This is a genomic window from Erwinia wuhanensis (assembly GCF_030484085.1).
GTDB lineage: Bacteria > Pseudomonadota > Gammaproteobacteria > Enterobacterales > Enterobacteriaceae > Erwinia > Erwinia aeris.
The window spans coordinates 286,334-344,004 of sequence record NZ_JAUJUH010000005.1; the positions used below are offsets into that span (position 1 = coordinate 286,334).

A 57,671-nucleotide genomic window follows, 5' to 3' on the forward strand; every position below is an offset into this window, starting at 1 on the left:
GCTTCACGATCGATGCCCATAATATCCAGCAGGTTGTCGACGGCGGAAGCGTAGCGCACGGTGGCGTCCCAGCCGTCGTAAAGCGCGGTCAGACGGCTGCTGTCAGCCTGAAAGACATCCTGCTCAACGCTCAGTAAATCGTTGAGGCTGCGCTTATTTAATTTGTATTCGTCGGCGTAAACCGAGCGGGTGTGAGCGGCGCTGCTCAGCTGCTGCTCGCCTGCCGTCTGGCGCTGCTGCGCGCCAATCATGTCGGCATAGGCGGTGGAGGCGCTCTGATTGATATCCAACTTGGACTGTTCGACGGCGGCCTGGGCCGCTTCGCGGTCGCCTTCCGCCGCGCGGGTTCTGGCGTTGACCAGACCGCCCTGATAAAGCGGCGCTTCTACCTGAAGCTGTAGCTCGTCGTCCCAATAGGATCGGGTGGCGTTTTCATAACGCGTGCGGCCCGCCTGCACTTTGATGGTCGGCCAGTGGTTAGAGGACGCCTGGCGAACGCGTTCGATCGCCGCTTCCTGTTTGGCCTGCGCGCTGCGCACCGCCGCGCTTTTTTCGTAGGCGATCCTGTCCAGCGTGATCTGCTGATTCAACAGCGACTGCGGCAGCTCCGGCAGCGCGCTGGGCACCACGCCGGTCAGCACCGTCAGCTGCGCCAGCGCAGAGCGTTCTGAAGCGCGGTACTGCTCCATCGTCGCGTGCATCCCGGCGATGCGGGTTTCCGCCTGTAGCACGTCCGACTGCGAGCTTAACCCCGCGTCGGCGCGCATATGGGCGATGTCCTTGACATGTTCCAGCGAGGCGACGTTGTTTTTGGCCGCCTCCACCAGTGCCCGGTAGCGTTTGACCTGCAAATAGGCCTGTAGCGTATCCTGCGCCACCGTGGTCATGGTGTCGTAAAGGGCGAAGCGATAGGCTTCAGAGAGGTGATGCTGTTCGTCAATAGCGCCGCCGGTGCGGCCAAAGTCATACAGCAGCTGGCTGAGGGTAATGCCGCCAGAGCCGTTGTTGTTGAGGCTGCCGGAGGAGTCGGTGGTGTGCGATCGTCCACCGGTCGCCGCCAGGGAAATTTGCGGATACCAGGCGCTTTCGGCGGCATCCAGATCGGCCTCGCCCACGCGGATTTGCGCGGCGGCCTCGGAGATTTTTGGGTTGCGGGCAAAGGCCCGGAGGATAGCTTCACGTAGCGTCAGCGTTGAGATTTGCTCCTCGGTGGGAGCGGCACGCCAGTTAAATTCCACTTTCTGCTGCTTTGCTGCCAGCGCATTCTGTCCCACGGTGCCGCACAGCGCGGCCAGGCACAAAGATACCCACACTTTCTTCATCCTGGTCCTCTCTTCCTTCTTCCTTTTTGGTGAAAAAACGGCCGGTGCGGCAACCCCGCGCCGGCCTGTTACGTCAGGCAGTCTGTACCTGTAGATTATGTTGAATTAAGACATCCGCCAGCGTGCCTTCATGGCTTGCGGAGGAATTGTGATAGAGATCAAACTGCTGACCGGCGATCGTCTGCATACCGGCCTCGTTCCAGACGCCGCCTTCGGCGGTGCTCAGCGTCACCGCGCTGCCGTCCGCGCCTTTGATGGTCAGCGCCTCGCTGGCGTTGTCGGTCAGCGCCAGCAGATCCTGTTGCCCCAGCGTAAGGCTGTTGCTGCCGGAGGTGCCGAGGTCGATCGTTTCAACGCTGCCAATCTTCAGGCCCAGCGAGGCGAAATCCAGCGCTTCGTGCGCGCCGTTCAGCACCAGCGTGTCGTGACCGGCGCCGCCGTTCAGATTGCTGAGCAGATTCAACGTGGAGAGCGTAAAGGTGTCATTGCCCTCGGTGCCAGCGGTGGGAGCAACGCTTTCGACGTGGCTGGCTACGGCCGGTTCGCCGCCGGTAGCGCCGCTTTCCGTTACGGCTGCCGCGCTGCTCTCGTGCGCATCCGTGGCGCTGGCGTGACTAACGTCATCCAGGGGATTAGCCTCCGCAAGCAGGCTAAACGTACTTTGATCGGCCGTTTCTACTGTGGCTGGCGCATCCGGCAGAGTGACGCTATCCCGCGTCTCATACCAATGGCCCGCCGCGTCCTGATAGGAGACGTAGAAGCCAGGCGTAGAAGAAATGGAGGTATATTCGCTTACCGGCACCTCGGAGGTGAAAGTGCCGTCCGCCGCCACGTTGATATCATAGTAATTAAGCAGCTCGCCGCCATAAAACGACAGCTTGTCTACGGGGAGCGGTTCGGTCACCGTACCGCTGATAAGGTAGTAAGCATTATCGTCGTGATAAACAACATCTTCTGGCGTCAGCGCGTTAAACGTCAGCACGGGATCGCTACTGTGAAAATGCGACAGCAGCAGGACGTCGCGGCTGGCGCTGGCATTGCCGCCCGCGCTTTCAACGCTGACCTTAAGGTTATAGTAGCCGTCCGCCGTCGCCTCTATATCCGCTGAAGGGATCGTGGCCATCCAGTGATTGGCGTAGACATAGCCAGTATAGGTTTTGTCGGCCAGGGTAATGGTAACTTCGGTGTCCGTATGCAGACCCCAGCTGTCGCCGTGCAGCTGGACATCATTCTGATAGTTGGCGTAATCAACGATATCGTTGATTTCCACCGTATCCATGGTCAGCGTTGGCTGCACGTCCGCCGCATAAAGCTCCACGCTTAGCGACGCGCTGTGTTCATGCCCGGCCGAATCCTGCACGCTGGCGAGTATCGTGGTATTACCGGCGGTCAGCTGCTTAGCGTCGTTCTCGTACAGCCAGGTTGTCCATTCGCCGTTCTGCCCTACGATAACCGAGCCGAGTGCAAGCGAGCCGATGGACACGGTAACCCTGGCCCCCACCTCGCCGGTTCCCCTGATGGCGTAATCATCGGTAAGGATGTTGAGATTGACGCGGTTGTCGTCGGAGAGGCTGTTAATGGTGACGGTCGGCGACGTGCTGCCGCTGTAAAAGTCCAGCGCCAGCGAACTGGAGCCAACGTTTTTCGCCATGTCCGAAATCGTGGCCTGTAGCGTGTAGTCGCCCGCGGTCAGCTGCTGCGCCTGCTGCGGCGTCAGCGCCGCCTGCCAGGTTCCGTCAAAGCCGACCGTGGTGTGCCAGGTCAGCGCGCCCAGCGTCAGGGTCAGCGCATCGCCCGCATCGCCCGTGCCGGTAAAGAGATAATTTTCGGCGATCTGGTTGAGATTGATGTGCGTCCCGTCAGCAGGGGTGTCGATAGCCGTTTGCGGCGTGCTGACGTCGGTAAAGAAGTAAGCCTGGGTGCTACCCGTTTCGCCTTCCGCGTTGCTGGCGGTCACGGTGATCCAGCGCTTGCCGGTATTAAATTCGCTGTGCAGCAGCGTTTCGGTATTCAGATCCAGACGCCAGTTCCCATCGTTGGTCACCGCGGCCTGGTAGTCCACGCCGTTGATATTCACCGTAACCGTCTGGCCGCTGCCGATCGCGCCGGTCGTGCCGACCAGGGCCTGACCGTCAAGCTTTTCACTGCGATTCAGCCAGCCATCGCCAAAAGGCGTATTGATAGTGGGATGCGGCACGGCGGTGGCGGCCAGCAGCACGCCGCTACTGTCTGCTTCAGGCTGGGCAGCTTGGATCGCCTGCCCGGCGGTCGCGGCTGCGGCTGCGGCTGCGGCGGCATCGTCGGCGGAAACACTGTCAACAGCCGCAGCGGGCGTCACCGCGCCGTTGTAAAACGTAATATCCTGCGTCTCCGTGCCAACGTTTTTCGCCGGATCGGTCACGCTGGCTTTCAGCGTATAGTTGCCCAATTGCAGCTGCTGCGCCTGCTGCGGCGTGATGTCTACCCGCCAGGTGCCGTCGAAGCCGACCAGCGTCTGCCAGGTCTGGGTGCCCAGCGTCAGCGTCAGTCCGTCGCCCGCATCGCCCGTGCCGGTAAAGGCCAGGCCGTTTTGCCGGGCGCTATTCAGGTTGATATCCGTGTTCGACAGCGTATCGACGCTGACATGCGGCGTACTGATATCGGTAAAGAAGTAGGCGCCGGTCTTCCCGCTTTCGCCTTCGGCATTAGTGGCGTAGACGTTAATCCAGTGCTTGCCGGTAGAGAAATCAGTGCCCATCAGCTGGGCGGAGGTCAGCGCCAGGCTCCATTTACCGTCGTCCGCCACCGTCGCCTGATAGCGGCTGCCGCTGATATTGATCGCTACCTGTTGACCGCTGCCCGTCACGCCCGTGGTGCCGCTCAGCGTTTCGCTATGGGTTTTCTCATCGTGATTCAGCCAGCCGTCGCCGAAAGGTACGGCAATAGTTGGCTTCGGCGTAGCGGTCGCGCCGCCGCCCGTTTCCGGCGGCGTGGTGCCTGGGTTATCCGGCGGCGTACCGTCCGTTGGGTTCTCTACCGGCGGAACAGGAACCGGCACTTCCGCGCCACCGCCGCCCGTGCCGACCGGCGTCTCCAAATCGGTGGTAACATAAATCTGCTGCTCGAACCAGTTGCCCGCGCCGTCCTGCACGCCCAGCACCAGCGCATTTTGCCCATGCTGGGTATGGATATCCTGGGAAGTGAGCTGCACGCTCCAGCTGCCGTCCGCATTCAGCGTGCCGGTACGGTAGCTTTCGATCTCGCCCTTAACGGCAAACATGGTCAGCGGAAAAGGCGTTTGCATCGTGCCGGTCACGGTGTAGATCGGCTCGCCGTTTTGATAAGTCACGTCGGCCAGCGTCAGCTCATCGGTGGTGACCAGCGGGATGCTGCTGTTGTAGTGGCTGATAAGCAGCAGATCGCGCGTGGCGCTGACGCTGTTGCCGCTGGCGTCGGTGGCGCTGACGGAAAAGGTGTAGCTGCCGTCTTTGATCGCCGCCAGATCGCTGTCACCAACCTGCACCGACCAGACGTTGTTATTGACGTAGCCGGACCAGGTTTTACCATCCAGCGTCAGCTCTACCCGCGTGCCGGAGGCCAGCTGCGTGCTGGTGCCGGTAATTTCGACGCCGTAAACGCCCTCTTTATAGTTAACCGCGTCATCGCCAGAAACCGGATTGATGGTCAGCGTCGGCAGTGTGGTCGAGGCTTCTGCGGTAACAGCGCCGGTGCCAGGCGTTGGCGTTGGCGTTGGCGTTGTGGGAGTGGTGGTGACGGCCGCTGCTACGCTATCAACAGGCACGGCCATATTGTTAACAATCAGCGTGGAATCCACTGTTTCGACGGCTGCCGGCACCGCAGCCAGCGTCGGCGTCAGTGTGACGGTTGTTTCAGCCTCATCTGCTTCGTTTGCGAACAGCGCCTGCTGCTGCGTAGCGCCATCCTGAAAAATCAGCTGGCTTTGCGATTGTGGATCGGTACTAAAAAACTGCTGAAAACGCGAGACGCCGCCATCCTGATGCAGGATCAAATCGCTGCCCTGCCTCTGCCAGGCAGAAACCTGAGAAGGCGCGCCCTGTAAGGTGACGATACTGGGTTCGCTGAGGGTGTAAGCCTGTGAATCGTTTTCGACGAGCAGTGTTTCACCGCTTGCCAGCGACACGATATTGACGCGGCCTGAGCCTGAATACGCCATAAAAATCCCCTTGTGCACCAGTTAAATGAGTAAAGTGACGCCGCGTAAAAGTAAAGATTTACTTTACTTAAAGCGGACATGCAGCGGCCAGCGCCTCAAAAAAGGTGCCAGGCCAGACCCGGTGCTTTCTGGATTTACAAAATAATCCACAACAAGGCTAATGGTAAAAAAAATTTCCAAAAAAAATGCTAACGACAAGGCGAGGATTTTATTTCGCCGGCAAAAAAAAACAGTACCACTCTTTGCCATAACCGAGATTCGGCCCGACTTACCACTTTTTACCTCAATAACTTATCGTCAAAAAAAGGCGAGCAGTCGACGCTGGATAGTGGATAACCTAGTCCGCTAATACACACTTTACTACTGGCGTAAATCTGGAAAGTGGTTCCAAACGGCAATTTTTTCTTATTAATGTCTTTAACGTCACTTTACGCAAAAATGACAAAACCTCGCCATTCTTTATTTTCGTTTATGCTTTTTTTGTTGTTACAAATGATAAACCCTCCTTAACGTTAACCTCCCTGCGCGAGCCATACCGCCCTCGCGCAGGGAAGGTCTTGTTATACCAGATGAACCTGAAGATTATGCTGGATCAGCACATCGCCCAGGGTGTTTGCCGCATCCAGCGCCGAGTTGTGGTAAACGTCGAATACCTGCCCGTCTACCGTACGCTGCGCAGTGGCAGCCCAGGTGCCGCCGTCGCCGTTGGCCAGCGTAACCTGATCGCCGGTTACCCCCTTGATCATCAGATCGTCGGTCTGTTTATCGGTAATATTCAGCGCCTCGTTGAGATCCAGCTTGACGCTGTTGGTGCCGCTTTGCCCTAAGTTGATGATTTCGATATGCTCCACCTTCAGCCCGAGCGTGGTGAGATCCAGCGTCATATGCTCGCCGTTGAGCACCAGCGTATCGGTACCCGCACCGCCATCAATATGCGTAAAGTTCAGCGTATTAAGCGTTACGGTATCTTCGCCGCTGCTGCCCGCGACCGACGCACCCTCTACCGTCTGACCATCCGCCAGCGCCGCGATTAACCCACCGATGCTGTAGCTGCCGTCATCGGCTACGGCGGTCGTAGCGGATGCATCCGCTGTAGCCGTAGTCTCTGTCGTGGTGGTCGCCGCCGCCGTGGTGGTGGCATCTGTCGTGGTGGTGGCATCCGCCGTACTGCTGGCCGTCGCGCTGTCTGACTCGCTGTGTGCCGCGTTCGCCGTCGCCACCTGTGCGGAAGCCGTAGCCACAGAGGCGTTGCCGGCGTCGCTGGTATCCGCAGAGGCGATAGCCGTGGCATCATCCGCCGCCATTGCCAACAGCGCCGTTGCCGCCGCCGCAGAAGAGGTGCCCGCAGCCGGCAACAGCGATCCCAGCAGCAGGGTATTGCTGGTGGTGGCGCGGTTGCCTGCCACATCTGCTGCGGTTACGGTAACGATAGAGTTCAGGCTTATAGAGGTTAACAGGCCGCCGGTGAACTTCACGCTATAGCGGCCAAGCGCATCCGTGGTGGTGGTCTGCGTTGAACCGTTCAGCGTGACGCTCAGCGTAGTGCCCTGCGGCAGGTTCAGCGTGCCGCCGGTCACGGTCAGCCCTGTTACCAGCACGCTGACCAGGCTCAGCACCGGATCGACGCCAATAGCCGGCAGGTTATGGGTAATGGCCGTAAAGGTATTACTGCCTGTGGCGGTGTTGCCTACCACATCGGACACGGTAGCCGTGACGGTATAGCTGCCGTCGGCGATGCCTTTCAGCGTGGCGGAAGGCACCGTGACGCTCCATGCGCCTGTAGAACCCACGGTTGTGGTGTAAAGGTTGCCCGCAATATTAACCGTCACCGTACTGCCGACCGCATTAACCGAGCTGCCGCTGATGGTGGCCGGCGTGTTGGCCTCGCTCAGATTGAGGTAGTGGTCGCCGCCAAACATGGTGCTGTTATTAATAGTCACGCTTGGCAGCGTATGGGTTTTCACCACCGCCGTATCAGTACCGGAACCGGTATTCCCTACCGCATTGATCACGCTGGCGGTGACCGTCGCGTTGCCGTCCGGCAGCGCGGCCAGCGTCGCGGCCGGTACCAGCACGCTCCAGGTGCCGTTCGCGCCGATGGTGGTGGTCAACGTCGAGGTGCCTACGCGCACGTTCAGGATCGAGCCTTCGGCATTAGTAGACGAACCGGTAATCGTCTGGGCGGTTTGCGCATCGACCGCGCTGAGCAGGCCATCGCCAAAGATGCTGGAGATGGTGACCGACGGCGGCGTCTGCGCAATCACAACCAGCTGTCCGGTATTGGTCGCCACGTTGCCGTAGCTGTCCGTTACCGAGGCGTTGACCGTCAGTACGCCGTTCGCCAGCGCACTGAGATCGGCTTTCGGCACATTCAGCGTCCAGCCGCCGCTGCTGTTAACCGGCGCCGTGTAGGTTTTACCGTTCAGCGTAACGGTCACAATGGAGCCGGCCGTAACGTTACGGGCTATACCGCTGATAGTCTGGACGGTGTTGATATCGTTGGCGCTGAGCACGCTGTCCCCAAATACCGTATTGACCGTCAGGGTTGGCGTAGTCTGGATGCCAACCCGCACGCCCGTGCTGGCGCTGGCGGTGTTGCCTACCGCATCGGTAACGGCGACGCCCACGGTAAGATTACCGTCCAGCAACGTGCTGAGCAGAGCAGGCGACACCTGGGCGCTATAGGCGCCGTTCGCACCGACCGTGGTGGTAACAATGGTGTTGCCGAGGTTGATGGTAACGGTCGATCCCGGCGCTACATTGCTGGCCGTCCCGCTGATGGTCTGCGTGACCAGCGATTCCACCAGGTTCAGCACGCCATCGCCGCCAAAGACCGGGTTTAGCGTCACGGTTGGCAGCGTATTGACGCCGACCGTCGCGCCGGCGTTAGCGGTAGTAGTGTTGCCTGCGCTGTCCGTTACGCTGACGCCCACGGTCAGGTTGCCGTCCAGCAGCCCTTTCAATAACGTCGGCGTTAGCGCCACGTTAAAGGTGCCGTCCGCTGCCGTGGCGGTCACAAATTGCGTCCCGGCTACGTTAACCACCACCCGCGATCCCGGCTCGGCATTGGTAATGGTACCGCCGATGGTCTGGCCCAGCGCCGCATCCGCCGCGTTAAGCAGGCCGTCGCCAAACAGCTGCGCGATATTGACTACCGGCGCGGTCAGCTTGGCCACCAGGTTGCCGGTGGTGGTGGCGATGTTGCCTGCCGCATCGGTCACGCTGGCGCCCACCGCCAGGGTGCCGCTGGTCAGCGTACCGAGAATGTCCGGCGTGACCGTGGCGGTAAAGGCGCCGTTCGGCCCTACCGCCGCCTGCACTGTAGAATTGCCCAGCGTCAGGTTAATGGTCGAACCGGCCGCTACGTTATTGACCGTGCCGCTGATGGTCTGGTTAACCAGCGCATCGGCGATATTCAGAATGCCGTCGCCAAAGATTGGGTTAAGCGTAATGGATGGCTGGGCGGTAAAGATGCCGATAGTGGCCGACGTTGACGAGGTGTTGCCCGCCGGATCGGTCACCGAGACACCCAGCGTCTGGTTGCCGGTGGTCAGCGCCGCCAGATCCAGCGGCGGAATAGTCACGTTCCATGCGCCGCCCGCCTGAAGCGTGGTCTGGTAGGTTTTGCTGCCCAGCGTCACGGTCACCGTGGAGCCGACCGCGCCGTCAATGGTGCCGCCAACCGTCTGCGCCAGCGCCGCTTCGGCGATGTTCAGCAGGTTGTCGCCGCCAAACAGGCCGGTGATGGCACTGATGGTCGGCGCTTCCAGAATGGCGGTGACGGTTTCACCCACGGTGCGGGTGTTGCCTGCGCCATCGGTCAGCACAATGTTCAGCGCGGTGTCGCCATCGCTTAACAAACCAAGCAGGCTTGGCGGTACGACCAACGCGAAGCGTCCATCCTGACCGACATCCGCCGTCAGCGTGGTGCCGCCCAGCGTCAGCGATACGGTCGCGCCAATCCCGGCGGAGCTGGCCAGACCGGTAATGGTTTGCGCTACCGTGGTGTCGACCGCGTTCAGGAAGCCGTCGCCGAAGACGGAATCCACCACCAGATTCAGCGCCGCGTTGACCACTTTATTTACCGTCAGCGTGGCGTCGGTGGCGTTGCCCGCGGCGTCGTTAACCCGCAGGCCGAACACCAGCGTGCCGTCGGTGAGGCTGCCCAACACCTCCGGCGTCAGATCAAGGCTGAAGGTGCCGTCGGCATTGACCAGCGCCGTGGCGATCGGCGCGCCGTCACCCAGATAGAGGCCGATAGTCTGGCCTTCGGCACCGCTAGCTGTTCCCGTCACTACCTGAGTGGTCAGGATATCCGCAGCGTTCAATACGTTATCGCCCACCAGCGCGTCCACCGCAATCAGCGGTGCGCCGGTGTCTACGGTAAAGTCGCGCGTAATGGTGCCGGTGTTGCCCGCCGCATCGGTCAGCGTGGCGGTCAGAGTTTGGCCCGCCTGGCCCAGCGCCTGCAAATCACCTGACGGCAGCGTGGCAGACCAGCTGCCGTCCGCCTGAACGATGGCCGTATAGGTCTTGTCATTCAGCGTGAGGGTTACCGCTCTGCCCGCCTCACTGGCGGACGCCGTCCCGCTAATTATCTGGGTAACCGCCGCTTCCGCGCCGTTCAGCACGTCGTCGCCGGCAAAGGCGTTGATGGTGACGACAGGCACGGAGCGATCCACCAGCACCTGGCTGCTTGCCTCCAGCGTAGTGTTCTGATCGGTGGTCAGCGTCGCGGTTACGGTGGCGATGCCGTCGGCGATATTCGCCGCCGTGTTCGGCACGGTGAGCGTCCAGGTACCGTCGACGCTATTGACCACGGCCGTTCCGGCCTGCGCCACGCCGTTGATGCTGACCGCTACGGTTCCCGTCACCGCGCCGCCGCCGTCGACAGGCAGATTAGCGAATGTTCCGCTCAGCGTCAGCGTCGCGCCGTCCGTGCTGTTGATGATGTTGTCGTCGGAAACCGGCGCCAGCGTCAGCAGCGGCGTTGGAGGCGGCGTCAGGTCGACCGTGACCGCAGCGGTCGCGGTGCCCGTATTGCCTGCGACATCCACGACCGAAGCGTTGATGGTGCCGGTATCGCCTGTCGTGCCCAGCTGCGCCAGCGCTTCCGGCGTCAGGTTAACCGACCAGCTACCGTCTGCGGCTACCACGCCGCTCACGGTCGCCGTGCCGATGGTGACCGTCACCACCTGGCCTTCGCCCGCGCCGGTCGTGGTGCCGCTCAGCGTCTGGGTGGTCAGGCTTTCCAGATAGTCCAGCGCCCCATCGCCGGTGAATGGCGTGATGGCGATGGTTGGCACGGACGTGTCGACGGTAAAGCTGCCCGTCGCCGTCGCCGTGTTACCACCGATATCTGCCGCCACCACGGTATAGTTTTGCAGCCCCTGATCCAGCGCGCCCAGCTGCGCCGTGGAGAGCGGCAGCGTCCAGTTGCCGTCTGCATCTACCGTCGCGTCGTAGTTAACGCCGCCCAGCGTGACCGTAACGGCCTGGCCCGCGCCTGCCAGCCCGGTAGTGCCGGTAAGCGCCACGCCCGCAGCCACGTCGGCCGCGTTAAGCCAGGTATCATCAAAAGGCACATCCAGCGTCGGCGTTGGTGCGGTCAGCGCGGCGGTGAAGCCGAGCGAACTGGTATTGATATTGCCCGCCGCGTCAATCACGGTAACATCTACGGTGTGCGCGCCGTCAGCCAACGCGCTCAGCGCCCCGGCTGGTAGCGCCACCGCCCAGTTGCCGTTGGCGTCCACGCTGCCGGTATAAGTAATACCAGCTACATCGATTTGCAGCTGCACGCCCTGATTCGCTCCGGTGACGCCCGTGGTGCCCGCCAGAGTGATAGCCGTTCCCGCCTCGGCAATATTCAGGATATCGTCGGTAAACAGCGGTGAACCGATGGTCGGCTGCGGCAGCGCCAGCAGCGCGTCAAAATCAAGCGTGGCCGTGCTGGCATTGCCTGCGGTATCGGTCGCGGTGACCGCAAAAGTATGGGTGCCGCTGCCCAGCGCGGTCAGCTGTGCCGAAGTCAGATCGAGCGTCCAGTTGCCGTTGGCGTTGACCGTCGCCGTCAGCGGCGCACCGTCGTCGATAGCAACAGTGACCGTCTGCCCCGCCGCGACCAGCCCGGTGTTACCGCTCAGCGTCTGCGTGGTGGCAGCTTCAGCCACGTTGAGCAGGCCATCGGTAAATGGCAGATCGATGGTGACCGCCGGCAGCGCGTTAACGGCGACCAGTGCCGAATCGCCGGCCGTCCCGACGTTGCCCACGGCATCCGTGACCGTCACCGTAATCGGCAGCGTGCCGTCCGGCAGCGCAGAGAGCACGCCAGCCTCCAGAGGCAGCGTCCAGTCACCCGTAGCCGGATCGACGTTCGCCTGGTAAGCGGTGCCGTTGATATCCACGCTAACGGTTTGCGCACCGGTAATGCCGGTGGTGCCCGCCAGCGTCTGGCCCGCTGCCGCCTCAGCGGCGTTTAATATGCCATCGACGAAAGGCTGGGTCAGCGTCGGCGCCGGCAGTCCGGTAACGATAGCGGTATAGGCCAGCGAATCGGTGCTGCTGTTGCCCGCCACATCGGCAACCGTCACGTTAATGGTGTGCTCGCCGTTGCCCAGCGTGGCCGCCAGCGCAGGCGTCAGCGTGGCCGTCCAGTTGCCGTTGTCGTCGACCGTAGTGGCAATGGCGTTGCCGTCGATATTCAGCGTAACCGTCTGGCCTGCGCCGGTAATGCCGGTGGTGCCGTTAATTACCTGATCGACGCCCGCTTCGCCAGCGTTCAGCAGGCCGTCAATAAACGGCGTATTGATCGCGGCCGTCGGCAGCGTCGTGACCAGCACCTCTATGCTGGCTTCGGCCGTCGCCGGGTTGCCCGCTGCATCCGCGCTGGCGACCGTCAGCTGATAGAGCCCGTCGGTCAGGGCGGCAAGCGTGCCTGCCGGCACGGCGGCGCTCCATGTGCCGTCCGCATTGACCGCGCCGGTAAAGGTTTGATCGCCAAGCGTAACCGTTACCGCCGTGCCGACGGCAAGGTTGGTCGCCATGCCGGTCAGCGTCTGTTCTGCCGCCGCTTCGGTCGCGTTGACCAGACCATCGACGAACGGCGTATTCAGCGTCAGCGCCGGCAGCGCATTGACCGCCACGGTCAGGTTGGTGACGCTGGTAGCGACGTTGCCGCTGGCGTCGGTTACCGCCACGCTGAGCGGAGTGGTGCCGTCGCCCAGCGCCGTCAGATCGCCACTGGCGATAGTCAGGCTCCAGTTGCCGTCCGCATCTGCCGTGGTTGCGTACACCTTGTCGTTAAGGGTGACGCTCACCGGCAGGCCCGCATCGGTGGTGCCGCTGACGACCAGACCGGCCGCCGCTTCCGCCGCGTTCAGCACGTTATCCACGCCCGCACTTAACGCCACGTTCAGCACCGGCGCGGTGGTATCAACGGTAAAGTTATCCGCTGTCGTCGCCACGTTGCCCGCCACGTCGCTGCCGCTGGCGGTCAGCGTATTGGCGCCCGGCGTCAGCGCCTGTACCGCAGCAGCCGGCACAGTAGCGCTCCAGTTGCCGTCGGCGTCAACGGTGCCGGTATAGGTCGCGCCGTTCAGCGTTACCGTCACGGTGCCGCCTTCCGGGATGCGCTGGCTGGAGCCGGTGATCAGCACATCGCTCTGCGCTTCCTGATTATTGACCACATCGTCGCTGGTGACCGGATCGATTGAGATAGTCGGCAGGCTGGCGGCCTGGGCGACCACGGTAAACTCCGCGAAATTGCTGCCCGTGTTGCCCGCCACGTCGGCGACCGTGGCGGTCAGCGTTTGCGCGCCGTCGGTCAGCGCGGCAAGATCCGCCGCCGGAACCGTCGCGGACCAGCTGCCGTCCGCCTGCACCAGCGCCGTATAGGCGACGCCGTTAAGCGTGACGGTCACGGTCTGCCCTGCCGTCACGTTGGTGGTGGTGCCGGTAACGGCCAGATCCGCGCCCGCTTCGCTCTGATTAAGGTAGTTATCGCCGCTGATGGCATCCAGCGCCACGGTCGGCTGGCTTGCCAGGCTGGCATCGACCACGACCGTCAGCGCCTGAGTAGACACGTTGCCCGCCGCATCGGTCAGGCTGACGCTCACTGGATAAGTCCCGTCCGCAATGCCCTGAGTGACGCTGGCGGGCAGATTGACCGTCCAGTTGCCGTCGTCCTGCACCGACTGTTGATAGTCGACGCCGTTAAAGGTGACGGTCACCAGCTGGCCCGCTTCGCTGGCTGAAGCAGTGCCCGTAATGGTTACCGGCCCTACGCTTTCCGCCGCGTTGATAATGTTATCGCCCGCGACCGGATTGACCGTCAGCGTTGGCGCAGTCAGATCAACGCTAACAGAAGTCGTCGCGGTGCCCGTATTGCCGATGGCATCTGTGGCGGTCACGGTGATGCCCTGAACGCCTTCGCCCAGCGCCTGTAGCGTGGCGGCGCTGACCGGCAGCGTCCAGTTGCCGGCGTTATCCACCGTGGCGGTGTAGTCCGTTCCGGCAATATTGACCGTTACGGTCTGGCCTGCGCCGGTCGCGCCGGTCGTGCCGCTCAGCGTCTGATCGCTCTGCGACTCGGTAACGTTGATGTAGCTGTCGATAAATGGCGTATCCAGCGTTGGCTGTAGCGCCACGGTCGACAGCGTGATATCGGCAGCGGTTGAAGCCGTGTTGCCCGCCGCGTCGCTAAGGGAAACGGTAACAGGATAAGTGCCGTTCGGCGACGCCTGAAGCAGACCGGCCGGCAGCGCAAGGCTCCAGCTGCCGTCCGCCGCGATGGCGGTGGTGTAAGTCTGGCCGTTCAGCGAAACCGTGACCAGCTGACCTTCTTCCGCGCCGGTGCTGCCGCCGCTGACGGTGATATCCGCCGCTGCTTCGCTACCGTTGACCACGCCGTCGCCCGCCACCGGATTAAGCGTCAGGGTCGGCGCGACGGTATCCACGGTGACCGGCACCGCCACCGTGCTGGCGTTGCCGGCCGCATCGGCTACGGTAACCTGTAGCGCGTTTGCGCCCTGCGGCAACGCCTGAAGTTCAGCGGTCGGGATAGTGACGCTCCAGTTGCCGTTCGCGTCTACAGTGCCGGTATAGGTGGTATCGCCCACCGCCACGGCAACGGTTTGCCCGTCGCCCGTTACGCCAGTAGAACCGGTCAGCGTCTGATCCGTCGCCGCCTGTGCGCCGTTCAGCACGCCGCCGTTAAATGGCGTATCCGCCGCGACCGCAGGCAAATCGTTGACCTGCACGTTCAGCGTAGCGGTGCCGGTTGCCGTAGCACCGCTGGCATCGGTCGCGGTGACGGTCAGCGTGTTAGCACCGTCCGCCAGGCCAGCCAGCGAGGCGGCCGGGATCACGGCGTTCCAGGTGCCGCCGGTGCCGACCACGCCGGTAAAAGTTTGTCCGTTAAAGGTGACGGTCACCGGCGCGCCCTGCGCCAGGCCGGTGGTAGTGCCGGTAACAATCAGCGCATCCTGGGCTTCCGCAGCGTTCAGGTAGCCGTCGGTGCTGAGTGGATCGAGGCTGATGCCCGCCGCCGTGCTGTCCACGGTTACATCATGACTGACGGTGATCGGATTGCCCGCCGCGTCGCTGACCGCCACGCTGAAGGTCGCCGTGCCGTCAGCCAGCGTCGCCAGCGCGGAAGAAGGGATCGCCACGCGCCATGCACCGCTGGCCAGCACGCGCGTGGTGTAAGCCACGCCGTTAAGCGTGGCGGTCAGCTGCTGCCCAGCCTCGACGTTAGTGGTCGTACCGCTGAGATATTGCGTAGTCTGCTGTTCGGCGCCGTTAAGCGTATCGTTGCCGGTGAAAGGATCGACAGAAAGGGTTGGCAGCGCGGCCGCGCTGGCTTTAACCGTCAGCGGGCTGTCGGCGGTTGCGCTGTTGCCTGCCGGATCGGTCACGGTAGTGGTGATCACATAGCTGCCGTCCGCCAGCGCGGCCAGATCGGCTGCCGGCACCGTTACCGTCCACTGGCCATCCGTGCCCACCGTAGTGGTGTAGTCGATGCCGTTCAGCGTCACCACGATAGCGGCATTAGCTTCACCTGTGCCGCTAACAGGCAGATCGCTGCCCTGTTCCGCCGCGTTAAGAATGTTGTCGCCAGCGATAGCGTTAACCGCAACCGCAGGCGGCAGCGTGTCCACGCTCAAGGTCAGCGGAGCAGTCGTCGAGTTGCCCGCCGCATCGCTGACGGCAACGGTCGCCAGGGTATCGCCCTGCGGCAGCGCCTGTAGCACTTCCGGCGACAGAACGATGCGCCAGTTGCCGTCGCCGTCAACGGTGCCAGCATAGGTGCTGCCGTTAATAGCGATGCTGACGTTCTGACCGTCGCCCGTGAGGCCGGTCGTACCGGTCAGCGTTTGCGCCGTTCCCGCCTCGCCTGCATTCAGCGCGCCGTCAGTAAACGGCGTCTCGATAGCCAGCGTCGGCAGCGTGGTCGCTACGTTCAGCGTCGCCTCGTTGGTCACGGCGTTGCCGTCCACGTCAGGCACGCTGGCGCTGACGGTCACCGGGCCTTCAGCCAGCGCCGCCAGATCCGCCGCCGGTACCGTCAGGCTCCACGTACCGCCCGTCGTTACCGTAGTGGTGTAGTCAATGCCGTTCAGGGTTACCGTCACGGTATTGCCTTCCGGCACGTTAGAAACCGCACCGCTCACGGTCAGATCGCCCTGCGCCTCCGTGGCGTTCAGGTAGCCGTCATCGCTAAGCGGGTTAATGGCTACCGAGCTGATATCAGTATTAACATCGAAGCTGCCGCCTGCCGTAACCCCATTGCCCGCCGCATCGCCCACGGAAACGCTATAGGTCTGCGTGCCCGCTGGCAGCGCTGCCAGTACCGCAGCAGGAATAGTGACGCTCCACGCGCCGCTGTCCTGCACCAGACCGCTGTAAACCGAGCCGTTCAGCGTCACCGTCACCACCTGGCCCGCCTGGACGTTAGTGGTGGTGCCGCTGATTGTCTGGCTGACCTGCTGCTCTGCGCCGTCCAGAATGTTGTTGCCCGCAAAATTGTCCAGCGTCAGCGTTGGCAGCGTAGCGGCATCGGCCACTACCGTCAGCGTGCTCTCCTGAGTCGTCACGTTGCCTGCCGCGTCGGCGGTCGCTACGGTCAGGGTGTAGTCGCCGTTGGCCAGCCCGGCCAGATCCGCAGCCGGAATAGCCAGCGACCACTGGCCGTTAGCGCCTGCCGTGGCGGTGTAGTCCGTGCCCTCCAGCGTGACGGTAACGGTTGAACCGTTCTCTGCCGTGCCGCTAACGGTCAGCGGCTGCGCCTGCTCTTCGGCGTTCAGGATACCGTCGCCGCTCAGCGGATTAACCGTCAGCACAGGCGTGCTGACATCCACAACCAGCGCGCTGGTTTGCGTGACGGCGTTGCCCGCCGGATCCGTCGCGGTGACGGTGACCGGATAGCTGCCGCCGGTTAAAGCAATAGTCGCCGTCGCGGGAACCGTAACCGTCCAGTTGCCGTCGCCGTCTACGGTGGCGGTATAGACGCTGCCGTTCAGTGCCACGCGCACGCTGTCGCCCGCTTCGCCGGTGCCGGTAATAGCCAGCGGCTGACCCTGTTCGGCGGCGTTCAGGAAGTTGTCTTCAGCGATAGCCGCGACGGTCAGAACTGGCGCAGCGGTATCTATGGTAATGGCGTGAGGCAGCGACAGGCTGCCGCCGCTGGCAGGCGAGGCGGTGACGGTCAGGGTGTAATCACCGTCCGCTACGCCCGCCAGCGCCGCGGCCGGGATCGCCGCGCTCCACAGGCCGTTTGCGCCCACGGTCGCCGGATAATCCGTGCCGTTAAAGCTTACGACTACCGTGCTGGTGTCATCAGGCACGCTGCCGGTCACGGTAAAGCCCTGGGCGGCTTCGGCGGCGTTGATTAAATCATCGCCGGAAACGGCATTGATAATCAGGGTCACGTCTACCGCCGTATCCAGCGTCAGCGTGGTGTCCTGGCTCGCGACGTTGCCCGCAGGCGAGGTCGCCGTTACGGTCAGCGTATTAGCGCCTTCCGTGAGGTTAGCCAGCGTGCTGGCCGGTACGCTAATCGTCCACTGTCCGCCAGTGCCGACGGTAGTGGTATAGGTAGCGCCGCCCAACGTAACGGAGATAGCGTCGCCTTCGCTGCCGCTGCCGGTAATGTTCTGCGCCTGGCCCTGCTCGACCTGGTCAATGGTGTTGTCGCCGGTGACCGGATCCACCGTAAAGGCTGGCGTCGCGGTATCCACGGAAAGACCCAGGTTTTGCGTAGCGGTATTGCCAAAGGCATCGCTGGTGCTGACCTGAAGCGCATAAGGGCCGTCGGCCAGCGCCGCCAGATCGGTCGCCGGAACGGTTACGCTCCAGCTGCCGTCCGTATTGACCGTGGTGGTATAGGTTACGCCGTTCAGCGTAACGGTAACGTCATTGTCAGCCGTGCCCGTGCCGCTGATAGCCAGCGCTGCGCCCTGCTCGTCGGCGTTGATAATGTTATCGCCGCCTGCGACCGGATCCAGCGTCAGCGTTGGCAGCGCAGTGGCCACGGTGATAACTGGCGCTGGCGTAATGGCGGAAACGTTGCCCGCCACGTCGGTGACCGTCACCGTCACGGCAGACTGTCCCTGCGGCAGCGCCTGAAGCACCGCTGGCGCCAGATCCAGCGTCCAGACGCCGGAGCTGTTAACGGTGGCGGCATAATCGGTGCCGCCGATGTTGACCGTTACGGTCTGACCAACGCCTTCCTGCCCCGTGGTGCCGGTCAGCGTCTGCGTGACGCCCGCTTCCTGGCCGGTCAGGGTGCCGTCAATAAACGGCGTTTGCAGCGTGGGATCCGGCACGCGATCAACGTATACGTTCAGCGTGTTTTCACTGGTCACGGTATTGCCGTTTTGTGCGATAACGCTGGCCGTCGCGGTTTGCGGCCCTTCTGCCAGCGCCTGCAAATCTGCTGCCGGGATAGTCGCCGTCCAGCTGCCGTTTGCCGCTACGGTGCCGGTGTAGGTTTGGCCGCCGAGCGTAAAGGTGACCGTGCTGCCAGCCGCCACGTTCGCCGTAGAGCCGGTAACGGTCAGATCCGTCTGCGCCTCAAGCGCGTTCAGATAGCCGTCGCCGCTGAGCGGATCGAACGCCACGCTGCTGAGCGTACTGTCGACGGTAAAGGTTTTGGCAACGGTGCTGCTGTTGCCTGCCAGATCGGCCACGGTGACGCTGAGCGTCTGCGTGCCGTTGGCCAGCGCGCTCAGATCGGCGGCCGGGATCGCCACCTGCCAGCCGCCGCCGGTTTGTACCGTGGTTACGTAATCGGTGCCGTTAAGCGTTACGGTGACCGTTTGCCCCACTTCCGCATTGGTTACCGTCCCGCTGAGCAGCTGGTCGGTCTGCTGTTCCGCGCCGTCGATAATATTGTTAGCGGTCAGATCGTTAACGGCAATAACCGGCGCGCTGGTATCCACCACCAGCGGCGTGCTGGCGGTGGTCACGTTACCGGCCGCATCGCTGGCGGTAACGGCAAGCGTATAGTTACCTTCCGCCAGCGTATTTACCGCCGTGTTGGGCACGGTCAGCGTCCACTGACCGTTAGCGCCAACAATAGTGTTGTAAACGGTGCCGTTCAGCTCGACGGCGATAGTGTTGCCGGTTTCGCCCGTACCGCTGACCACCAGCGGCTGGCTGGTGTCGGCAGCGTTAAGATAGCCATCGCCAGAGACGGGGTTCACCGTCAACGCTGGCGGCGTCAGATCCACATCCAGCGTGCGGGTCAGCGCAGAGACGTTGCCTGCCGCATCAACCACGCTGACCGAAACAGGATAGCTGCCGTCGGTTAACGCCAGCAGCGCCGCCGCCGGCAGCTCAATGCTCCAGCTGCCGGTGCCGGTCACCGTCGCGGTATAGGTGGTGTTGTTCAGCACCAGCGTGACCACGTTGCCCGGCTCGCCGTCGCCCGTTACCGTCAGCGCCTGGCCCTGCTCCGCCAGGCTCAGGCGGTTATCTTCCGCCAGCGCATTCAGCGTCAGCGTCGGCGTTGAGGTATCTACGGTAAAGGTATTGGTCAGTGAAGAAGTATTGCCAGCCGGATCGGTGGCGGTCACGGTCAGCGTGTTATCGCCCTGCGGCAGGCCTTGCAGCACCGCATTGGGCAGCGTGACCGACCAGTTGCCGTCCGCATCCACGTTTGCCGTATAGGTGATGCCGTTCAGCAGCACGCTAACGGCCTGGCCGCTGCCGGTAATGCCGGTCGAGCCGGAAAGGGACTGGTCGCTGAGCGCCTCCGTGCCGTTCAGCGCACCATCGATAAACGGCTCGTTCAGCGTCACGGTAAAGTCTGGATTAATAGCGGAATCCAGGCTCTGCGTGGTAGCGATCTGGTTGCCGTTAACGTCGGTCGCCGTCGCGGTGATCGTCTGGTTGCCGTTAGGCAGGCCGCTCAGCGCGCTGGCCGGAACGGTCACGCTCCAGCTGCCGTCATTATTGGCGGTGGTTTCATAATCCGCATTGTTAAAGCGCACCAGGATGCGCGCACCAAAGGCGACAAAGCGGGTGCTGCCGTGGATCACCAGCGGGTTTTGCGCTTCAACGGTGTTGATAGCGTTATCATCGCTGATGACGCCAATAGCAATTGAGCTAAAGGTATTATCGATGGTATAGCCGCTGGTCGCCGTGGCCGGATTGCCCGCGACGTCGGCTACATCAACGGTAAAGGTTTGCGTGCCGTTGGCCAGTCCGTAATAGGCCGTAGCCGGCACCAGCACGCTGTAGCTGCCGTCCGCCTGTACGGTACCCGTATACTGCGCGCCGTTCATGGTCAGCGTAACGATCTGGCCTGCCTGAACGTTGGTCGTGGTGCCGGTAACCAGCTGATTGAGATCCTGCTCCGCGCCGTCCAGCACGCCGTCGCCCGTGAAGGCGTCTACGGCGATTGTTGGCTGCGCGCCCGCGCCCGCCACTACCGTCAGCGGTTGCAGGCTTGACGTAGCGTTGCCCGCGCTGTCCGTGGCCTGCACGCTCACCGCATAGGTGCCGTCCGTCAGCGCATTGACGTCGCCAGCAGGCACGCTGACGCTCCAGTTGCCGTTGGCGTCGGACACGGCGTTATAGGTAACGTTATTAAGCGTAACGACAATCGCCGATCCCGCATCGGCCGTGCCCGCTACGCTGAGCGCGGCGTCGTGTTCCGCCGCGTTCAGATAGCCGTCGCCGGAAACCGGTGCAATGGTCAACGCAGGCGTCGCGGTATCCAGGGTTACCGGCGTCAATGAGGTGGTCTGGTTACCGCCCGCGTCCGTAGCGGTCACGGTAATATCATATTTACCGTCCGGCAGCGACTGTAGTGCGGAAGGCGAAATCGCCAGGCTCCAGTTGCCGTCCGCATCTGCGCCGGTTAAATAAGTGACGCCCGCCAGCACTATGCTGAGCGTGCTGCCCGCTTCCGCCGTGCCGCTCACGGTCAGCGGCTGGTTCTGCGCCTGCGCGTTAATCACGCCGTTATCGCCCGGAATGGCGACGTCCAACGCTGGCGCGGCGGTATCGACCACGATTGGCGTGGTTGAGCTGGCCGTATTGCCCAGCGAATCCGTAACGGTAACGACAATATCTGCGGTGCCGTCCTGTAGCGAGGCCAACGCCGGCGGCAGCAGCGCCACGCTCCAGCTGCCGGTAAGGGTATCGACGGTAGCGGGATAACTTACGCCGTCAACGGTTACCGTTACCGCCTGATCCGGGAAGTTGACGCCGGTATTGCCCGTCAGCGTTTGCGCCGCCGTGCTTTCAGCCGCGTTCAGCACGCCGTCGCCAAACGGCGAGTTAAGGATAATTTCTGTCGGGAACGAAGTACGCACGTTCACGTCGCTGGTGCCGGCGATCGGATTGCTGTTGGCGTCCGTGCCCGTCACGGTAACGGCATAGCTGCCGTTGGCAATGCCGGTCAAGGCGGCGGCAGGCACGGTTACCGTCCAGCTGCCGTCCGGATTAACCGTAGAGGCGTAATCCACGCCGTTAAAGGTAACCGTCAGCGGCGTGGCGGCGGCAAGGCCAGCGCTGCCGCCGCTGATAACCAGATCCGCCTGCGCTTCTGTCGCGTTAATAGCGTTATCGCCGCTGACCGGCGCAATAGCCAGCGCGGCCACGGTGTTATCGACGGCCACCGCAAAACTGCCGGTCGCGTTGCCGGTATTGCCCGCCGCATCGCTGACGCTAACGGTATAGTTTTGCGTGCCGTTCGCCAGCGCCGTTAGCGTGGTCGCGGGCAGCGTGATATTCCAGTTGCCGCCCGGCTCAATGCTGCCGGTAAAGATTGTGCCGTCTGCCAGTTGCAGGGTCACGGGGCTGCCTGGGGCAACGTTAGTGGCCGTCCCGGTCAGCACCTGATCGACCGTGACTTCTGCGCTGTTCAGCGAGCCGTCGGCGGTGAGTTCATTAACCGTCACGATCGGCGTGGTGGTTGCATAGGTTACAGTGGTATAGGTCTCGCTGGCGTTACCGGCCGCATCGGTGGTAACGACGGTGACGACGTAAGTGCCGTCAGCAATGGCGGCCTGGCTGTCCGGGCTTAACGTCGCCGTCCAGGCGCCGGTAACCGGGTCGACAGTGGCGGGCACGTCAACGCTGTCAAAACGCACCAGCACCGTGCTGCCCGGCTGGGTGGTGCCGGTAATAACCAGCGGCTGACCGACTTCGCCCGCATTCACATAGCCGTCACCGCCCAGCGGATTAACCGTTGCCGTCGGCGGCGTGGCGTCCACGGCCAGCGGAATATTTTGCGTGGTGCTGTTGCCGTAACCGTCGGTAGCGACCACGCCCAGCGTGTAATCACCATCGGCAAGCTGTTGCAGATCGGAAGCCGGAATATTCACGTTCCAGCTGCCGTCCGGGTTAACGGTGGTGTTATAGGTCACGCCGTTCAGCGTGACGGTGACGCTCTGACTGTCAGCGCTGACGCCGCTCAGGATCAGCGGCTGGGTTACATCGTCCTGGTTCAGCGTCGCATCCGGTGGCGTAACGGTAAGAGCTGGCGCGGCGGTCGCTACGTTTACCGGCGTGGTCGAGGTGCTGCTGTTGCCTGCCGGATCGGTAATCACTACGGTGATATCGTTGCTGCCCTGCGGCAGGTTTTGCAGCGAGCCGGCCGGCAGCGTCACGCTCCAGCTACCGTCGTTGTTGACCGTGCCGGTATAGTCCGTGCCGCCTATTGTCGCTGTGACCGACTGGCCTGCGCCCGCCACGCCGGTATTGCCGGTCAGCGTCTGATCGGCGCCCGCTTCACTGCCGCTGATAACGCTGTCGCCGAAGGGCACATTAAGCCCGGCGTTCGGTTCGGTGGTAATAACGTTAAGCGAAGCGGCAGAGCCATTTTGTACGACGGTGCCGTCCGCCAGGGTGGCTGACGCGATAATGAGATTCTGACCCTGCGACAGCTGTTGCAGATCGGCGGCGGGGATGGTGGCGCTCCAGCTGCCGTCTGCCGCCACGGTGGCAGTATATTCGCGCCCGCCCAGCGATACCCGGATAACCGTGCCGGCAGGAAGATCGGCTGAAGAGCCGGAAACGGTGAGATCGGACTGCGCTTCGGTAATACTGAGATAGCCGTCGCCGCCCGGCGCATTAACGCTAATGCTGCCGATGCCAAAGGCTGGTACGGTGAAATCGTGCGTGGTGGTTGCCGCCGCGCCCGCCGCATCGGTAACGGTGGCGGTAATGGTCGCGGTGCCCGCCGCCAGCGCCTGCACGGCCGCAGCCGGAACGGCCACGCTCCACGCGCCGCTGCCGTCAACGGTGGTGGTGTAGGTTTGCCCGTTCAGGGTAACGGTAACGGTCTGGCCCGGCTGCACGTTGGTGGTGGTGCCGCTGATGCTCTGCGCCTGCTGCTGCTCGCCGTTATCCAGCACGTCGTCGCCCGCAAAGGCAGCGATGGTGATGGCCGGTACGGTCGCCGGGGCGTTAACGGTGAAATCGTGCGTGGTGGTTGCCGCCGCGCCCGCCGCATCGGTAACGGTGGCGGTAATGGTCGTGGTGCCCGCCGCCAGCGCCTGCACGGCCGCAGCCGGAACGGCCACGCTCCACGCGCCGCTGCCGTCAACGGTGGTGGTGTAGGTTTGGCCGTTCAGGGTAACGGTAACGGTCTGGCCCTGCTGCACGTTGGTGGTGGTGCCGCTGATGATCTGCGCCTGCTGCTGCTCGCCGTTATCCAGCACGTCGTCACCTGCAAAAGCGGCGATAGCGATGGAAGGCGTGGTCGGCGTGACCGCACCGGCCTCTACCGTAAAGATTTCAGCGGTGGTCGCCGTGGCGCCTGCATTGTTGGTCACGCTGATGGTCAGCGTATTGCTGCCTTCCGGCAACGTAGCCAGCGCGGCGGCCGGTAAGGTGATGCTCCAGCTGCCGTCTGCCCCGACCGTGGTGGTATAGGTCACGCCGTTGAGCACGACGGTAACGGTGTTGCCCGCTTCCGTGCCGCTGGTGGTGCCGTTCAGCGTCTGGTCAGAATTTTTTTCCGCCGTCGACAGGGTATTATCGCCGGTTAACGGATTGACGGTAAGGGATGGCGCTACTGTCACTGCATCATCACCGCCGCCACCGCCACCGCCGCCGCCCGCCAGTGCGGCGACGCCTGCTGCGCCAAGACCAAGCGCGCCAATACCTGCGGCGGTGATAACGCCGGTGGTAGCACCGGTATCAGCCAGCAGCAGCGGTTCCAGCGAGCCAAGCGACTCATACTGTGGCGTAATCGCTACCACCGCCTGCGCATCGGCGAATTCGTTGGTGACCGGGAAGAGTGCGTGCTCAGGCGGATTGACGCCGTCATCAAAAACCAGCTCGCTGTGATCGCCGTCAACGTCATCCAGGAAGAATTGCTGATAGCGTTTAACGCTGCCGTCACGCATGTGGACGATGAGATCGTTACCCTGGCGTTCGAACTCGGTCACCATGGCGCGGGTTCCATGAATGCGGACTACGCTGGGTTGATTCAGGAGGATGGTATTGTTGGAATTCCCTGCTGCGACCTGAGAAAGAATGCTGCCATCGTCGCGCGAAAGTATTTCCACGCTGCCATCAGTAAGCTGAGCCATAGTAACCTCGTGTACACCAGACATTGGATGTTTCGCACGTAAACATGAAGAAAACCTTCAGCTTTACGCGCAAAGTAATAGATCGCCTTACCCGAGGGCAGGCGGCTTTACCTGGTGCAACGACATTTCCGGACGGCGTAGAAATGTTAAAAACAATCTAAAAAGAGGCGCTGATACGCTATTTTTTTTAACTTTTATCTTTCTGATAGTATGAAAAACCCCGCCACTCGCCTTGATTAATATTTATCGACAGGATAAACATAATTTATAATTTGACTTAGTTTACAATTCTGGAAACTGTCAACTATCAAGTAAAATTGATGAAATAACGCATTAATAAATTGATTTAACTTAAGGAATTTTTTTAAGGAAGTGTAAAAAATGTAACAGCTTCCAGAAAACTTTCTGCCGCTGCTGCGGCTCGTTTTTTTTGACCGCGCGCAAATTTTCATATCAGCGTGCAGAAATCGGCAAAGGCAAACGGCAGGGGCAGTACAAAAAAACAGCAAGAGCGTAAAGCGGAGCTAAAGCGCGTCAAAACATTTTTTTTACCTCCAGCCAATGATTTGAGTTAAGCGAAGATCGCGCGCTATCCACCAGGAGTTATCTGTAAAATCACCTTTAGCCTCAATATTTGATTAACAGGGGCTTTTTTTCAGGTTATTTAACACAAACGCCCGCGTCGCTATGGTTTTGTCGCGATATAATATGCGCCTTGCCCGTGGCGCGTTCTTCTTTAATTTAGCGAAATGTGATAAAAAGTAGTGTTTACCGCGACAAGCTTTTAACGGAACCTATGACGATTCAGGATGCCAGACCCGCAAGCGCCTGCGCGCTGGCAGCACCCCACGCGATTTCTTTGTTTACGCGCGCGTGGCCGCACAACAGATCCGTGTGTTCCCATGAATCGCCAGGCAGCCACTGCCCGCCTTCCGTTGTCTCATCCGGCCTTTTGTTCGCGGCTTGCCTTTACCTGTGCCTGACTGATGGCTCGTTAACTGGGGTTCCACGGCTATGATGCCCTACAAATTTCCACTGACTTCCGGTAACGTCACCCGGTTTTTCGTGATGTTTATCCTGGTACTGCTGTTGGCATCCGGATTTATGATCCACAACGCCGTTAACGCCTGGCTGACCGATAAACGCTATGCGATGGCGGATATCGCTCACGTTATGCAGAAGCGTATCGACACCTACCGGTTCGCTACCTGGCAGATTTATGAAAATCTTGCGGCCAATGCCGCAGGCTCGCCGCCGAACAGCCTGCAGGAAACCCGCCTGCGTCCCGATGTCTATTATCTTGAGAAAACCCGCCGTAAAACCGAAGCGCTGATTTTTGGCTCGCACGACAGCAGCACGCTGGATATGACGCTGCGTATGTCTAACTATCTGGATACGCTATGGGGCGCCGAAAACAGCACCTGGTCAATGTATTTTCTCAACGGGCAGGATAACAGCCTGATTTTAATTTCGACGCTGCCGTTAAAAGATATGGCGACGCGTTATAAAGAGAGCGCCATCAGCACTATTGTCGATGCGCGCCGCGCGGAGATGCTCCAGCAGGCCAACGCGCTGGACGAGCGGGAAAGCTTCTCGCCGCTGCGCCGCTTTACCTGGCAGAATGACCACTATTTTACCGTGCGCACCACCTTTAACCAGCCGGGCCACCTGGCCACCGTGGTCGCCTTCGATTTGCCGATTAACGATCTGATCCCACTGAATATGCCGCTGGAAAATTTCCAGCTGAAGCAGGATATGGCCGGTACCGGCAGCAGCGCCAGCGTGGATGAAGACAGTACGCACAGCACTAAAGTCACGCTGCTGAATCCCAATGTAGAAATCGCCGCCTCGCTGTCCAGCACGCCGTTGCAGCTGGTTTATCGCGTGCCGATCCTCGGCCTGATCGCCGACACGCTGCGTAACCTGATGTGGCCGCTGCTGGCGAATTTTGTGCTGCTGCTGCTTTCGCTGGCCGGTCTGCTGCTGCTGCGCCAGCAGTCGCTGCGCCCCAGCGAAAACCAGAGCGCCGAACTGGAGTCGCTGCGCATCCTCAATGAAGAGATTGTGGCCAGCCTGCCGGTTGGCCTGCTGGTGTATGACTTTGCCAGCAACCGCACGATTATCAGCAACAAAATCGCCGAGCACCTGCTGCCGCATCTCAATCTGCAAAAGATTATCAATATGTCCGATCAGCATCAGGGCGTGTTGCAGGCTACCGTCAACAACGAAGTTTATGAGATCCGCCATGCGCGCAGTATGCTGGCGGCCAGCACCCAGCTGTTTATGATGCGCGATCAGGATCGCGAGCTGTTGGTGAATAAAAAGCTGCAAAAAGCGCAGCAGGTGCTGGATAAAAGCCACCAGACGCGTCAGCAGCTGTTGCAGAATCTGGGACACGCGCTGAACCGGCCGCTGGGCGATGTGATCGGCCATTTGCAGGCTATCGAATCCGCGCAGCCTGGCGAGCAGCTGGAAGACGCGCTGCAGGAAGCGCAGGCGCTGCGTCGGCTGGTGGATGATATCGTGCTGTTAAATCGTCTGGAAACGCACGACTGGGCGCCGGACGCCGAAGCCTTTAACCTGCAAAGCGTGCTTGATGAGCTGGTGACCGAGGCCCTGCCCTCGCTGCGGCGTAAGGGGCTGAAGCTGGTGGTCAGCAACCGTCTGAACAGCGACGAGAACCGTTTTGGCGATCGGCGCGCTATTTACAAAATCCTGACCACTCTGCTGCACTATTCCATTACCAGCACCAGCTGGGGCCGCATCTCTATTGAGGTCAGCCATCCTGCCGATCGGCCGGACAGGCTGGCGATTGAAATGGTGGATACCGGCGCCGGACTGACGGTGGACGAGATGGGCAACACCGATTTTCCTTTCCTCGGCGAAACCAGCTTTGACCGTTTTGGTCAGGCTTCGGGGCTGGCGTTTTTCCTTTGTAAGCAGCTGTGCAAACAGCTTGGCGGGCATCTTGAAATTGTCGCGCGTCCCGATATCGGCACCCGTTACAGCATCCAGGTTCATGCGCCGCAGGAACACCAGCAGGCTCAGGAAGAGAAGCTGCTGGAAGGTCTGACCGCGTTAATTGATATCAACGTGGATGAGGTCAGAAAAATTGTGGTGCACCAGTTAGAAAACTGGGGCGCCAGCTGTATTACGCCGGACGAGCGCTTTTCCGGACAGGATCACGATGTGCTGGTCACGGACGACCCGGCCAGCCTGACGGCCTGGTCGCTGCTGCTGACGGATGATGAGGCGGGCTACACCGCGCTTTCCCGCGATCGCTTCAGGGTGAATTTCAATATCAGCAGCGCTATGCAGGATGCGTTACTGCAGCTTATTGAGCTTCAGCTGGCCCTGGATGAGACCGAAGAAGAGGAGACGCCTGCGCAGCTGTTCGCGCCAGGCTATTTCCAGCTGTTTGTTGAGACAGTACCAGATGATGTAAAGAGATTGTATAATGAGGCAGCAGAAAGGGACTTGAGTTCGCTTGCTCAGACTGCGCATCGCCTGAAGGGTGTGTTTGCCATGCTTAATTTGACACCGGGCAAGCAGCTTTGTGAAACGTTAGAACAGCACATAACCGAGTGTGACAATTCAAACATTAAAAATACCACCAGTGAAATTGACCGCTACGTCAACGAACTGCTGCAGCAAGGTAACCAATAATATGAACAACCTGAACGTAATTATTGCCGATGACCATCCTATTGTTCTGTTCGGCATTCGCAAGTCACTTGAACAGATTGAATGGGTCAATGTTGTCGGTGAGTTCGAAGATTCCACAGCATTAATCAACAGCCTTTCCAAGCTTGACGCCAACGTCCTGATCACCGATCTGTCGATGCCTGGTGAAAAATATGGCGACGGTATTACGCTGATTAAGTATATCAAGCGTCACTATCCGGACCTGTCGATCATCGTTCTGACCATGAACAACAACCCGGCCATCCTCAGCGCCGTGCTGGACCTGGACATTGAAGGGATCGTGCTGAAACAGGGCGCGCCAACCGACCTGCCTAAAGCGCTGGCCGCACTGCAAAAAGGCAAGAAGTATACGCCGGAAAGCGTGGCTAAACTGCTGGAGAAAATCAGCGCGGGCGGCTATGGCGACAAGCGCCTGTCCCCGAAAGAGAGCGAAGTGCTGCGCCTGTTTGCGGAAGGTTTCCTGGTAACCGAAATCGCCAAGAAGCTGAACCGCAGCATCAAAACCATCAGTAGCCAGAAGAAGTCGGCGATGATGAAGCTGGGCGTGGATAACGATATCGCGCTGCTGAACTATCTTTCATCCGTCAGCACCATGCCGGTGGATAAAGACTAAACCCCCAGGGCTTATCCTGAGCCTGGCTCCCGCCAGGCTTTTTTTATCGTCCGCGTTACCCTTCCCGGCTTTTCCTGACCCGATCCGCGTAAAACGCCAGCGTCTGCTGTAGCGTGTCCAGCGTAACCGGCTTCGACAGACAGTTATCCATACCCGCTTCCATACAGCGCTGTTTTTCTTCCGCCAGCGCGTTGGCGGTGACGCCGACCACCGGGAAGGTCAGGCCCAGCTGCCGCAGGCGCTGCGTCAGGCGATAACCGTCCATATTCGGCATGTTGACGTCGGTCAGGACAATATCAATCTCGTTGCGGCTCAGCACGTTGAGCGCATCCACGCCATCCTGCGCCGTTTTCACCCGATAGCCCAGCGAGCCAAGCTGATCGGACAGCAGCATGCGGTTGATAGGGTGATCGTCCACCACCAGGATAAGAATATCTTCGTTGGTGACACTTTTCTCGTCCGTTTCCGGCAGCTCTGACGAAGCGTCCGGCATCTCTACTTCAACACGATAGATGCGTCCCAACAGCGCGGGCAGCTCGTGCGGCGTGGTGGTGCCGTAAACCCAACGCCCCGGCGACAGCTCCTGCGGGCCATCGTTATGGCTGCCGTCAAAGCGGATAGTCGCCCGGTGCACCTGCTGACTCTGGAAGTCGTAATCGGTCACGATCACGTCATCCGGCTCGCAGCGGCTTAGCTCATGCAGGCGCTGCACCTTCAGGCCGTGCCCGTCGAGCAATTTTTCCAGGAAGGCGGCCAGCGCCTCGTTACGCAATTCCAGCCAACAGGTTTTGCCTTCCAGGCCTTCGTGCCGCTGCGGGGTTTTCACCTTGCTGTTATAAAGCGGAATGCGCACGATAAACTGGCTGCCCATTCCCGGTTCGGAATCGACCTCAATATCACCGTCCATCATATTGATCAGCTTTTCACAGATAGCCAACCCCAGGCCGGTGCCCTGGAAATTACGCTGCACGCCGGTGCCGACCTGGAAGAACGGATCGAACAGGCGGGTGATCTCTTTGGCCGGTATGCCCACGCCGGTATCACGCACGCGGAAAGCCAGATAGCCGTCTTTAACGTAGGCCTGCAAAATAATGCCGCCGGTGTGGGTAAACTTAATTGCGTTGTTCAACAGGTTAGAGATGACCTGCTGAAGGCGGATCGGATCGCCGTCCAGCGTGACCGGCACGTCGCTGTCGATAAAGCACCAGAGCGTCAGGCGTTTTTTCACCACCATCGCCAGATAGTTAGAGGCGATATGGGTGATCACCTCGCGCGGCGCGAATTCCCGTGGTTCAATACGCAGCTGCTCGGACTCAATTTTAGAGAAGTCGAGAATATCGCTGATGATTTTCAGCAGCAGGCTGGAGGAGTTATTCATCGCCGTGACCAGCGACTCTACGCCTTTAGGCAGCGCGCGGGTTTGCAGCAGATCCAGGTTGCCGATAATGCCGTACAGCGGCGTGCGCAGCTCGTGGCTGACCGTGGCCAGGAACATGGATTTCGACTGGCTGGCCTGCTCGGCAGCCTGTGCCATTTCCTGTAGCGACTCTTCCATTTTCACGCGTGCGCTGACGTCCACCAGCACGCAAATCGCCACGTTTTCGTTGCGATAGCGCGAATGCACAAAGCTGATTTGCAAATTGGTATTGCTGCCGGTCAGCACGTCAACAAAGTTAACCTGCTGGCCGCAAATAATTTCGGTCAGGCGCTGCCTGTCTTCCTGCGTCAGCATACTGAGGTAGTTATGTGCCAGCTCGTTGCTGAGGATATTGGTGCCGTCGCTGGTGCGCAGGATGCAAATGCCGACCGGAGCAGAGGCGACGATTTTACGGTTAAACTGCTCGTGCTCTTCCAGGCGATGGGCATTATCTTCGGCGGGCAAAAACATGCGCCGCTCAAACAGCCAGGCCAGCGTAAACAGAATAATGGCGCTGATGACGTTCAGCAGGATGGCATTGATGATCAGCATTTTCAGCTTTTCGACCATCTCGTTGGTCTGCACCGAATAGACCATGGTCAGCGAAGACGGCGTCAGCGTTTTTTTCAGCACCAGCTGTTTGTAGCCGTTGATATAGCCGAACCAGGTACTGTCGTCGGGCAGATCGTCCAGCGATACCCGGCTGCCGGGCCGGGAAGAGGTCAGCACGCGCTGATTGTCTGCGTCCAGCAGCATAGCATTGACCGGGAAGCTGCCCGGCACCACAAAATCATCCAGGCGGATGGTTTGCTCAATGCCCAGCAGCGCCGCCATTTTGCTGGCGACATACACCGGCGTCACCATATAGTAGTAGCCCGTACCGGGCTGGCTGGCCGGCGCGATCCAGAAGAAGCTGTTTTTGCGCTCTTCATCATTGCCGCTGCGGTATTTCAGGATGCGTTCGTGCAGCGCTTTCAGCGCGCGCTCGCGGTCGGCGGAGGCGTTGCCGACGCCAAAGTCTGCCAGGCACAGGCTTTCACCGCCAATAAAGAACACCCTGTTCAGCTCATAGGCGGAAGCGAAATTGGCTTTCCAGTAGTGCAGGAAATAGCTCAGCGACTCCAGCGAATTGCGCCAGACGTCGCTCATGGCGCTACAGTCAGAGTCGGAATAGAGCGGATAAAACTGTGGCAGCGCCGTTTTGCCGGGAAAAACGCCGTTGAGCACGTCAAGGCCATTGGCGGACGCGTTCAGCCGGTTCTCGGCGATATATTTCAGTTCTCGCGTAACGTCTGTGGAATGGCGAATATACCACTGCGCCTGCTCAAAGCTGGCGTTGAACTCCTGCCGTACCTGCGCCTCTTTCTCGTGCAGCACGTTAATAATATAAAAGGTGGTGAGCAGCGCACCGAGCGTCCAGAGCATCAGCGCCAGCGCCCGGAACAGATAGCGAGAGATCCTTAACGTTGTTCTGAACGAGACTAAATATTTCAAACGGAACCTACAGTGGCGGCTGGTCGGGATGACAAATACGATCCCGCTACAGTACCGCCAGAGCCGTTAAAAAGCCAGTTACCCGTACGCTCAACGCGCTGTTTTCTGCGTAAAACGCCGCGCTTACTTAAGACTTTTCCGGATAACCGTCAGCGGAACGGCGACAGGCCGCAAAAACGTCGCTTTTTTGCGCCAGCGCGGCCAGTTTCTCGGCAGATTCATTCATACAACCCAGCGATAGCGCAATAATCTCCTCTCTGGAAGGTCGGCGCGCGCTCTGGCTTTGCGCTTTTTGATTTTTTCTCGATAACATAAATAGCCTCCTGCACATATGTCTGATGATAAAGATAACCGGCCGCCTCTGCGTGCCGGATAAGAAGACGATGATACAACCTGCCCAGCTTTTTCCGGATCGCCACCGCTACCAGCATCATCGGCCGATGCCGTTGCGAAAAATCCTCTATGGCGGCCCCAATTCCCTGCACCATAAACTTCTCCAGCTCGCTACGCGTAAAGTTCATGCCGCCGTCAGGCTTAAAACGTCCCTCTTTGCCTGGCAACAATAGCGCATCGTGCGGATAAAAGCTTACTATCCAGGCGAAATTTTCAACATAATCATGCGTCCAGTTTCCAGTAAAAAGAAAGTACATTGCCCTGTGTAATGGATTGATCTCAACAATGTATTCCCGGTTTCTTCCGTCCCGCTTAATTACGCTGACCAGATAACATTCTCCCCTGCCCGTCAGCGGAGAAAAATAACGTTCGGCTTTGATTTGCATGGCAACCCTCCGTAGTTCGCCCTGCGTGTATAGCAATCCTCTTCGCCGCTGTCCGTTTCGGACGCCAATCCTGCGTATCGTCTTCCGCATTTTCTTCGGCGCATAAAAAAAGGCCGGTTCACTGAACCGGCCTCTGGCACCTTAAGCGGAAGAAATTACTCTTCTTCGTCGCCTTCCGGCGCGTCGTCTTCCATCACTTCCGGCGCGATGTCCTCGTCGCCTTCGGCCACGCTGCCGTCGATAGCATCCAGCTCTTCTTCGGCAACCGGCTCGGCCACGCGCTGTAGGCCCACCACGTTTTCATCTTCCGCAGTACGGATCAGAATAACGCCCTGGGTGTTACGGCCAACCACGCTGACCTCAGACACGCGGGTACGCACCAGCGTACCGGCATCGGTGATCATCATGATCTGATCGCTGTCGACCACCTGCACCGCGCCGATAACCGGCCCGTTGCGCTCGGTAACCTTGATCGAGATAACGCCCTGGGTCGCACGAGACTTGGTCGGGTACTCGCTGTTGGCGGTACGCTTACCGTAGCCGTTCTGCGTCACCGTCAGGATAGCGCCGTCATCACGCGGCACGATCAGCGAGACCACACGATCGCCTTCCGCCAGCTTAATGCCGCGCACGCCCGATGCGGTACGGCCCATCGCGCGCACCGCGTTCTCGGCGAAGCGCACCACTTTACCCGCCGCAGAGAAGAGCATCGCTTCATCGTTGCCGTTGGTCAGCGCCACGCCAATCAGCTCATCGTCTTCGCGCAGGTTGACGGCGATAATGCCGGCGCTGCGTGGACGGCTGAACTCGGTCAGCGCGGTTTTCTTCACGGTGCCGCTGGCGGTCGCCATAAAGATGTTCCAGCCTTCCGCGTATTCACGCACCGGCAGAATTGCGGTGATGCGCTCGTTCGCTTCCAGCGGCAGCAGGTTGACGATAGGACGTCCACGCGCGCCACGGCTCGCTTCCGGCAGCTGATAGACCTTCATCCAGTAGAGACGACCACGGCTGGAGAAGCAGAGGATCGTATCGTGGGTGTTGGCCACCAGCAGGCGGTCGATAAAGTCTTCTTCCTTGATGCGTGCTGCCGACTTGCCTTTGCCGCCGCGACGCTGCGCTTCGTAATCCGTCAGCGGCTGATATTTCACGTAGCCCTGATGCGACAGGGTCACGACCACATCTTCCTGGTTGATCAGATCTTCAATATTAATATCGGCGCTGTTGGCGGTGATTTCCGTGCGGCGTTTGTCGCCAAACTGGTCACGCACCAGCTCCAGCTCTTCGCGGATCACTTCCATCAGGCGCTCTGCGCTTTCCAGAATGCGGATCAGCTCGGCAATTTGCTCCAGCAGCTCTTTGTACTCGTCCAGCAGCTTTTCGTGCTCCAGGCCGGTCAGCTTCTGCAGACGCAGATCCAGGATCGCCTGGGCCTGCTGTTCGGTCAGGTAATACTGGCCGTCGCGAATGCCGTACTCTTCTTCCAGCCACTCCGGACGCGCCGCGTTGTCGCCCGCGCGTTCCAGCATGGCGGAAACGTTGCCCAGCTCCCACGGACGCGCCACCAGACCCGCTTTCGCTTCCGCTGGCGTTGGCGCGTGGCGGATTAGCTCGATAATAGGATCGATGTTGGCCAGCGCGATCGCCAGCGCTTCAAGGATATGCGCGCGATCGCGAGCCTTGCGCAGTTCAAAGATAGTCCGGCGCGTCACCACTTCACGGCGGTGGCGAACAAAGGCTTCCAGAATATCCTTCAGCGGCATGATCTTCGGCTGGCCCTGATGCAGCGCCACCATGTTGATGCCGAAAGAGGTTTGCAGCTGGGTCAGCGAGTAGAGGTTGTTCAGCACCACTTCGCCTACCGCATCGCGCTTCACTTCCACCACGATGCGCATCCCGTCTTTATCGGACTCATCGCGCAGCGCGCTGATCCCTTCCAGACGTTTCTCTTTCACCAGCTCCGCCATTTTCTCGATCAGGCGCGCTTTGTTCACCTGATAGGGAATTTCGTGGATGATGATGGTTTCGCGGCCGGTTTTAGCGTCCACTTCCACTTCGCCACGCGCGCGGATATAGATTTTGCCGCGCCCGGTACGATAGGCTTCTTCAATGCCACGACGGCCGTTGATGATGGCGGCGGTCGGGAAGTCCGGCCCCGGAATGTGTTCCATCAGCCCTTCAATGCTGATGTTCTCATCTTCGATATAGGCCAGACAGCCGTTGATCACTTCCGTCAGGTTGTGCGGCGGAATGTTGGTCGCCATGCCCACGGCGATGCCCGAAGAACCGTTAACCAGCAGGTTCGGGATCTTGGTCGGCATGACTTCCGGGATCTGCTCGGTGCCGTCATAGTTCGGCACGTAGTCGACGGTTTCTTTTTCCAGATCCGCCAGCAGCTCGTGAGCGATTTTAGACATGCGCACTTCGGTATAACGCATTGCCGCAGCGGAGTCGCCGTCAACGGAACCGAAGTTGCCCTGGCCGTCTACCAGCATGTAGCGCAGCGAGAAAGGCTGCGCCATACGCACGATAGTGTCATACACGGCGGTATCGCCATGCGGGTGATATTTACCAATAACGTCGCCGACAACACGGGCTGACTTTTTATAAGGTTTGTTCCAGTCATTGCCCAGCACGTTCATGGCATAGAGCACGCGACGGTGTACTGGCTTCAGGCCATCGCGGACGTCTGGCAATGCACGGCCAACGATGACCGACATGGCATAATCAAGGTAAGAGTTCTTTAGCTCTTCTTCGATATTGACCGGTGTGATTTCTCTGGCCAGGTCACTCATGGAGGCGCTTTCCTTCTAAATTATACCCGGATTTAAAGGTGCGAAAGTATATCACCTTTAGGCACTATGGTGAACGGAAAGCGTCGTTCCGCCCGCTTTAATCGCGCGCTTTTATCCTGTCGGCCGTTCGCCTGCGGAAAGATGTATACTGAAGCCAAACTTCCAGGGAGTAAGAAACAATGAAGGCAGAGCAAAACAGCGCCACGGCTAACGTGGATCATCAGGAAATTGCCAAGTTCGAGGCGGTCGCGTCGCGCTGGTGGGATCTGGAAGGCGAGTTTAAACCGCTGCACCGCATTAACCCGCTGCGCCTGGGTTATATCGCTCAGCACAGCGACGGCCTGTTTGGCAAAAAGGTGCTGGACGTCGGCTGCGGCGGCGGCATCCTGGCGGAAAGCATGGCGCGTGAAGGCGCCGAAGTGACCGGCCTGGATATGGGCGCGGAACCGCTGGAGATCGCCCGTCTCCATGCGCTGGAAAGCGGCGTGAAGGTCGACTACGTACAGCAAACCGTTGAAGAGCATGCGGAGCAGTTCGCCGGTCAGTACGACGTGGTGACCTGTATGGAGATGCTGGAGCACGTGCCGGATCCGCGCTCGGTGGTGCACGCCTGCGCGAAGCTGGTTAAGCCCGGCGGCGAAGTGTTCTTTTCCACCCTTAACCGCAACAGCAAATCCTGGCTGATGGCGGTGATCGGTGCGGAGTATGTGCTGCGCATGGTGCCGCGCGGTACGCACGATATTAAAAAGTTTATCCGCCCCGGCGAGCTGCTGAACTGGGTTGATGAAACCTCGCTGCGCGAGCGTCATATGATTGGCCTGCATTACAATCCGCTGACCAACAAGTTCAAGCTGGCGCCGGGCGTCGACGTTAACTATATGGTGCATACGCACCGCCCTGCGGAATAACGCCTCTTCCCTTAAGGACGCTGTTTCTTAAGGGAAATTTTTTCCTGCCTCCGCTTTGGCTGCACCTCCCTTCTCGCACCGCACTTTTTGTCCTTCTGCCTTTGCAGGAATTTCTTATTAGCTTCGGCGTAAATTTTATTTCGTGCCTGCGTCGCTTTTTTCGCCATTCGTCAGGATATTTTCAGCATCTGAAGTATACTTTTTGGCCAAAAAAAAAGGCGGCGGATCAAGGGCGCGCAAAGATCCCGCATTCAGGAAAAATAAGAAAAAATTTCTCGCCCTGTTGACATGGACCCAGGGCCTTGAGAAACGCGGACTTAGGAAAACGGCCAGCCCGCGATCAGTAAAATTGCCGCTGCGTCAAGGCTTGTTAAGATCGCAGAAATTACTAAAATAACCACCATATTGTTATCAATACTTCATCCACCCCCTATATATAGTGTTTATCCACAGAGTTACTCACACGTGAGCAGTCTGTGTATAAACGGGGGATATTTTCGATCTCACGGACAGGATAAAAACGCCACATGAATCAGAGCCTGCTTGTCACTAAACGCGATGGCCGCACCGAACGCATCAATCTGGATAAAATCCACCGCGTGCTTGACTGGGCTGCAGAAGGTCTGCAAAACGTTTCCGTCTCTCAGGTTGAACTGCGTTCCCATATCCAGTTTTACGAAGGCATCAAGACCTCCGACATCCACGAGACGATCATCAAGTCTGCTGCCGACCTGATCTCCCGCGATGCGCCGGACTATCAGTACATGGCCGCGCGCCTGGCTATCTTCCACCTGCGTAAAAAAGCCTACGGCCAGTTTGAGCCGCCGAAGCTTTACGATCAGGTGAAGCGCATGGTCGATCTGGGTAAATACGATCGCCATCTGCTGGAAGACTACAGCGTGGAAGAGTTCGAGCAGATGGACGGCTTTATCGACCACTGGCGCGATATGAACTTCTCCTATGCCGCCGTTAAGCAGCTGGAAGGCAAATATCTGGTGCAGAACCGCGTGAGCGGCGATATCTACGAAAGCGCGCAGTTCCTCTATATTCTGGTGGCGGCCTGCCTGTTCTCCGGCTATCCACGTGAGACACGTCTGGATTACGTAAAACGTTTCTACGACGCGATTTCTACCTTTAAGATTTCCCTGCCGACGCCGATTATGTCCGGCGTGCGCACCCCAACCCGCCAGTTCAGCTCCTGCGTGCTGATCGAGTGCGGCGACAGCCTGGATTCGATTAACGCCACCTCCAGCGCCATCGTGAAATATGTTTCCCAGCGCGCCGGTATCGGCATCAACGCTGGCCGCATCCGCGCGCTGGGCAGCCCGATCCGTGGCGGCGAAGCCTTCCACACCGGCTGTATTCCTTTCTACAAGCATTTCCAGACGGCGGTGAAATCCTGCTCGCAGGGCGGCGTGCGCGGCGGTGCAGCGACGCTGTTCTACCCAATGTGGCATCTGGAAGTAGAAAGCCTGCTGGTGCTGAAAAACAACCGTGGCGTGGAAGGCAACCGCGTGCGTCACATGGACTACGGCGTACAGATCAACAAACTGATGTACACCCGTCTGCTGAAGGGCGAAGAAATCACCCTGTTCAGCCCGTCCGACGTGCCTGGCCTGTATGACGCTTTCTTTGCCGATCAGGAAGAGTTTGAGCGCCTGTATACCAAATACGAGAAGGACGACAGCATCCGCAAGCAGCGCGTAAAAGCGGTAGACCTGTTCTCACTGATGATGCAGGAACGCGCCTCAACCGGCCGTATCTATATTCAGAACGTTGACCACTGCAACACCCACAGCCCGTTCGATCCGGCTATCGCGCCCGTGCGCCAGTCCAACCTCTGCCTGGAGATTGCGCTGCCGACCAAACCGCTGATGGACGTCAACGACGAGAACGGCGAAATCGCGCTCTGTACGCTGTCGGCGTTCAACCTTGGCGCCATTGAAAGCCTGGACGATCTGCAGGAGCTGGCCACGCTGGCAGTGCGCGCGCTGGATGCGCTGCTGGACTATCAGGATTACCCAATCCCGGCCGCCAAACGCGGCGCGATGGGCCGTCGTACGCTGGGTATCGGCGTGATCAACTTCGCGTACTATCTGGCGAAGCACGGCGTGCGCTATTCCGACGGCAGTGCCAACAACCTGACGCACAAAACCTTTGAAGCCATTCAGTACTACCTGCTGAAGGCCTCCAACGAGCTGGCACAGGAGCAAGGCGCCTGCCCGTGGTTTAACGAAACCACCTATGCGCAGGGCATTCTGCCGATCGACACCTACAAGAAAGATCTGGATGCGATCAGCAACGAGCCGCTGCACCTGGACTGGGAAGCGCTGCGCGAGGCGATTAAAACGCACGGCCTGCGCAACTCCACGCTTTCCGCGCTGATGCCGTCAGAGACCTCTTCGCAGATCTCCAACGCCACCAACGGCATTGAGCCGCCGCGCGGCCATATCAGCATCAAGGCTTCCAAAGACGGCATTCTGCGTCAGGTAGTGCCGGAGTATGAGCGTCTGAAAGATCAGTATGAGCTGCTGTGGGATATGCCGAATAACGACGGCTATCTGCAGCTGGTCGGCCTGATGCAGAAGTTTATCGACCAGGCGATTTCATCGAACACCAACTACGATCCGACGCGCTTTGCCAACGGTCGCGTGCCCATGAAACAGCTGCTGAAAGATCTGCTGACCGCCTATAAGTTCGGCGTGAAAACGCTTTATTACCAGAACACCCGCGACGGCGCGGAAGATGCTCAGGACGACCTGGCGCCATCCATTCAGGATGACGGCTGTGAAAGCGGCGCCTGCAAGATTTAACCAAAGCGGGGCGAGCTTCGCCCCCTGATTTTACGTCGGGCCGGGTTTTCCCTGCCCTTCCTCACTGGATAATGTCATGGCTTACACCACGTTCTCGCAAAATAAAAACGACCAGCTGAACGAACCGATGTTTTTCGGCCAGCCGGTCAACGTCGCCCGCTACGACCAGCAGAAATACGGCATTTTTGAAAAGCTGATCGAAAAGCAGCTCTCCTTTTTCTGGCGCCCGGAAGAGGTGGACGTGTCGCGCGACCGCATCGACTACCAGGGCCTGCCGGACCACGAAAAGCATATCTTTATCAGCAACCTGAAATACCAGACGCTGCTGGATTCCATTCAGGGACGTAGCCCGAACGTGGCGCTGCTGCCGCTGATTTCGATCCCCGAGCTGGAAACCTGGGTCGAGACCTGGGCGTTTTCTGAAACCATCCACTCGCGCTCTTATACGCATATCATCCGCAACATCGTTAACGATCCGGCGGTGGTATTTGACGATATCGTTACCAACGAGCAGATCCTGTCGCGCGCCAAAGATATCTCCGGCTACTACGACGATCTGATCGAGATGACCAACTACTGGCATCTGCTGGGCGAAGGCACGCATCAGGTCAACGGCAAAACCGTGACCGTTAACCTGAGAGCGCTGAAAAAACAGCTTTATGTCTGCCTGATGAGCGTGAACGCGCTGGAAGCGATCCGCTTCTACGTCAGCTTTGCCTGCTCGTTTGCTTTTGCCGAGCGTGAACTGATGGAAGGCAACGCGAAAATCATCAAGCTGATTGCCCGTGATGAAGCGCTGCACCTGACCGGCACTCAGCATATGCTGAACCTGCTGAGAAGCGGCGAAGACGATCCGGAGATGGCGGAAATCGCTAAAGAGTGCCAGCAGGAGTGCTACGACCTGTTTGTGCTGGCCGCGCAGCAAGAGAAAGAGTGGGCGGAATACCTGTTCCGCGACGGCTCGATGATTGGCCTGAACAAAGATATTCTTTGCCAGTACATCGAATACATCACCAATATCCGCATGAACGCTGTGGGTCTGGAGCTGCCGTTTAAAACCCGCTCTAACCCGATCCCGTGGATCAACTCCTGGCTGGTTTCGGACAACGTGCAGGTTGCGCCGCAGGAAGTAGAGGTCAGCTCTTATCTGGTTGGGCAGATCGATTCCGAAGTAGGCGAAAACGACTTCGACGACTTCCAGCTGTAACATGCGGATGTACGTTACCCTCAGCGCCTGCGGCACGCGTCTGGAATGCGCTGAGGATCACCCTAACCTGCTGACGACGCTGGAAGCCCACAACTATCAGGTGGAGTTTCAGTGCCGTGAAGGCTACTGCGGCTCCTGTCGTATGCGCCTGGTAAAAGGGGAAGTCAGCTATGCGGAGAAACCGCTGGCCTTTATTCAGCCGGGAGAGATCCTGCCGTGCTGCTGCAAGGCTAAAGGTGATATTGAGATCGAGATCCTGCACCTTTAGTTGTACGCTGAATAACCGCGCCCTCCGGCGCGGTTTTTTTAGCCTCGCTGCGTCTCCACCACGTCAATCCAGCCGTGGCCGCCCGTAACCTCCAGACCATCCAGCCAGCGCCGCAGCATATTCAGCGCCATCATGGCAGAGACGTCCTGACGCGCCTTCAGCCCGTGCCGGTTGTTGCTGAACTTTACCCGCTGACTCCAGCAGCCCTGCGGCGTAAAGAGGGCAAAGCCGAGGTGATTTTCTTTTTCTGCGCCAACCACCAGCGCCAGATCGGCTTTATCCGCTTCGGCTAACCGTTGCGCGCGCTGCATCAGTTCAGCCAGGCTTTCATCCTGTGACGGCAGCACGTTGCCCGCCGCCAGCGGCGCCTGTACCGAGGCGAGCTGATACTGCACCAGTCCGGCGGTAAATTGTTCGCTGACCGCCAGGCGATGGGTCTGTTCCTGCAGGCGACGCGACAGCTGCGCGGGCAGCCCTTCCGTACCTTCAAAAATCGTGCTTTCGCCAGCGATCTCGCGCACCTGCTGCCAGAACTGCTCCATCTCAGGCAGCTTAGAGGCCGGGCCATTCAGCTTCAGCTCGATAATCGGCATTGAGGCGCGGTATCCCATTACCACGCCTTCCGGCAGCGGCAGCGGTTCGATTTCTGACGCCAGATCGCTTTCTCCGCGACCAAAGGTAGTCAACCGCAGGCATACCGGCGGGTCTGACACCGGGAAGCGAGCTTTAAGACGAGGCAGAATTTGCTCCTCGACCATTCTTTTATATTCTGACGGCACGCCGGGGGTGAAGAAGATCCAGCAGCGGTTGAGCTGAAGCGCAAAACCGCAGGCGGTGCCGATCGGATTGTCAATCATCTCGGCGCCCGCCGGGATTTCCGCCTGCTTGCGGTTGCTGTCGGCCATTTTGCGGCCGCGTCCGGCAAAAAACGCCTCCATCTTCGCCAGCCACTCTTCCTGCATCACCAGCCCGACGCCTGCCGCTTTCGCCGCCGCAACCGCGCTTAAATCATCGCTGGTCGGCCCCAGGCCGCCGTTGACGATCAGCACATCCGCCACCTTGCTGCGCTCGGTAAGCACGCTGACCAGCTCTTCCATACTGTCGCCAACGGTCTGGCGGCTCGTCATGGGTAATCCCTCTTGAAACAACAGTTCGGCCAGCCAGGCCGCATTGGTATCCACGATTTGCCCGTGCAGCACTTCATCGCCGGTAGACAGCATTTCCACTCTGATCATGTTCTTCTCCGCATTGTTCAGACCTGTTTAACAGTATGAAGCCTCACGGGAAATTACAACGTCATTTCACCATCAATACGGCAAATGGCAGCAATAGCTAACGCCAGATTGCCGTCGATTAACCGAAGCGGGCAATATAGCCCACACAATAGCCAGTGCCGATTGAAAAAGAAATTTTGAAAGGTATCACTTCAGTTAACGAGGATATGCGCTCATGACCAAAAAAGGACTCACCACCGCCTCAGGCGCGCCAGTCGCCCATAATAATAATGTAATGACTGCCGGACGCCGCGGCCCGATGCTGCTACAGGACGTTTGGTTTCTGGAAAAGCTGGCCCACTTCGACCGCGAAGTGATCCCGGAGCGCCGTATGCACGCCAAAGGCTCCGGCGCTTACGGCACCTTTACCGTAACTAAAGATATTACCCGTTTCAGCCGGGCGAAGATTTTTTCCGAAGTGGGCAAAAAAACCGACCTGTTTATGCGCTTTTCTACCGTGGCCGGCGAGCGCGGCGGTGCCGATGCCGAGCGTGATATTCGCGGTTTCTCGATGAAATTTTATACCGAAGAAGGCAACTGGGATCTGGTCGGCAACAACACCCCCGTTTTCTATCTGCGCGATCCGCTGAAGTTCCCCGATCTGAACCACGTGGTGAAACGCGATCCGCGTACCAACCTGCGTAACCCAACCTACAAATGGGATTTCTTCTCGCAGCTGCCGGAGTCGCTGCACCAGCTGACTATCGACTTCAGCGATCGCGGCCTGCCCACTTCCTATCGCCATATCCACGGTTTCGGCAGCCACACCTATAGTTTTATCAACGACCAGCAGGAGCGCTTCTGGGTTAAATTCCATATGCGCTGCGAACAGGGCATTCAGAACCTGATGGACGATGAGGCCGCGCTGCTGATTGGTCGCGACCGTGAAAGCTCGCAGCGCGATCTGTTCGACGCCATTGAGCAAGGCAACTTCCCGCGCTGGAAATTCTTTGTGCAGGTTATGCCGGAAGCCGAAGCCTCCTCCACGCCTTACAACCCGTTCGATCTGACCAAAGTCTGGCCGCACGCCGACTATCCGCTGATTGAAGTGGGCGAGTTTGAGCTGAACCGCAATCCGGACAACTACTTTGCCGAAGTGGAACAGGTCGCCATGAGCCCGGCTAACGTAGTGCCCGGCATCGGTTTCTCGCCGGATCGGATGCTACAGGGTCGCCTGTTCTCCTATGGTGACGCGCACCGCTATCGTTTGGGCGTCAACCATCATCAGATCCCGGTGAACGCGCCGAAGTGTCCCTTCCACAACTATCATCGCGACGGCGCGATGCGCGTGGACGGCAACAGCGGCAACGGCGCCACCTACGAACCCAACAGCTTTAACGTGTTCCAGGAGCAGCCCGATTTCAGCGAGCCGCCGCTGTCGCTGGAAGGTGCAGCCGACCACTGGAACCATCGCGAAGATGATGACTACTTCACCCAACCGCGCGCGCTGTTTAACCTGCTGAGCGAAGAGGAACACCAGCGGATGTTCCAGCGTATCGCCGGAGAGCTGCGTCAGATACCGGAGTTTATCCAGCAGCGCCAGCTCGCGCTCTTTTATCAGGTGCATCCGGCCTACGGCGCAGGCGTGGAACAGGCGCTGAAAGAAGCAAAACAGGGCTAAATGTCGGGCCGTCTTTGGCCTCGATAGCGCCAGTCAGCATAGCCATGCCGGGATATTTTCCCGGCATTATTGTTTGATGACCAACTTAAAAGCCTGCGGGTGTATTGCCGTTTTTTACAGCAGCACCACAGCGGTAGAGGCTGAGCGGACGGGCAACAAGCCTGGATAGTCGTATTCACGGCGTCTCCGTGTTCCGCTCTGTCTCTGCGGCTATTCACCCAACGAAGTAGCGAACTGACGGCTGAGCATAGTTTTGTCAACAGTCAGTAATGCCGGAATTTGTTCCGGCATTACTGTTTTTCCTGCCGTAACACCCACTCCGCCAGCTGCCTGCGGGAAGGCTTGATGCCGCCGCCGCTCAGCTTCGGCAGTGTGTACCAGCGCACCGGGCGTTGAAACCCGGCCAGATTTTTTGCCGCCCAGTCCTGCAGCGGCGCGAACGAAGACGTGCCCTTGAGCGCCACCAGCGCGACCGGCCGGTGACCATATTCCTCATCAGGCTGCGGCACGATAAAAACCTGCTCCACCGTTTCGTGCCGGGCCAGCACCGCTTCCAGCTGTTCGGGTTGAATACCTTCCCCCGCCGAGAAAAACAGATTGTCCAGACGCCCGCTAATCAGCAGATTGTTACCGCGCTGCACACCACCATCGCGCGTGTGAAACCATCCTTCCTTATCGGTAAGCGGCAGCAGCTTCCCGTCCTGCCAGTAGCCGCAGGCCAACGCCTCTGAACGTATAGTAATTTCTCCCTCGTTTAGCCTGATGCTATGACCGGGCAGCGGATCGCCGACGCCTGGCTCGCCGTCCGCCCTTTTCGCCGCCACGGTCGAGGCCGTTTCCGTCATGCCGTAGCCGCACCAGCAGGCGATGCCGCGCGCTTCCGCCTGAGCGGTCAAAGCTGGCGGAATAGCCGCCCCGCCAAGCAAAACGGTGCCCAGCCGCAGCGTCGGCTCCTGCAGTAAACGCCAGAGCTGCGTAGGCACCAGCGAGGCAAAAGTCGCTTCCGGGCTGATTTTGTTATCGCTGAGCACCAGCCTTGCGCCGCGGTAAAGCCAGCGCCAGAAAATGCCCTGGCCGGAAACATGAAACAGCGGCAGCGAGAGCAGCCAGCTGTCATCCGCCCCAAAGTTCAGCCTTGTCGTTACGCCGTGCGCGCTGGCGAAATGCGCGTTAAAGCTGTGTGCAGCGGCTTTCGGCAGGCCGGTGGAGCCGGAGGTTAACGTCAGCGTGGCGATGGCGTCGCGCTGCCAGCGGGCCGGGATCGGGCCAGCTTGATTGATTATCTTTAACGCAGGGATATTTGCTGGCCCCTCGCCGTTCAGCGTCAGCGCATAGTCCATATTTAACGAAGGCAGCAGCGCGGCAGTCTGCCAGGCCGGCAGCCGGGGATTGATAGGCAGCAGGCGCGCGCCGCAGCGCAGCAGCGCCAGCCAGGCCAGCACGGCCCGTTCGCAGTTGGCGGCCTGTAACACCACGCCGCTCCCGGCGCTTACTCCCTGCGCGTGGAAGCCTGCCGCCAGCGCCTCGATTTGGTCTGCCAGCTGCGCCCAGCAGTAGGCGCGATCGTCAACCGTCAGCGCGAGGCGAGTCGGCGCCAGCTTCGCCCAGTACAGCCAGGGCCAGCAGTCAGCGCTCAGCATACTTCCTCCAGGTCTTCAGCAGCCGTCAGCGGCAGCGGCGACCCCGGCCAGGCGCGTACCAGCTGCTGCTGCATTAGCGAAAGCGTATCCAGACCGGGCGCGACGCCAGGCGTCAGCCAGCTGGCTATCCGCGCCAGCTGCGTCAGGCCCAGGCTCGACTCCACCGACGAGCTAATCACCGCCGTCAGGCCGGCCTCGCTGGCTCGGGCGATAGTTTCGCGGATTGTTGCCAGGCTGCCGACAAGCGTTGGCTTGATCACGATAGCGCGCAAATGGGGTTCCGCGGTCGGAACGTATCCCGGCAGGCGGCTGCTCTCATCCCAGGCCAGCGCGATGCCCGTTTCCTGCGCAAAGAGACGTGAATCCTCCTGCGTTCGGCACGGCTCCTCGATAAAAGCGATACGCGAGCGCAGAGGCTCCGGCACAAAACGGGCGAACTGCCTGGCTTTCTCCAGGCACCACTGCTGGTTCGCATCCAGCCGCAGCCTCAGCGTCGGTACCGCTTCCAGCAGCAGCGATGCGGTTATGCCATCGCGCACCGCTTCGTAAAGGCCCACTTTCAGCTTGGCTACCGGCTGCGGCCGCTGGTTAAGCTGAACAATCAGCTCGTCGGGATCGCCTGTGCACAGCATTGCGCCAGAATAGTTGCCCGCTGACGGCAGCAGGCCAGCCAGTTCCGCCAGCGCGCAGCTGAGGCCAAACGCCACGGAAGGCGACAGGCCGTGCTCTTTTGGTAATAGCGCTGAGGACGAAAGCGATGGCGACACGGGCGTCAGCAAGCCATGTCCCGTTTCCGCGCCCGATCGCCAGCCTTGCAGCCAACGCAGCGTTTCAGCCTGCGCCTGCGCCGCCGTTTCCGTACTGAAGCCGGGCAGCGGCGCTATCTCGCCCCAGCCTTCCCGGCCCGCCTCTTCCAGCCTGACCAGCAGCCCGTGGCGCGATGCTACCCGCCGATCGCGCAGTACCACGCCCGCCGTCACTAGTATGTTGTAATTAAAGAGCGTCGCCCGGCGCATCAGGGATTTCGCTTAAAGCGGCTGAAATCCGGCTGCCGCTTCTGATTAAAAGCGTTGCGCCCTTCCTGGCCCTCTTCCGTCATGTAGAACAGCATGGTGGCGTTGCCCGCCAGCTCCTGCAACCCCGCCTGGCCGTCGCAGTCGGCATTCAGCGCCGCCTTCAGGCAGCGCAGCGCCATCGGGCTGTTTTGCAGCATCTCACGACACCAGCGCACCGTCTCTTTTTCCAGTTCAGCCAGCGGCACGACCGTATTAACCAGGCCCATTTCCAGCGCCTGCTGCGCGTTGTACATCCGGCACAGGAACCAAATTTCACGCGCCTTTTTCTGACCAACAATGCGCGCCATATAAGACGCACCCCAGCCGCCGTCGAAAGAGCCGACTTTGGGGCCGGTCTGGCCAAACTGCGCATTGTCCGCCGCTATCGTTAAATCGCACAGCATATGCAACACGTGCCCGCCGCCGACCGCATAGCCTGCCACCATCGCCACTACCGGCTTGGGACAGGTGCGGATCTGACGCTGAAAATCCAGCACGTTAAGATGATGTACGCCTGCCTCGTCGCGGTAGCCGCCGTAGTCACCGCGAATTTTTTGATCGCCGCCGGCGCAGAAAGCCTTATCGCCCGATCCGGTAAGGATAATGACGCCGATTTGCTCGTCGTGCCGCGCGTCGCTCAGAGCATGCAGCATCTCCTTAACGGTTTGCGGCCGAAAAGCGTTGCGCACCTCGGGCCGGTTGATGGCGATCCTGGCGATGCCGTCCGACGTTTTGTGATAGAGGATATCGCTGTAGTCGCCACATGGCCGCCACTCTGTCGGCGCATACAGCATCGCTTCATCGGGATAAATCATGATTTCTCCTTAAACGGGGTTGAGCTTTTGCGCCAGGGCGGCGGCAAAGGCCTGTGGGCAGGCGCGATGGGCGTTGTGACCCGCCGCCGGGATAGTGGTAACCGGCAGCCCGGCCCCGGCGGCCAGACGCTGAAATTTGAGGTCGTGCTCGCCGCAGAGATAGTGGAAAACAGGAAGGCGCTGGATTTCCGGCAGCAGATACGGCTGGCGGGCGAGCGAGGTATTGAGCAGCATAGCGGCCAGCGCCTGCGGATCGTTATCGGCTCGCAGGGCGATCAGCTGTTGCCGCTGCGGTTCGCGCAGATCGGCAAATACCGGCTGGCGATACCACTTATGCAGCGTGTCGCCCAGCGGCTGCTGGCGGAACAGGCTGGCCCAGTGGCGATCGTCAGCCAGCCGCTGCGCCCGCTCATGGGGCGACGCCAGCCCGAAGTGAGCGCCTTCCACCACCGCGCCAGCCAGCGACGAATCTGCATAGCGGCAGGCGTGATACAGCGCCGCGCGGCCGCCGAGCGAATAGCCGATCAGCCAGTAGCGTTGAATGCGATGCTGTCGCAAAGTGGCGTTCAGCCGCGCCGAAAGCTGTTCAAAACCGCTGACCCGCTGCGCCCGTGAGCCGCCGTGTCCGGGTAGGTCAATGCTCAGCTGCGGCCAGTCGCAGAAAAAATCCTGCACCGGCTGCCACTCCCGACCGCTGCCCAAAAAGCCGTGCAACCAGACCAGCGTCGGCCTGTCGCTGCGGTGTTCGCCCTGCCAGCGCGCGTGCAGTATCATTTTCGCCATGCTCCGGCGAGCCACGGTGCGCCCGCCTCAACCTTCAGCTCAATCAGCGTGGCGGTGGTGCTGCGCCAGCCCGCTTCAACAGTGGCCTGCAGCGATGGCCAGTCTTCCGGCTGACGGTAATCCAGGCCGAACATAGCGGCGGCGCTGGCGAAACACGCCTGCTGCGGCAGGGTGAAAAAGCGCGCCCGCTCGTTTTCAGGCGTCGGCAGCAGGGAAAAAATCTGTCCGCCGCCGTTATTGACCACAATCAGCACCAGCGGCCCGGCGGTCAGCGCCAGGCTGTTGAGGTCATACAGCGCCGAGAGATCGCCCACTATCGCCAGCAACGGTTTGCCGCTGCCGCGCTGTACGCCGGTCGCGGTGGCAAGTAGCCCATCAATGCCGCTGGCACCGCGGCTGGCATAGACGGGATAGCCAGCAGGCAGGCGGGCAAAGGCGTCGGCCAGCCTGATGGTCAGGCTGTTGCCCAGAAACAGCGCGCCCTGCTCCGGCAGCAGCTCTGCCAGCCGCTGCGCCAGCTGCGCTTCACCAAACTCCTGTAGCCTTTCGGCGAGCGCTGCATGGGTTTCCAGCGCCAGCGCCTGTAGAGAAGGCAGCCATGCAGGTTGCGAAACGGCTTGATGCGCGACAAGCCATTTGTCGATGTCGGCCACTATGCGCTGACTGCGATGATGGGCGGGATCCAGATGGCCGGGCAGCGGATCGATGAGCCAGTATGCCGCCGGATCCGCTGCCGCCAGCCAGCTGGTCAGCCTTTTCCCGGTAAGCCGGGCGCCAAACTGAATAAGGATTTCCGCCCGATCGAGCGCCTGCCGCGCATGTTCCTCCTGGAGCCAGAGTTCGCTACAGGGAAACGGCGCGCCGGTATGGGACTGTATATCCGCCAGCAGCGGCCAGCCCAGCGTCTCTGCCCATTTGGCCAGCGCCACGCCCTCCTGCGCCGTGATTTTGCCCGCGATAATCAGCCCGCGCTTTTGCCGCCAGCGCGGCCAGCTGTCGAGCACAGGCGTGGCCCGCTCCGCATGGATGTTCAGCCAGGGCGTGTCTTCGAGCCACCATTTGCCCAGCGCATCGTGCCAGGCCTGGAACGCCGAGGACGCTTCGCCGTATAAAGGTTCGGCAAAAGGCACGTTGATATGTACGGTGCCTGTAGGATGCTGTTGCAGCAGCGCATCAATGGCCGAAACCAGCCAGCGAGACGGAATATCTGCAGAGGGTCGGGGAAGATCCAGCGCGCCGCCGACGTGGCTGGCGAAAATACCGGGCTGGATGATGGCCTGATTGGCGCCGCAACCGATGAGTTCCGGCGGGCGATCGGCGCTGAGCACGATAAGGCGTTCGCCGGTCAGGCTGGCTTCGATCACGGCGGGCGCAAGATTGGCGACGGCGGTGCCTGAAGTGACGATTATCGCTACCGGACGCTGCGTCGCTTTCGCCAGGCCCAGCGCCAGATAGCCGAGGCCGCGCTCGTCAAAGTGGGTATGACAGATCAGGTTGCCCGCGGCGGCTTCCAGCGTCAGCGGCGCGGATCGGGAACCGGGTGCAATACAGATGTGCTGCACGCCATGACGGCTAAGGGCTGCCAGTATAACGGCGGCCCAGCGGCGGTTGAAGATACTGTGCGACATCACCCACTCCAGATCAAACAAGCAGCGGGCAGTATAAGAGCGCCCAGGCGGGCCGATTTTGATTTAGGGCAGGATTAACGTGTTATTTTCACTTTGGCAACCTGGGCGGCAAAAACAAAACGGGCACCCTGAAGGTGCCCGTTATTACTGGCGTAGCGCCCGGCGTTATCGCTTAGCGACGCGCCAGCAGCAGTCCTACCACCAGGCCCAGCGTAGCGCCTACGCCGATGCCCTGCCACGGCTTCTCATGAACATACTCATCAGCACGGCTGGCAACTTGTTTAGCGCGATGGTAGTAGTTATCTGAGGCGTTGCTGACGCGTGCTTTAACGTCGTTCAGCGATTTTTCCGCTTTGGCTTTCAGCTCAACATATTTCTGATCGGCCGGATCGCCAGATGATTTCAGCACTTCCTCCAGCGTTTCGGTCAGCAGAGCCAGATCGTCATCCAGGCGGGTGTCGAGTTCTTGTGGGTCAGTTGTCTTAGCCATAACATCTCCTTGTGCGAATAATACCTTTAACTATAGACACTTTTTGCCGCTTTGCTTGTTTATCCGCCCAGGAATCGGCTGATATTGATTCCCGTTAAATGCCTGCTTTTGTCAGATTTATCTGCTAAATTTTGCCTGACTGAATTTCTGACGCCACACGCTGTCGTAACTCCCTGTGACCCGCTCACAATTCAGCTAAAACAGGCTCTTATAGCCACAGATCTAGCGCAGTTTTTACAGTTCCGTTCAGCAAAGGATATGACTCTGGCATGAATCGAAGAATGTTTATGAAGGCGTCAATGGCTTTCGCTACGGTAAGCGGGATGTCCGGTTTATCGACGTTGTTTGCACAGGCCGCCTGGGCCGACACCGATATCGCCGACGGCTCGGCAAAGCGTTTCGATTTTGACGTGTTGCAAAAAATGGCCGCAACCCTTGCGCAGAAACCTTACGGCGGCGCGCCCGCTCCCCTGCCCGAAACGCTGGCCACCCTGACGCCGCAGGCCTACAACGAAATTCAGTACGATGCGAATCATTCGCTGTGGAACGGCAACGCCGATCGCGAGCTTGACGTGCAGTTTTTCCACGTCGGCATGGGGTTTAAACGCCGTTTACGCATGTTCTCCGTGGATGCCGATCGGCAGGCGCGTGAAATTCACTTCCGCCCCGAGCTGTTTAACTACAACGACGCCAAAGTCGATACTAAACAGCTGGAAGGCAAAACCGATTTAGGCTTCGCCGGTTTCCGCGCGTTTAAAAAGCCGGAGCTGGCCAGCCGTGATATCGTCTCCTTTCTGGGCGCCAGCTACTTCCGCGCGGTTGACGATACTTATCAGTATGGTCTTTCCGCACGCGGCGTGGCTATCAACACCTTCGGCAGCAAAGAAGAGTTTCCGGACTTCACCGCCTTCTGGTTTGAAACGCCAAAAGCCGATGACACCACCTTCACCGTCTATACCTTACTGGACGGCGAGAGCTGCACCGGCGCGTTTAAATTTATTATTCACTGCGAAGAGAAACGCGTAGTCATGGAGGTGGAAAACCACCTTTATGCCCGTAAAGATATCGACCAGCTGGGCATTGCACCAATGACCACCATGTTCAGCTGCGGCACCAACGAGCGCCGCATGTGTGACACTATCCATCCGCAGATCCACGACTCCGATCGCCTGGCGATGTGGACCGGCAGCGGCGAGTGGATCTGCCGCCCGCTGAATAATCCACAGCGGCTGACGTTTAACGCCTATCAGGACGAGAACCCGCGCGGCTTCGGCATGTTGCAGCTGGATCACGACTTTGAGAATTATCAGGATGTGATCGGCTGGTACAACAAGCGTCCGAGCCTGTGGGTGGAGCCGGTCGGCAAGTGGGGCAAAGGCGCAATTAACCTGATGGAGATCCCGACCACGGGCGAAACGCTGGATAATATCGTGTGCTTCTGGCGTCCTACAGAAAGCATCAAGGCCGGCAGCGCGCACAGCTTCAGCTACAAGCTTTACTGGAGCGGCCTGCCGCCGGTTCACAGCGATCTGTCGCGCGTGAAGGCAACCCGCACCGGTATGGGCGGCTTCCCTGAAGGCTGGGCGCCGGGCGAGCATTATCCGGACGTCTGGGCACGCCGTTTTGCGGTGGATTTTGTCGGCGGCGATCTGAAAGCGGCCGCGCCAAAAGGCATCGAACCGGTGATTACTGTCACCTCGGGCACCGTTAAACAGGTCGAGATCCTGTATGTCGAGCCGATTGACGGCTATCGCATTCTGTTTGACTGGTATCCGAACAGCGATTCCGTCGAGCCGGTTAACCTGCGTTTGTTCCTGCGCACCAAAGACCAGACGCTGACCGAAACCTGGCTCTATCAGTATTTCCCACCGGCGCCGGATAAGCGTAAATACGTTGATGACCGGCAGATGACGGCGGGCTAAACGTTAACAGGCGAGGAACTCCTCGCCTTTTTTATCCCTGTTCAATTCAGGCAAATGGCACAGGGATACTCGCAAAAGCCGTCCGGCTAATTTCTGTTACCTACAAAGAAAGTCCTGTGCCGACATCAGGCTACGATGCCTGGCGCGAGAAGAACGGCGCTGCCTGCTGTAGAAAAAACCGGACAGCACTATCCCATCGGGTAGCGCAAGCCAACCTGACGCCCCTGCCTCACGCCCGGTTGAGCTAAGTAATTCTAAGCCAGCCACTCCGTATCGAGCTTGCTGGCCTCTGTCATCAATCCGATCGCCAATATCCGCAATGGAAAATTGTATATACAAAAAATCCTTTAACTTTGGTATTAAAATAAGAAAACCACTTGAAATGGCTATAAAGTGGACTTATCTTGTATATACAAAAATCAGGGAAGAAGGATGAAACATCATGGAGCTGATGATTTCTCAGAAAATCAGGCTGAAACTGTCTGAAAAAAAGCCTCCCGTAACGGAAGATGAAATAATCCAGTGCTTTTCCAACAGGGACGGGCATTTTCTTGAAGATAACAGAGAGGATCATCAGTCAGATCCTCCGACGCGTTGGTTTATTGCTGAAACGGATTATGGAATAAAACTCAAAGTGGTTTTTATCTTTTATCCGGGTAGAGGGGTAGCTATCAGGACGGCCTACGCCCCTAACGATGACGAAATACGCATCTACAACAAATATGGATACGAAAAACTATGAGTAACAACGTTAACAAGCCAGACCAAAACGCCTCTCTCATCGCCTCAACGGATGCCGCATGGGAAGAAGGCGTGCTTGGGCGTAGCGAAGCGCATGTTAAAATTTCCAGCGAGGCAAGCGCTACGGCGTTTGAAAAAGAGATTAATGAGGCGCTTGAGCTACAGCCTATCTCAATACGTCTTAACAAGTCGCTGATTGAAGATCTCAAAATGATTGCAGAGCTTGCGGGGCTGGGCTATCAGCCGCTGATCAGGCAGGTGCTGACAAGATTTACCGACTGCGAGAAAAAAAGAATTTTACGCCAGGTTCACTCTGAAGAGATGAAAAAACAGTCCGGCAAGAAAGCAAAAAAAGTGGCGTGACCCGCCCGGATAGCCCTGCTAACGCAGGGCTTGCCACCGCTGGCAAATGTCAGCAGCCGACGTGCTGTTAAGAAGCCATTGTTAAGGCGTCTTTCCGCTCTCTTACTTATTTGTGTATCCGCGCCCTTTCCATATCCACATGCGGGATGCCGTCTTCCGGATAGACCTCGCCCGTCGGCTTAAAGCCAAACTGTCCGTAAAAATCCTGCAGATGCGCCTGAGCGGATAAAAAGATGTCGTGCTGCGGCCAGTGGCGCTCGCAGTCAACAATCGCCTGCTCCATCAGCCGGTTGCCCAGCTTCAGGCCTCGCGCCTCGCCAGAGACGATCACTCGCCCAATCTTCACCGGCTCCTCGTCGTTTTTTGGCGCAAGCAGGCGCGCATAGGCCAGCAGCTGGTTATTCGCTATGCCCAGTAAATGACGGTTCTCACCGGCCAGATCCGCGCCGTCCACGTCCTGATAAGGACAGTTCTGCTCGACGATAAACACCGCATTGCGTAACGCCAGGATCTGGTACAGCTGAGTTGCATTCAGCTCGCTATGATGTAGATTCTGCCAGCGGATCTCCATTTTCTTTCTCCCGATGTGCGTCAATTTTGTTACTGTCAGGTGAGGGATACTGCCATTCCCTTCCGCACAGGCTAAGGTTTTATATGACAAAAATAACCGATCATAAAGAGTATTTCGATACCTGCTTCGACAGGCAGGCGCTGCCGTCCGCCTGTTTTGAAGGCGTCATTTTTGAAGGATGCGACTTCAGCCACTGCAACTTTACCGCCGCCAGGTTTATCCGCTGCAAATTTATTAACTGCCGCTTCGACCAGTGTAATCTCAGCGTGATGGAAATGCCCGATTCGCGTTTTAACGAGGTCATCTTTACCGAATGCAAACTCAGCGGCACAGACTGGACGCGCGCTTACTGGCCCGCTTTTAATCTGGATCACGAGCTGCGTTTTACGCAATGCCTGTTGTCCAACGCCTCCTTTTTCGGCCTGACGCTGCAAGAAGTGAAAATGATGGAGTGCCAATTGCATGACGTGGATTTCAGAGAGTGCGATCTGAGCAAAGCCGAAATACTGAACTGCGATCTGGCCGGAAGCTTGTTTAACAGAACCAATCTTCAGGCGGCGGATTTGACCGACTCGCGCGATTTCTCCATCAATGTACTGAACAATTCGGTGGCAGGCGCAACGTTTTCCCGTCTGGAAGCGTTAAGCCTGCTGGAAAGCCTGGGCGTCAACCTGGTGGACTGAAGCCTGCCCGGTTGCGCACAAAAAAAATCCCGGCCTGTCAGTCAGGAGCCGGGATTTTTTAACAGCCTGCTGAGTTACATCAGCGGCTGCGCCATCTGCACCAGCGAGATCAGCGGCTGCGGATAAATACCCAGCACCAGCACCAGAATCGCCGAGATCAGTACAACCACGCCGCCGGCGGTAAAGGCCCAGTTAGCTGGCGTATCGCGCTGCAACAGCTCCGGTGGGTTCAGATACAGGCTAACGGTCACGCGCAGATAGTAGTAAAGGCCGATTGCGCTGCCTACCACTACCGCACCAGTCAGCCACCACAGCTGCGCGCCCACGCCTACGGCAATCACGTAAAATTTACCGATAAAGCCCAGCGTCATTGGGATACCCGCCAGCGACAGCATCATTACCGTCATCACCGCCGACAGGATCGGACGGTGCCAGAACAGGCCGCGATAGGAATACAGCGAGTCCGCGTCCGGGCCGCGATACGGGCTGGACATCAGGCTGACCACGCCGAAAGCGCCCAGGCTGCTGAACAGATAACCGGCCAGGTAAACGCCCACCGTTTCCAGCGACAGCTGATGCGTCTGGATAGCAATCAGCGCCACCAGCAGATAGCCCAGATGCGCAATGGAAGAGTAGCCCAGCAGACGTTTGATATTGCTCTGCGAAATCGCCATCAGGTTGCCGAACAGAATCGAGGCAAACGCGATAATCGCCAGCACCAGACGTACCGCTTCGCTGTCGGCGGCCGGCGCGTACAGGAACAGGCGCATCACCACGCCGAAAATGGCGATTTTGCTGGCGGTCGCCAGGAAGGTCGACACCGGCGCAGGCGCGCCCTGGTAGACATCCGGCGTCCACAGGTGGAAAGGCACCAGCGACAGCTTAAAGCCCAGGCCCACAATCATCATGCCCAGCCCCGCCAGCAGCAGCGGCTGTTGCAGCATTCCGTCGTTCAGGCTGCGGCCCAGCGCAATAAAGCCCAGGTTGCCGGAGTTGGCATAAAGCAGCGCCATACCGAACAGCAGAAAAGAGGAAGCCACAGCGGACATAATGGTGTATTTGATGCTGGCTTCCAGCGAGCGCTTCAGCTGGAAGGCGTAGCCCACCAGGCCGAACAGCGGCAGGGAAATCAGCTCAATACCGATAAACAGCGAAGCCAGGTGATTAGCGCTTGCCAGCACCACGCCGCCCAATGCTGCAATCAGCACCAGCAGGTAGAACTCTTCCTGGTTATCCGGGTAGTTGGTCAGCCACGGATAGGCGAAGGTGCAGGTTGCCAGGCTGGCTAAAATCACCAGGCCAGTATAAAGCATCGAATAGCCATCGACGCGCAGCAGCGGCGTCACGTCCATCGCGCCCGCGTGTCCCACGAACCAGAGTGAGAACAGCGCCAGGTTCAGCCCTACTACCGCCAGCGTGGCATTGACGAAGTGGTTGCGCCGCCACGCAATGGAGAGCATCACGACTACCACCGTCAATCCGACGATCAGCATGGGCAGCAGCGCGATCAAATGTTGAGGAGTTATTGTCATGGCGAATTACGGCCTTGTAGTTGAAATTGAAGCGGTAAACCACTGCTGAATATTGCTCATTGCAGCATGTGAGGTGTCCAGAATCGGCTGTGGGTAAACGCCCAGCAGCAGCAGCAGAACCACCAGCACCATAATCATCAGGAACTCGCGCGGCGACATGCCCCGCAGCGGCGTTTCTGACTTCGGTGCGCCGTAATAGGCCCGCTGCATCATAATCAGCGAGTATACGGAAGCGAACACCAGACCAAAGGTAGCAATGACGATGATCACCGGCACCGACTGGAAGCTGCCGGTCAGGATCATAAATTCGCCAACGAAATTACCCGTGCCCGGCATCCCCAGATTCGCTACGGCAAAGAACAGCGACAGACCTGGCAGCCACTTGATGCGCGCCCACAGCCCGCCCATCTGACGCATATCGCGAGTGTGCAGACGCTCATAAAGCTGGCCGCACAGGATAAACAGCGCTGCAGCGGAAAGGCCGTGCGCAATCATCTGCACTACCGCGCCCTGGAAAGCGAGCTGGCTGCCGGTATAGATAGCAATCAGCACAAAGCCCATGTGCGAAATAGAGGTGTAGGCGATCAGGCGTTTGATGTCGTACTGCGAGAAGGCCATCCAGGCGCCGTAGAAAATCCCGATAATCCCCAGCCACATCGCAATCGGCGCGAACTCGGCGGACGCGTTCGGGAACAGCGGCAGCGCAAAGCGCAGCAGACCGTAAGCCGCCGTTTTCAGCAGAATGCCCGCCAGGTCAACGGAACCGGCCGTCGGGGCCTGACTGTGCGCATCCGGCAGCCAGCCGTGCAGCGGCACCACCGGCATTTTCACCGCGAAGGCGATAAAGAAGCCCAGCATCAGCAGATACTCAACGGTGTTGCTCATTGGCGTTTTCAGCAGATCTTCGTAGTTAAACGTCCAGACGCCCGTGGCGTTGTAGTTAACGAAGACCAGCGCCAGAATCGAAATCAGCATCACCAGGCCGCTGGCCTGAGTGTAGATAAAGAACTTGGTGGCTGCGGTGATACGCGTTTTCCCGTCCGACGCCTTGTGTCCCCACAGCGCGATCAGGAAGTACATCGGCACCAGCATCATTTCCCAGAAGAAGAAGAACAGGAACAGATCGATAGCCAGGAACACGCCGATAACGCCGCCCAGGATCCACAGCAGGTTCAGGTGGAAAAAGCCCTGCCATTTCTCAATTTCGTTCCAGGAGCAGAGGATAGCCATCACGCCCAGCAGGCCGGTAAGCACCACCATCAGCAGCGACAGGCCGTCCAGCGCCAGATGCACGTTGATACCGAAACGCGGTATCCAGGAAACCAGAAACTCGGATTGCCACTGCGGCAGCCCGGCGGCCTGGGTCAGCGAATAGCCGCCCTGCAGCCAGAGCTGTAGCGAGAGCGCCAGCGTCAGCCCCATCGAGATCAGCGCTATCCAACGCGGCACCTTGCTCCCGAAGCGTTCAAACTGCCAGCAAAGCAGGCCGCCGATGAACGGGATGAGTATAAGCCAGGGTAATAACATGGCGATTTGATTCCCTTTTCTGAACCTGCATGGGCTATCTTACTGGCCATTTTTGCCCCCGGCAGTGCTCGCAGTCCTCACATACTAAAGTATGCTGCGGGTGCGGCGCGCTGGCGGTGACAAAACTGACTGCGCCGATGACGCCCAACATTCAGGTAATTTTTAACATCTTTTAATTCTGGGTGAGTGTTTACCCCACCCCGCTCACAAACTTTTAGACCACCATCAACAGCGCGAGCACCACGACCGCACCGACGCTCATCGAAGCGACGTACCAGCGCAGATAGCCGTTTTCGCTGACCACCAGCCCTTTGTTAGCCAGGCGGGAGAACAGGGCCGGGATATTCATCAGCGCATTCAGCGGATCGCGTGACAGGGCCCAGGCGACGAACAGATAAGGCTTGACGAAAATTTTGTCGTAAAGCCAGTCGAAGCCCCAGGCGGCGAACCACCAGGTGGTGAAGAATCGGCCAACCGCGCTGCCA

General features: G+C 59.3%; 28 protein-coding genes (2 of these 28 running past the window's edge). 11 read left to right on the forward strand and 17 right to left on the reverse strand.

What is annotated here, in order from left to right:
- From QZH36_RS14155 to QZH36_RS14165, 3 genes are all read right to left on the reverse strand, one after another.
- Positions 1 to 1,322 carry the 5' portion of a TolC family outer membrane protein gene (locus tag QZH36_RS14155; protein WP_253459848.1) on the reverse strand. It extends 31 nt beyond the left edge of the window, so only the first 1,322 of its 1,353 coding nucleotides appear in the window; the start codon lies at positions 1,320 to 1,322; its stop codon lies beyond the left edge, outside the window.
- Between the two features lie 73 nt (positions 1,323 to 1,395).
- Positions 1,396 to 5,496 carry a BapA/Bap/LapF family prefix-like domain-containing protein gene (locus tag QZH36_RS14160; protein ID WP_301730494.1) on the reverse strand — a complete coding sequence of 1,367 codons (4,101 nt, stop codon included), beginning with the start codon at positions 5,494 to 5,496 and terminating at the stop codon, positions 1,396 to 1,398.
- A gap of 560 nt (positions 5,497 to 6,056) precedes the next feature.
- A complete protein-coding gene (locus tag QZH36_RS14165) occupies positions 6,057 to 24,545 on the reverse strand; it encodes an Ig-like domain-containing protein (protein WP_301730495.1) in 18,489 nt (6,162 codons plus the stop codon).
- A gap of 1,014 nt (positions 24,546 to 25,559) precedes the next feature.
- Between QZH36_RS14165 and rcsD the strand changes: the two genes are divergently transcribed.
- Positions 25,560 to 28,211 carry a phosphotransferase RcsD gene (rcsD, locus tag QZH36_RS14170; protein WP_253459839.1) on the forward strand — a complete coding sequence of 884 codons (2,652 nt, stop codon included), beginning with the start codon at positions 25,560 to 25,562 and terminating at the stop codon, positions 28,209 to 28,211.
- A gap of 1 nt (position 28,212) precedes the next feature.
- Positions 28,213 to 28,863: a response regulator transcription factor RcsB gene (rcsB, locus tag QZH36_RS14175; RefSeq protein WP_034938033.1), complete on the forward strand. Its 651-nt coding sequence runs from the start codon at positions 28,213 to 28,215 to the stop codon at positions 28,861 to 28,863.
- Between the two features lie 55 nt (positions 28,864 to 28,918).
- Here rcsB and rcsC read toward each other — a convergent pair whose 3' ends face one another.
- The 3 genes from rcsC to gyrA form a co-directional block, all read right to left on the reverse strand.
- The gene (rcsC, locus tag QZH36_RS14180; RefSeq protein ID WP_301730496.1) at positions 28,919 to 31,774 is read right to left on the reverse strand and encodes a two-component system sensor histidine kinase RcsC; all 2,856 of its coding nucleotides are present in this window, start codon (positions 31,772 to 31,774) and stop codon (positions 28,919 to 28,921) included.
- Between the two features lie 218 nt (positions 31,775 to 31,992).
- Positions 31,993 to 32,553 (reverse strand): hypothetical protein, encoded by a 561-nt coding sequence (locus QZH36_RS14185; protein WP_253459833.1) that lies wholly within the window; start codon positions 32,551 to 32,553, stop codon positions 31,993 to 31,995.
- 155 nt (positions 32,554 to 32,708) lie between these two features.
- A complete protein-coding gene (gene gyrA / locus QZH36_RS14190) occupies positions 32,709 to 35,345 on the reverse strand; it encodes a DNA topoisomerase (ATP-hydrolyzing) subunit A (RefSeq protein ID WP_253459830.1) in 2,637 nt (878 codons plus the stop codon).
- 179 nt (positions 35,346 to 35,524) lie between these two features.
- On the opposite strand from gyrA, the gene ubiG reads away from it, so the two are divergent.
- From ubiG to yfaE, 4 genes are all read left to right on the forward strand, one after another.
- Positions 35,525 to 36,253 carry a bifunctional 2-polyprenyl-6-hydroxyphenol methylase/3-demethylubiquinol 3-O-methyltransferase UbiG gene (gene ubiG, locus QZH36_RS14195; protein WP_125288228.1) on the forward strand — a complete coding sequence of 243 codons (729 nt, stop codon included), beginning with the start codon at positions 35,525 to 35,527 and terminating at the stop codon, positions 36,251 to 36,253.
- 527 nt (positions 36,254 to 36,780) lie between these two features.
- Complete coding sequence (gene nrdA, locus QZH36_RS14200; RefSeq protein WP_253459827.1) at positions 36,781 to 39,066, forward strand: class 1a ribonucleoside-diphosphate reductase subunit alpha; 2,286 nt, start codon at positions 36,781 to 36,783, stop codon at positions 39,064 to 39,066.
- Positions 39,067 to 39,142: 76 nt separating this feature from the next.
- Positions 39,143 to 40,273 (forward strand): class Ia ribonucleoside-diphosphate reductase subunit beta, encoded by a 1,131-nt coding sequence (gene nrdB, locus QZH36_RS14205; protein ID WP_253459825.1) that lies wholly within the window; start codon positions 39,143 to 39,145, stop codon positions 40,271 to 40,273.
- A gap of 7 nt (positions 40,274 to 40,280) precedes the next feature.
- The gene (gene yfaE / locus QZH36_RS14210) at positions 40,281 to 40,541 is read left to right on the forward strand and encodes a class I ribonucleotide reductase maintenance protein YfaE (protein ID WP_199746382.1); all 261 of its coding nucleotides are present in this window, start codon (positions 40,281 to 40,283) and stop codon (positions 40,539 to 40,541) included.
- Positions 40,542 to 40,579: 38 nt separating this feature from the next.
- Here the strand turns inward: yfaE and QZH36_RS14215 are convergent, their stop codons facing one another.
- The gene (locus QZH36_RS14215) at positions 40,580 to 41,776 is read right to left on the reverse strand and encodes a nicotinamide mononucleotide deamidase-related protein YfaY (protein ID WP_301251916.1); all 1,197 of its coding nucleotides are present in this window, start codon (positions 41,774 to 41,776) and stop codon (positions 40,580 to 40,582) included.
- A 214-nt stretch (positions 41,777 to 41,990) separates the two neighbouring features.
- On the opposite strand from QZH36_RS14215, the gene QZH36_RS14220 reads away from it, so the two are divergent.
- Positions 41,991 to 43,436, forward strand: coding sequence for a catalase (locus QZH36_RS14220; protein WP_253459819.1), 1,446 nt, complete (start codon positions 41,991 to 41,993; stop codon positions 43,434 to 43,436).
- A 290-nt stretch (positions 43,437 to 43,726) separates the two neighbouring features.
- Here QZH36_RS14220 and menE read toward each other — a convergent pair whose 3' ends face one another.
- From menE to elaB, 6 genes are all read right to left on the reverse strand, one after another.
- On the reverse strand, positions 43,727 to 45,073 hold the full coding sequence (gene menE / locus QZH36_RS14225; RefSeq protein WP_301730555.1) for an o-succinylbenzoate--CoA ligase: 1,347 nt from the start codon (positions 45,071 to 45,073) through the stop codon (positions 43,727 to 43,729).
- Positions 45,070 to 46,092, reverse strand: coding sequence for an o-succinylbenzoate synthase (menC, locus tag QZH36_RS14230; RefSeq protein WP_301730497.1), 1,023 nt, complete (start codon positions 46,090 to 46,092; stop codon positions 45,070 to 45,072). Before menC ends, menE begins: the two co-directional genes overlap by 4 nt.
- A complete protein-coding gene (menB, locus tag QZH36_RS14235; RefSeq protein WP_301251920.1) occupies positions 46,092 to 46,946 on the reverse strand; it encodes a 1,4-dihydroxy-2-naphthoyl-CoA synthase in 855 nt (284 codons plus the stop codon). The genes menC and menB overlap by 1 nt, the downstream gene beginning before the upstream one ends.
- Positions 46,947 to 46,955: 9 nt before the next feature.
- Positions 46,956 to 47,720, reverse strand: a complete 765-nt coding sequence (gene menH / locus QZH36_RS14240; protein WP_301730556.1) for a 2-succinyl-6-hydroxy-2,4-cyclohexadiene-1-carboxylate synthase — start codon at positions 47,718 to 47,720, stop codon at positions 46,956 to 46,958.
- A complete protein-coding gene (menD, locus tag QZH36_RS14245; protein WP_301730498.1) occupies positions 47,717 to 49,357 on the reverse strand; it encodes a 2-succinyl-5-enolpyruvyl-6-hydroxy-3-cyclohexene-1-carboxylic-acid synthase in 1,641 nt (546 codons plus the stop codon). Before menD ends, menH begins: the two co-directional genes overlap by 4 nt.
- 172 nt (positions 49,358 to 49,529) lie before the next feature.
- Complete coding sequence (gene elaB / locus QZH36_RS14250) at positions 49,530 to 49,847, reverse strand: stress response protein ElaB (RefSeq protein ID WP_253459807.1); 318 nt, start codon at positions 49,845 to 49,847, stop codon at positions 49,530 to 49,532.
- Between the two features lie 269 nt (positions 49,848 to 50,116).
- Here elaB and QZH36_RS14255 point away from each other — a divergent pair, with 269 nt between their 5' ends.
- From QZH36_RS14255 to QZH36_RS14265, 3 genes are all read left to right on the forward strand, one after another.
- Entirely contained in the window at positions 50,117 to 51,769 is a 1,653-nt protein-coding gene (locus tag QZH36_RS14255) for a glucan biosynthesis protein D (RefSeq protein ID WP_125288238.1), read from the forward strand.
- Positions 51,770 to 52,211: 442 nt separating this feature from the next.
- Positions 52,212 to 52,511 (forward strand): hypothetical protein, encoded by a 300-nt coding sequence (locus tag QZH36_RS14260; protein WP_125288239.1) that lies wholly within the window; start codon positions 52,212 to 52,214, stop codon positions 52,509 to 52,511.
- Complete coding sequence (locus tag QZH36_RS14265; protein ID WP_301730499.1) at positions 52,508 to 52,873, forward strand: hypothetical protein; 366 nt, start codon at positions 52,508 to 52,510, stop codon at positions 52,871 to 52,873. Before QZH36_RS14260 ends, QZH36_RS14265 begins: the two co-directional genes overlap by 4 nt.
- Positions 52,874 to 52,979: 106 nt before the next feature.
- On the opposite strand, the gene QZH36_RS14270 is transcribed toward QZH36_RS14265, so the two are convergent.
- Positions 52,980 to 53,444 (reverse strand): GNAT family N-acetyltransferase, encoded by a 465-nt coding sequence (locus tag QZH36_RS14270; RefSeq protein ID WP_253459804.1) that lies wholly within the window; start codon positions 53,442 to 53,444, stop codon positions 52,980 to 52,982.
- Positions 53,445 to 53,527: 83 nt separating this feature from the next.
- Between QZH36_RS14270 and QZH36_RS14275 the strand changes: the two genes are divergently transcribed.
- Positions 53,528 to 54,127 carry a pentapeptide repeat-containing protein gene (locus QZH36_RS14275; protein ID WP_301730500.1) on the forward strand — a complete coding sequence of 200 codons (600 nt, stop codon included), beginning with the start codon at positions 53,528 to 53,530 and terminating at the stop codon, positions 54,125 to 54,127.
- A gap of 74 nt (positions 54,128 to 54,201) precedes the next feature.
- Here QZH36_RS14275 and nuoN read toward each other — a convergent pair whose 3' ends face one another.
- The 3 genes from nuoN to nuoL form a co-directional block, all read right to left on the reverse strand.
- Positions 54,202 to 55,659 (reverse strand): NADH-quinone oxidoreductase subunit NuoN, encoded by a 1,458-nt coding sequence (gene nuoN / locus QZH36_RS14280; RefSeq protein ID WP_253459799.1) that lies wholly within the window; start codon positions 55,657 to 55,659, stop codon positions 54,202 to 54,204.
- 6 nt (positions 55,660 to 55,665) lie between these two features.
- Positions 55,666 to 57,186 carry an NADH-quinone oxidoreductase subunit M gene (gene nuoM / locus QZH36_RS14285; protein WP_253459796.1) on the reverse strand — a complete coding sequence of 507 codons (1,521 nt, stop codon included), beginning with the start codon at positions 57,184 to 57,186 and terminating at the stop codon, positions 55,666 to 55,668.
- Positions 57,187 to 57,400: 214 nt separating this feature from the next.
- Positions 57,401 to 57,671, reverse strand: the final stretch of a protein-coding gene (gene nuoL / locus QZH36_RS14290) for an NADH-quinone oxidoreductase subunit L (RefSeq protein WP_301730501.1). Its footprint extends 1,568 nt past the window's final position; the window shows 271 of its 1,839 coding nt (coding positions 1,569–1,839); the start codon falls outside the window, past its right edge — the gene reads right to left on this strand; it ends in the stop codon at positions 57,401 to 57,403.

Bases quoted from the DNA above. Each gene is read 5' to 3' on its own strand.
- QZH36_RS14160 (WP_301730494.1), bottom strand. From the start codon at position 5,496: ATGGCGTATTCAGGCTCAGGCCGCGTCAATATCGTGTCGCTGGCAAGC.
- QZH36_RS14165 (WP_301730495.1), bottom strand. From the start codon at position 24,545: ATGGCTCAGCTTACTGATGGCAGCGTGGAAATACTTTCGCGCGACGAT.
- rcsD (WP_253459839.1), top strand. From the start codon at position 25,560: ATGATGCCCTACAAATTTCCACTGACTTCCGGTAACGTCACCCGGTTT.
- rcsB (WP_034938033.1), top strand. From the start codon at position 28,213: ATGAACAACCTGAACGTAATTATTGCCGATGACCATCCTATTGTTCTG.
- QZH36_RS14185 (WP_253459833.1), bottom strand. From the start codon at position 32,553: ATGCAAATCAAAGCCGAACGTTATTTTTCTCCGCTGACGGGCAGGGGA.
- gyrA (WP_253459830.1), bottom strand. From the start codon at position 35,345: ATGAGTGACCTGGCCAGAGAAATCACACCGGTCAATATCGAAGAAGAG.
- ubiG (WP_125288228.1), top strand. From the start codon at position 35,525: ATGAAGGCAGAGCAAAACAGCGCCACGGCTAACGTGGATCATCAGGAA.
- nrdA (WP_253459827.1), top strand. From the start codon at position 36,781: ATGAATCAGAGCCTGCTTGTCACTAAACGCGATGGCCGCACCGAACGC.
- nrdB (WP_253459825.1), top strand. From the start codon at position 39,143: ATGGCTTACACCACGTTCTCGCAAAATAAAAACGACCAGCTGAACGAA.
- yfaE (WP_199746382.1), top strand. From the start codon at position 40,281: ATGTACGTTACCCTCAGCGCCTGCGGCACGCGTCTGGAATGCGCTGAG.
- QZH36_RS14215 (WP_301251916.1), bottom strand. From the start codon at position 41,776: ATGATCAGAGTGGAAATGCTGTCTACCGGCGATGAAGTGCTGCACGGG.
- QZH36_RS14220 (WP_253459819.1), top strand. From the start codon at position 41,991: ATGACCAAAAAAGGACTCACCACCGCCTCAGGCGCGCCAGTCGCCCAT.
- menC (WP_301730497.1), bottom strand. From the start codon at position 46,092: ATGCGCCGGGCGACGCTCTTTAATTACAACATACTAGTGACGGCGGGC.
- menB (WP_301251920.1), bottom strand. From the start codon at position 46,946: ATGATTTATCCCGATGAAGCGATGCTGTATGCGCCGACAGAGTGGCGG.
- menH (WP_301730556.1), bottom strand. From the start codon at position 47,720: ATGATACTGCACGCGCGCTGGCAGGGCGAACACCGCAGCGACAGGCCG.
- menD (WP_301730498.1), bottom strand. From the start codon at position 49,357: ATGTCGCACAGTATCTTCAACCGCCGCTGGGCCGCCGTTATACTGGCA.
- elaB (WP_253459807.1), bottom strand. From the start codon at position 49,847: ATGGCTAAGACAACTGACCCACAAGAACTCGACACCCGCCTGGATGAC.
- QZH36_RS14255 (WP_125288238.1), top strand. From the start codon at position 50,117: ATGAATCGAAGAATGTTTATGAAGGCGTCAATGGCTTTCGCTACGGTA.
- QZH36_RS14260 (WP_125288239.1), top strand. From the start codon at position 52,212: ATGGAGCTGATGATTTCTCAGAAAATCAGGCTGAAACTGTCTGAAAAA.
- QZH36_RS14265 (WP_301730499.1), top strand. From the start codon at position 52,508: ATGAGTAACAACGTTAACAAGCCAGACCAAAACGCCTCTCTCATCGCC.
- QZH36_RS14270 (WP_253459804.1), bottom strand. From the start codon at position 53,444: ATGGAGATCCGCTGGCAGAATCTACATCATAGCGAGCTGAATGCAACT.
- QZH36_RS14275 (WP_301730500.1), top strand. From the start codon at position 53,528: ATGACAAAAATAACCGATCATAAAGAGTATTTCGATACCTGCTTCGAC.
- nuoN (WP_253459799.1), bottom strand. From the start codon at position 55,659: ATGACAATAACTCCTCAACATTTGATCGCGCTGCTGCCCATGCTGATC.
- nuoM (WP_253459796.1), bottom strand. From the start codon at position 57,186: ATGTTATTACCCTGGCTTATACTCATCCCGTTCATCGGCGGCCTGCTT.